This is a genomic window from Halostagnicola alkaliphila (assembly GCF_055379965.1).
In genome coordinates this window covers 344,300-390,032 of the sequence record NZ_AP043827.1, presented here as the reverse complement: position 1 = coordinate 390,032, position 45,733 = coordinate 344,300, and the positions used below count along the sequence as shown (strand labels likewise).

Sequence of the window (45,733 nt, the reverse complement as noted above, 5' to 3'; positions counted from 1 at the left end):
GTCCCCCTGCGGACGGGATCGACAACGGGAACGCAGTGAGACCGATGACTGATGGCGAATTCACTCAAGCCGAGCTGTTCGACGTGTTCAGCAACGCTCGCCGACGACGGACTGTACAGTATCTCAAACAATGCAACGGCTCCTGTGATCTCTCATCACTGGTCGAACAGGTTGCAGCCTGGGAGAACGATACCGACCCGGAGACGGTCACTCGAACACAGCGACGGCGCGTGTACATCTCGTTGTACCAGACGCACCTCCCCATGCTCGAGGATCACGGTATCGTCGACTGGAACTCCGAGGATCACGCGATCGAACTCATTCCGGGAGAGGAGACGTTCGAACCGTATATCGGCAGACGACTCGAGAATCAACGCCAGTGGGAACGCGTCTACGCGCTCGTTACGGCGGTGGGTGTCGGTGCGCTGGCGCTGACGTGGCTGTCGGCCGGTCCGATAACCGCGGCGATGGCACCACTGGTCGCACTCGTCCTGTGTGTGCTCGTCCTGTTCGTCGCGCTCGCCCACCACGTTTCTCGACGTCCCAATCTGTCGATTCCGTTTTCGGCGAGTAGCCGGTGACTTCACGCTCGCCCCACTCCGCCGACACCGAGTAGCCTGTGCTCTCGACACCGGCGGATCCGTCTTCGAACGTGTTCACGTCGGCCGGCCCGTCCGTATCGTCTCGCTATCCCATCCTCCTCTCGAGGCAATTTAGAAGTTAGTCGCGTGGATGTGGTTCGATGGAGTTTCTCTTTGTCGGAGGGGCGCCCGCGCGTCGGTGATTGGTCCAGTCGTCTTCCAGTGTTCGCATCGAATGCAGTTTCAGAACGTCTTCTGAATAACGAAGTCGTTATCGACTACTGCTACCCATTGTTCAGCTTCCTTGAGTTATCTCGAGGTCGAAAACACGTCTATTTCCTCGTCTGAACGCGCGAGGTGTGTCAGCGCCGCTCGCTACAGGAGCGTTCCTACTGAAGCGCTCCCGAAGATTTCGTCGAAGCCGATTCCGCCGTCATCGTCATCATCGCCATCTTCACCGTCTTCGCCATCTTCACCGTCCTCGCCATCTTCACCGTCCTCGCCGTCTTCGCCGTCCTCACCATCCGCTCCGTCGGCTCCATCACCATCATCCTCCTCGTCCTCATCGTCCGCTTCGTCGGCATCTTCGTCAGCGTCTTCATCGTCCGCTTCGTCGTCCTCGATCGCTTCTTCCGTCTCCTCCTCGAGGATGCTCACCCAGAAGTGCGTGTCCTCGTCAGCGTTATCGTTCGTCGGTTCAGCAGGGACGCCATCCTCGTAGAGAAGAACGCTGATCCGAACCGATTCTCCGTCTTCGGCAGTCGGCGTCACGTTTCGCTCATCCGTGACGGTATTCCCGTCGGAAACGTTCGCACTGAGTTCTCCTAACTCCGTCCGCTCGGTAATTTCACCGTCCTCGAAATATTGCTCCTGAACGACGAGCGTGTACTCCATATCTGCGCCCTCTCCGTTTTCGACCGAAAACGTGATCGGGATCGATTCACCGGGTTCGATCTCGTCCGGAATCTCGCCAGCCACGATGTCCCCGTCGTCCGTTTCCGTGAACAGTCCGAGCTCGGTAAACCCGCCGGCTGCGGTCGGGGAGACGAACGCGAATACCAGTCCACTCGCCGCAACGATAATAGCAACCCAGAGGATTACCGACGAAGCAGTCTTCGTAAGCCCGCTCTCGGCGGATCGTCGTCTAACGGAGCCAAAGGGTGTGATGGTAAAGCGATCTGGGTCGGGAACGCGGAAACGGCGTACGACGCCGATCTGTGACCCGCCGATAGTCAGTCCCGCGAGCGCGGCCGCAACCGTCTCCGTCGAAAGTCCCCAGCTGGTCACGGCGAGTATCATGACGACAGCCGGGACGAGTGCCAGTGAGAGAGCGAACGAGAGCCCGAGCCGCTCGACCGTATCAATTCCCCGCAACTGTTGTTCGACCGCGCTCGCATCGGCACCGGTTGTACGCCGGGCCTTCGCCGGGAACACGATCGCGACGAGCGCGTATCCCGGCAAGAACAGTACGAGTACGAGCGCGACGAACGTCCGAAGCTCACTGCCAGCCGGCATGGTCGAAACGATGTAGTACGCAAGCAGCGCGGCCAGTGAGGTGAGTGCGAGGTCCAGGGGGTAATCGCGAAGGAGCTGGAATCGAACCCACGTTTTCGTTCGTAGGCTCATCGGTAGCACACCTCTGTGATCGTCAAAAACACGGGTGATAACGCTTCCATTTGCAAACTGTTGGATTCATAGTCTCTCTCGGGTTTTGTTATGCTCGAACTACCGACTCGGGGCCTAGTTGCGGAGAGAGAACGTTTCGCTTCAGAAACATACGTTACAATGTCGTTGCTCGGGTTTTGCACGCCACAGTTACCGATCCTCCGGAAGTTTCACGGCACAAACTGGGCTCGAGCGAATTTCGATCCTACTATCGTGAGAAACCGGTCCGAAAAACACACTCGGCCGTGACCGGGGGGATATCGCCGCTGACTCGATACTCGGTGGCGAGTGGATTACAAGTCGACGTACTGTTCTTCCCATTCGCGCCGTTCGTCGATACGTTGGGTTCCGGCCTCGGTAATCGCATAGTAGTTGGTTCGTCGGTCGAGTTGTCCCTTTTCGACGAGTTCTTTGTTGACTAATGTGTCGAGATTCGGGTATAACCGACCGTGATTGATCTCCGAGCTATAATACTTCTCGACCTCGTCTTTGACGGTTTGCCCGGACGGTCGATCTGCGCCGGAAATTACGTACAACAGGTCTCGCTGGAAGCCGGTCAGGTCGTGCATTGCTCAATCGGGTTGACCGTTCTGTTGAACGGATATTTGTTATCCGTATCATACAGGTTTTCCCGACTCCTTTCACTATTGTTGCTAGGAATTAAATTGTTTGTTCCGGTGAGTGACACGATTTCTAGTAGCTCGACGATTCGACTCGAATAGGTCTCCTACTCGCTAATTTGAGTTCAAGCGATGGGTAATGGAACCGATTCGATCGCCTTCGATCTCGACCGCGTCGCGTTTGCCTTGTTACTCGATACTATGTCGGTATATTCGACTTTGGATCCTCACTCGTGTTGGCTGGCGATCGAAACCTCGATTCCGTCCGTTCCAATCTGCACGTGGAGACTCTCGATCGTGGCTTCGTACGCGGTCGTGTGTGACCCATCCTCTTCGAACCGAATACACTCGGCGAGGAGTCCGCTCTCGAGTAAGTTGTTGATTCGTCGGTAGACTGTCGCCGAGGAGCTATCCGTTCGGGCCGTTAGTTCCTTGGCCGTTCGTGGGTTCTCGCTCGTGGCGACGAGAATGGTCCGAGCGCATTCGTCACCGAGAATGTCTAGTTGTGCTTTCGATTCGAGTCCTGTCTCCGTGCTCGTGTTAGTCGCTTGCGTTGACATAGTTTGAATCACCTATTGGACGGGGGCTGTGTCGTCGGGCTTCGTTGCACCCTCGATCGTTCGAGAGGAGTCAGTACAGATCGTCTCTGTCTGTTCCCGACCCAGCTTCCTCCATCACATTCTAGCTATCCTTTCGGTAAGCGATAGTGGTATTTTATAACGATGTACCTTACAGAAAGAAGCGAGAACATTATTTCACGAAATTTTATATTTCGAAAGAGAAATACCGGCTTTTCGTTGTCCCAAATTGAAAACAACGGACTGTTGCCGAGTCAAATCCCAACCAATACGGGTGAATTCACGTTGATCCCCTGCTCTGGTTGAACGTCCCAAACCCCACGGAAAGCACACTGAAACGCCAGATATAGCTGTAGAAACACCGTATTTACCAGCAGACCGAACCCACTCACTCAGTGAACAGTCAACGTCCTTTATTCGCATCTGAGGGCCTTCATTGTAGTACGTCCGACTGAAACCGGCGTGAATAACGACGCTATCCGACCCGTTCCACACGCGCTGTGTATTCGAGTCATACACACTCCAGTCGGGCACTGAACAATTGGTCGACGATAGGCGGTCCACGGATTCTGGACTGCTCGTGGTTGGCCGTCCCTCATACCCATGACACCGAAGCAACACAACTGGCGACCGATGGAATCGTCGACGGCTGGCGCACGCTGTCGAAACTGCGGCACCCACGTCACACAACAGTTTGCACGCGTTTTTGGCGACAACGGTGACATCGTTCATGGGTGTCCAGGTTGTACGACCTATCGCGAGATGCAATCCGGCGGTCACCTTCCCGGCGACTAATTCGGACGACTAATTTTGGACTGATCTCGAACCACTCGTTGTCCCCATACCGAACTGCAACGTAGATATGCTGTTTGAGACGATCTCTTCTCGATCGGACGGTTTCACCGATCTGGGTGTCTGTCGTTCGTGGCCGCCGATAGTATTCCCTGCCACCTCTCAAACTGCGTTCGGCTAATTTGAGACTCGCAATCAGCAACGACGACGCTATTCGACAATTTAGCAATATATCTGGCACGGTTCGCGATCAAGACTGTCAAGCATAGCGTAAGATGGCGCTGGCGAACATCTTTGATAGTGATTCCCGTACACAGCCGCGAAACTACGGTTCGAACGCCTATCGAAAGAGCCCACTATCGATAGGACCTTGTGGCCGTTCGAACGCAGTATCGGCGGACGGTAGAAAGCGGCTGATGAGGGCGTTAACGAGATCATTACGAACCTGTTTCGATGCCGTCTAACGCGTTTTTCTCGATGTGGCAAGTAGACACTCTCGAAACACTGATTTCGATGATTTGTTACACCTACTGAAACAGTACGCTCGCGTAGATAAGTATCCATTAGCTATCATGCGGCAGCTTAAAGTTGATAGTGCCCAAACAACAGATTATCTATGATGGTTGGTGGTGAACGTGGTGCTCAGTGATCCTACTTTGGTCCGGGTCTAATCAATGTCCGTACAAACGAGTCGGCCCGACGTACTCGAGGAAAGCGAGGTCTTCCATATCCTCGGAAACGATAGACGACGTGCTATCGTACAGTTACTGGCGACGAACACGGAACGAATCGATGTGTCGGATGTCGCGACCGAAATCGCAGAGCGCGAATCCGATACGACTCCAGTCCCGAACAACCTCTACAAGAGCGTCTACGTCTCGCTCCAGCAGACGCATTTACCCCAGCTCGAAGAAGAAGCGGTCATCGAGTACGATTCGGATGCCAAGACGATCGAACCGGGCGAGAACTTCGACGACGTGCTCCGGTATATCGACGGCAACGAATCGGATCGAACGATGATTCTCACTGCGCACCTCGTTCTCTGTGTGCTCGCCCTCGCAGTCATCGCACTCGCGGACTTTAATCTCCCGCTTCTCTCGAGTATCGATCCGGTCGTCTGGAGTATCCTCGTTTTCCTCGCGGTCGCGGCGAGCAGCCTCTACGCCCTGTTGAGTTGAGCATCGTTCATCCGCTTCTCGGAACCGCTTGAGCGCTCGAGACTGTCTCTCTCGATTATTCGATTGCGAACCGTCTGCGCACTCGGGCAGTATTCGTTTGGACACGGATCACTCGGGTCACACAAGTCGTCACTCGTTCCGATCTGAACGCTCGGAAACTGCGGACTTCGCACGAAAAGCCGTCATCGATTGATGGCCGAAAAAAACGCCTGAACGGTGGCGTTGCCAGTACGTCAGTTCGCGAGCGGCACTAGCTGCTCCTCGGTGGCTGCTTCGTCGTCGTCAGGCTGATCGTCGGTTGGTTCGTCATCGGTAACTGGTTCGTCCTCAGCGTCGTCCGTCACCGGATCCTCTTCTGGTCCGTCATCAACCGCATCATCGTCAACAGGATCGTCCATTCCTGGCAGTTCGAAGTCGTCACCAATGATGACGATGGTGGCTTGTTCGATCGTGACGGTCAGCGATTCATCTGCTCGTTCATCGTCCTCGACTGGGTCATCTTCGGGGGCGTCGTCAACAGGGTCATCATCGGGGGCGTCGTCAACAGGGTCATCATCGGGGGCGTCGTCAACAGGGTCATCATCGGGGGCGTCGTCAACAGGGTCATCATCGGGGGCGTCGTCAGCGGTGTCCTGTACAGGCTCATCTTCGACGGCGTCGTTCATGTCGTCCATCTGCGCGTCATCGACGAAGACGAAGATGGTGGCCTGTTCGATCGTGACGGTTAGTTCTTCTTCGGTTAGTGGGGCATCATCGTCTTCTTCATCGACGGGTGCGTCATCGTCATCTATTGGCGCATCGTCGTTGTCGTAGTCGTCTTCCTCATCGACGGGAGCGTCGTCATCATCTATTGGCGCGTCATCGTTGTCGTAGTCGTCTTCCTCATCGACGGGTGCGTCATCGTCATCTATTGGCGCATCGTCGTTATCGTAGTCGTCTTCCTCATCGACGGGAGCGTCGTCGTTATCGTCGACTGGCGCATCGTCGGTGAGATCATCGTGGTCGCCGATCAGCACGAAGGCGGTTGCCTGCTCGATCGTTACTGACTCGTCATCGTCTACCGGGGCGTCATCGTCATCTATTGGTGCATCGTCGTTATCGTAGTCGTCTTCCTCATCGACGGGAGCGTCGTCGTTGTCGTAGTCATCTTCTTCATCGACGGGGGCGTCGTCGTTGTCGTAGTCATCTTCTTCATCGAATGGCGCATCGTCGTTGTCGTAGTCATCTTCTTCATCGACTGGTGCGTCGTCGTCATCTATTGGCGCATCGTCGTTATCGTAATCGTCTTCCTCATCGACGGGGGCGTCGTCGTCAGCATCGTCGATGCCGTTATCGTCGACAGGGTCCGCATCGGTCATTTCCTCGAGCCCCTCAACGGTGACAAATACCGTCGCTTGCTCGACGGTTACTTCGTCATCTTCGACATCGTTGTCGTCGACGCCGTTGTCGTCAACGCCGTTGTCGTCGACGGGTGCGTCATCGTCATCTATTGGCGCATCATCGTTATCGTAGTCGTCTGCTTCATCGACGGGGGCGTCGTCGTTATCGTGGACGTCGTTATCGTCCATCTCGTCAGCGTGATCGCCGACTGAATGGATCGAACTCTCCTCGATCGTTACGGTGAGGTCCTCGACGGTGTGTGTTACGTCGGCGTCGTCGTACATGGCATCGTCGTCAGCCATTCCGACACCGTTGTCGTCAGTGGCGTCCATCATATCGTCGTCATCGAAGACGACGTAGACGGTGGCCTGTTCGATCGTGACAGTCATCGCCTCATCCGTTACCGGATCGTCCTCGATTGGATCGTCTTCAGGCCCGTCATCGACAGGATCATCCTCCATATCGTCATCCGCGACGCCGTTGTCCGTTGGCTCATCAGCTGTGTCGTCTTCCGGTTGGTCCGCCTCGATTTCATCGTCGGGTGCGTCCTCTTGCGTGACGGTCTCGGCTGGTGACGCGCCTGCCACCATCGCTCCGCTCGAGACCACGAGCATCAGCGCTGTTACCACGACGAGTAGTTGATTGCGTGCGTTCATGTCTGTGCCTGGAAGGCATTGGGAAATCGGTACTTCGGGGCATAAACCGAAGCAACCTTTCCGATAAGAAATTCGTCAATACGGTCAAACAGTCCGCTTAGCGGTCGTCTCAGAGCGAGAAAACGGGTATTTATCCCTGAAACGTCACGAATTGTTCGACCCGTCGGTCGATTTCGACGCTGTCGGTTCGTGTCCGGGCAGACAAACCAAGTTTTCCCGGCCGAGGCGTAGTTTGGTAATCTCCTCGTCGTCCTCGAGTTCGGCCAGGAGCCGACTCACTTTTGCTTTCGACCAGTCGACCGAGTTCACGATTTCCGACTGCTTCATTCGACCGCCGTTTTCGTCGACGAGTTCACAGACTTTTTCTCGGTCAGTTTTGAATTCCTGTTGACTAGCGCGGGGCTCTCCGGACCCAGTCCCGTCGTTATGCAACCGGTTTTTAACGAGGAGCGTGCTCCCGAGGACGACGAGAACGACCATTGCGGCGGCCGCGACGAGTTGCGTACTCCACTCGAGTTGGAGGATGTGTGTGGTTCCACTAGTCCCCTCGAACTCGGAACGTTGCCATCCGAGAGCGATGAGAGAGGTCGCTGTGGAAACTGGGGCATCAGTGGTCATTGCTGTGGCCAGAGTCGATGAGCGTTCACCGTCGATACCTTCCACGTCATGGTGCTACAAAGTAATTTTTATAAATCATTTTCTGTTATTGGGTTCGTTATATGTGATTGTGTAACTCTCTCCACCCGCGGCAACTGACTTCTCGAAATCCGATACTGTACTAGTGTCATCACGCACGAAATTTCATCCCGTTCTTTCCTGGCCAGGGGTCACGACGCTTACTTTGGGCCGTTCGTTCGAGGTGAGTTCCGCAGGTAGCCATGTGCGCTCGAGTAGTCGCGTCATTCGGGATGTCGATTTGGGCTCGAATAAACCGGGTTGGACGTTTGTGACCGTTAGCGCAGGTTCACCTCGAGTTTGACCCGGTAATATCTCGCTCTTTTGACTGTCCACATTTCTTCAATCGTCGCGCAATACCGAGCTACTTCTTCTGATTTTGGAACCGAAATCAGTTGTTGAATCGGTGTCGATGACCGAACACCCCCGGGATGTCGGTCCGGCTAGACTCCGGGAACACCGACGGCATCGAATCCGGTCACGCCGAGGACGGCAAGCGCGTACAGAACGATCAGGACCGACGCCCACGCTACTATCGTGATCGCCGCTGCTTGGACCCACCCGCCGGGATACCGTGCGTTGACCACAGCAAGGTATGCAACGAGGGCCAGTAGTGGACCGAGCAGTGGAATCCATCCGAAGAAAAATCCGACGACTCCCCAGATAATCGCGCCGAGCAACGCGGTGACGATTGCGTAGGTGTAGTCTTCCGTATCGACGATGACCCGCGCACCGACGTATATTCCGACCGCTCCGATCAGGAGACTCACGATGAACACGATTAAGCTGTCGATCATAACCGATTGGGAGGCTTCCGACACCGTTAGTTATCAGTCACTTACAACGACGGGTATCGAGTTTAACGCCGGAGTGGAGTAATTTCCGTTCACTGTGTAATTCCACCTCGGTTCGAAATATCACTGTTCTTGCGGAACGAACGTCGTTCTTTATTGGGTGTGAATTCGGTAGTATCCACTAGCTAGCGATCCGTATTCGGGCACTATGTGTCCACTCACACGGACGCTGTTGTGTCCACGCTTTTTCTCGAGCAGTAACGATATACGTGTCCACAGAGATGCGAACGATATGGAACCGGATTTCGCGACGACCGAAGTAACGTTCGAGCGGGATACTGGAATCGGGTACGTTCTACTGGATCGGCCGGATTCGCTGAACGCGCTGAGCGAGCAATTGCGCGAGGATCTCATCGGTGGGCTGGAATACCTCGAGTCGTTCAACGACGACGCCGACGAAATCGCCCTCCGAACGGTCGTCCTCGAGGGTGCGGGCGAAAACTTCTGTGCGGGTGCCGATATTAACGAGTTCAGCGAATCAACTCCCGGCCGGAGTTCGGAGCGAACTCATTACGATGTCATCACGGATTTCCCGGTCCCGGTAATCGCGAAGATTCGGGGGTACTGTCTCGGCGGCGGCCTCGAAACTGCGCTGGCCTGCGACGTTCGCATCGCTCACGAGGAGAGCCGGTTTGCGTTTCCGGAAGTCGATCTCGGAATCATCCCGGGTGCGGGTGGCGTTCAGTACGTCAGCCGGTTAGCCAACCCGTCGAAAGCGATGGAGCTGGCGATGACCGGCGAGCACGTTTCGGCCTCGAAAGCCGCCGATCTCGGCATCGTCAACCAAACGTACGGCGACGATTTCGAGGACGAAACGCGAGCGTTTGCCGAAACCATCGCGTCGAAACCACCGCTGGCGGTCCAGGCGATCAAGGAGTCGGCAACCCTAGCCTCCCAGACCGGCCTTCAAGAGGGCCGGCAGTACGATCGACGGGAGTTCGAATCGCTTCTCGAGACCGAGGATCACGAAAAGGGAGCCCGCGCCTTTGCCGAGGACGAGTACGAACCGGAATTTACCGGCCGCTGAGGCGGGAATCAACCGCACCAATCGAGAGGGAATCCGAGTCGGCAGGACTCATCCTCTCGAGTCGATCGATGGCAGCTCGACTTCTTCGTCCACCGCGGATTCGATCGTTTCGGCGGTACTGAGCGATTGAATCCCCGCCTCGAGGGAGACCCGCGGTTCGAACCCCAGCTGTTGGGACGCCTTCGAGATATCGGCCTGACTGTGACGGACGTCTCCAGCACGCGGCGGTTCGTGGACGATCGTCGAGTTGCTGTCGGTGGCGTCCAAGATGATCTCTGCGAGTTCGAGGATCGTCGCTGATTCACCGGTCCCGATATTGTACGCCTCCCCAGTGCGATCCGTCGTCGCGGCGAGGAGGTTAGCGTGGACAACATCGTTGATGTGGACGAAGTCTCGAGTCTGTTCGCCATCGCCGTCGACGGTCAGCGGGTCGTCGTTTTGCGCTTGTTCGAGAAACGTCGAGATGACGCCGCTGTAGGGTCCCTGTTGACGCGGTCCGTAGACGTTGAAATACCGCAACGCGACCGTGGGAAGATCGTAAAGTTCGTCGTACAGTCGTGCGTACTGATCGATAGCGAGTTTCTGGATTCCGTACGGTGATGTCGGGTCCGGAGCCGTTCGTTCCGAAACGGGGAGTTCGTTCGGATGGCCGTAGATCGCCGCACTCGAGGCGAGCACAACCCGCGCGTCTTCCTGGCGGGCTTGCTCGAGGATGAGGACGGTCGAATCGAGGTTCGTCCGATTGCTCGTTCTGGGTTGGTCGACGCTCTGGGTAACGCTGACGAGGGCGGCTTGGTGAAAGATGATGTCGACGCCGCGAGCAGCCTCTTGCAGCGCGATTGGATCGCCGATATCCCCTTCGACCGTTCGCACCTCGTCCGGGAGATTCCGTCGGTGCCCGCTCGAGAAATCGTCGAGCACGCGAACGTCGTTGTCAGGAACCAGTGCGTCGACGATGTGACTGCCGATAAAGCCTGCACCGCCGGTGACGAGAATCGTCTGATCGCGAATCCGTGGCGAGTTCATCGAACTAACCGTGTCTGTACTGTCCGTTTAGTATGCCAAACATACCGGTTGGTAATTCCCTCCTACTGAGGATCGCTGGGGATAACACCTGACTTCCGTTCGATCTACGCGGAGGTTGAGACGCGATTCATCGGGCTCCTCGCCGTTCAACAGAAGCTATATCCGCACCTGACCGAAACGTGTCGTCAATGACCGTCGATCTCGTGGTGAAAAACAGCACCGTCGTGTCATCGACAGGCCGGGTGACGGACGCCGGCGTCGCCGTGGAAAACGGCACGATCGTCGCCGTTGGTCGCAGTGGCTCGCTCCCCGATGGAAATCGAGTCCTCGACGCCGGAGGCAACGTGCTGGTTCCGGGAATCGTCGATTGTCATATCCACAACCGTGAACCGGGACTCGAGTACAAAGAAGACTGGGAGTCTGCAACCCGTTCTGCAGCCGCAGGTGGCGTAACGACGGTTGTCGGAATGCCCAATACGGATCCGATCATCGATCGACCGGATCGACTCGAGTTGAAGTACGACCGCGGCGAGACTTCGGCGCACGTCGACTTTCAGAGCTACGCCGTGATCACGTCCGAGAACCTCGACCTCATCCCCGCACTCGACGACGCGGGCGTTCTCGGCTACAAGATTTTCCTCGGCTCGACCGTGGGCGACGTTCCGCCGCCGTCCGACGGAGAAGTGCTCGAGGCGATGAAGCGGATCGCGAAGACGGGAAAGCGGCTCGGCTTTCACGAGGAGAACGACGAGATCATCGAATACTACGAGCGGGAGTTCAAAGCGGCCGGAAAGAACGACCCGATCCATCACTCCCACTCCCGGCCGGTCGTCGCCGAACGCGAGGCGATCGAACGAACGATCACCTTCGCCGAGGAGACTGGTGCGAAAATCCACATGTACCACGTCTCCTCAGGAACCGGTGCCGAAGCCGTCGCGCGCGGAAAAGCACGCGGCGTGGACGTGACCGCGGAGACGACACCCCACTACCTCTGGTTCACCGAGGACGTCATGCACGAGAAAGGGAACGTCGCCAGAGTCCAGCCGCCGATTCGAGACGAGGATGAACGACGAAAACTTTGGGACGTCGGCATGGACGACGGAGCGATCGATTTCGTCGCGACTGACCACGCACCTCACACCGACGAGGAGAAGATGGTCGACGATCCGTTCGGAAACACGTGGGAATCCATCTCCGGATTCGTCGGCCTCGAGACCGAAGTGCCGGCGATGCTCACTTTCGTCGACGAGGGTCGATTAACCCTCGAGGAGTGGGTTCGCCGCCATTCGACGCGCCCGGCCCAGGTCTGGGGAATGTATCCCCAGAAGGGATCGCTTCAGGTCGGTACCGACGCCGACTTTACGATCGTCGATCCCGACCGAGAATGGACGCTCGAGGATCGGAACGCGCTTCACTCGAAATCACGCGTCACACCGTTCGAGGGCGAAAGCTTCACCGGAAAGTCGGTGTCGACGGTCGTTCGCGGAGAGGTGGTCTTCGACGACGGTGAACTCGTCGGAGAACCCGGATACGGGACTCGTGTTATCGTCGACGACGGGCTATAATTCGGCCTCATACGGCCGGTTGTAATTGTTCACCGGTAAGGCTCGTGTTGCCCAATTAGCGAATACGCATTGTTGTCCTTCTATTGACTCTCTTGCAGAATAGATATTATGAGAAATAGGGAAAACAGAGAAAATGCCAGACTAAATAGCTTCCATTCAGGAACCAATCCTTGCTCAGTCGTAGACCTTGTAGCCGTAGTCCCCAGTAACTGCTTATATAGCCAAAAGCTGATTAACCAGTTCATAGACGCTATTTCACCGTAGTCCTCCCTTCTTCATTTCTCCTTTTCCTTTTAAGTGTTTCATATGGTTCCACTGGCTGGGTTTCGAAACAGTCACATTAAATCATATATAAGAAATATTATTGCTGGCGTTGATAGCTATCGTTAGCAGTTCATAACTCGAGCGGTATCACGATTTCTTCTCTCCGTGTTTGGTCTTCGTACTGGGAACCGTGTTTATCTGAGCTGGACGATTTTTTAGTGGTTGTATTCCACCTTGAACTCAGTCGGTGCGGAAGGCGGATAGGATAACATCCGTACCTGTGTATGGCGTTTGATATTGGGAAACGATAATCGATTCTATTACTGCTGAAGGGCGAACAGCAGGAGATTGCGTGAATTCTAGCGGACTTTGTCGTCCACAAGGGGCGGGCCAGAAATCCTCACGTCCCTATTACAAACATAAGGTTGTAATTTCCCACCACTCACACTCCAACGAATTCCCGTATGGTGGAACAGCGATTCGAATATGGATCTGTGTTTCCATATAGTAAACCCTGTTTCCCAATTCAAACTACTCGTCTTCGACGGCAGTCAGAAGAATTATCACTCGAGTTAACGACCTGAACATATGGGTCAGATAGCAATTCAGTTGTATTCGCTCCGCGACCTCGAAAAACCGCTTCCAGACGTCCTAAACGAGATCGGTGAGACGTCGTTCGACGGCGTCGAGTTCGCACACCGAGTACGTAACGCAGACGTCGCGGAAGTCGCTCGAGCCCTCGAGCGAACCGGCCTGGCTCCGGCTGGGGCACACGTCGGACTCGAACCGCTGGAGGACGATTGCTCGTCGACGGTCGAGTTCTACGACCGCCTCGGTTGTGAGACGTTCGTTGTCCCGTATCTCGACGAATCCCACTTCGAATCGGTCGAGGCCGTCGAATCGACGGCGAACCGACTATCCGACGTCGCGGACGACCTCTCGGGGTACGGAGTCGACCTCCACTACCACAACCACGACCACGAGTTCGTCTCTTGTGGGGAACGGACCGCGATGGTCGAACTACTCGAGCGAACGTCCGACGCTGTCGGGTTCGAACTCGACCTGGGCTGGGCGAACGTCGGCGGCGTCGATCCGGCGGCGTTTCTCGAGCGATACGAGGATCGGATATCGCTCGTTCACTTCGCGGACGCCGATATTGACTCCGGTTCGCCGACTGAGCTCGGCGACGGGGACCTTCCCCTCGAGGAGTGTCTCGACGCCGTTCGGCGTGCAGATTTCACGTGGTCCGTTTATGAACACGATCAGCCGACCGATCCGCGCCGTTCGCTCTTCCGCGGCGCTGAAGCCCTCGAACGGCTCCGTTGACTGCCATGGTACACTGCGGTGGGAAAACACTAAGCGGCTGTACTCCAATTGTTCGAGCCGTGATCGCGCTATGAGAGAGTATACTGCCGCAATTGTCGGTACAGGACCCGATCCGTCGACGCCGACGGTCGACGGATTCGCGATGGGGTATCGACACGCCGAGGCGTATCGAAACAACGACCGATGCGATATCACTGCGTGTGCGGACATCGTTCCGGAAAACGCGGATGCGTTCGCGACGGAGTTCGATGTTCCGTCCGCTCGTGTTTACGAAGACTATCGGGAGCTCCTGCAGGAAGTCGAACCCGATATCGTGAGCGTAACCGTTCCCCCGCAGGTTCACGAAGAAATAGTCGTGGAGTGTGCGCGCAGCGGCGTCGTCGACGCGATTCACTGCGAGAAACCGATGGCCCACACGTGGGCGAGCGCTTGCCGAATGGTACGGGAGTGTTCGCGCTGTGACGTACAGCTAACCTTCAATCGACAGCGTCGATTCGGTCGCGTCTTCACCGAATCAAACCGACTGGTCGACGAGGGTGCGATCGGAGCGCTCCAACGAATCGAAATCGGGTGGGGCGACTTTTACGATACGGGGGCACACACGATCGATCTCGCCGGGATGTTTAACGACGACTGCTCCCCGGAGTGGGTCATCGCACAGCTCGATTATCGCGACGAAGACGTCCGGTTCGGAGCGCACCAGGAAAATCAGATGTGGGCTCAGTGGCGGTATTCGAACGGCGTTCACGGCATCCTCTCGACCGGAATCGACAACGGAATGCTCGAGTCGGCGTTCGTCCTCCGTGGGACGGACGGGGTCGTCCGTATCGACGTCGAGGACGGGCCAATGGTCGAACTCGAGCGAAACGGAACGCGGGAATCAATCGGCGTCGGCGGGGAAACCATGCACGCGTCCGGCTTGGAGCAGGATCGGTTCGGATCGCGCTTTCACGACCGGGTCGTCGATCACTTGCTCGAGTGTCTCGACACCGGAACCGAACCCGCAATTAGTGGGCGGATCGGCCTCGACACGGCGGAGATCCTGTTCGCCGGATACGAGTCGGTTCGCAAGCGCGGGCGCGTCGACCTCCCGCTGTTGATCGACGACAATCCGCTCGAGTCGATGGTGTCCGCAGGAGAACTGACGCCCGAGCCGCAGGCTGGTGACGAGTGAGACGGACTGCCGTCCGTCATTTGCGGAGCGGCCGCGACCGTTCTGCGGTCGCTCCGAAATCGCGACGGTAGACCGTCTGAGCGGAGCGAAGCTTCACGTAGAAATCCGGCTTCAGCCAGCCGACAGCCGAGACGCAACTTTATTTCCCTCGATACGAACAGGGTAGTTATGACCGCAAATCGGGACCAATTGATGATCGGGGTCGTGGGGCTGGGAACTCACGGGATGAATCACGCGCGGGTCCTTCGTGATCTCGGTCACGAAGTGGTCGCAGCGGACGCGGATCCGACGACTCGAGCGACGTTCGAATCCGAGTTCGAGACGGATCCGTACGAGCACCCCTCGGAGCTATTCGAGAGCGACATCGAGGCGGCGATTATTTCGACGCCGACGAAGTTTCACGAACCGGTCGCAACGTCGGCGTTCGAGGCGGGGGTCGACGTACTCGTCGAAAAACCGCTGGCGCACACGCTCACCAGTGCAGAACGAATCGCGGCCGCAGCGAAACGAACGGAGCGGATTTGCATGGTCGGATTTCACCACCGGTTTCGCAACGCCTGCACCGTTCTCGAGGAGTATATCGAGCAGGGATACCTCGGGGACATCACTCACATCGACGCGAAGTTCATTCGAAGACGAGGCGTTCCGGGCCGCGGGACGTGGTACACCTCGGACGAAATCGCCGGCGGCGGCGCGCTCATGGATGTCGGGAGCCACGCGCTAGATTTGCTCTTCAGTTTCTACGACTGGCCGACGATCGAGAACGTTCTCGCCACGGCGAACGCGGAGTTCGGCGGACAGGAATCGTACGCCTACCTGCACATGTGGGGCGAAGACAGCGAAGCCAGAATGTACGATGTCGAAGACTCGGTGAACGCCTTTCTCGAGTTCGAAGACGGACGAACGGCCGATATCGAAGTCGCCTGGGCGGCGAACACGCAATCGGTTCACAGCTACGACGTCCGCGGAACGGAGGCGGGCGCTTCGCTCGAGATTACGAATACGCTCGAGGAGATCGATCCGACCGGCAATCGGAAAAATACGCTCGATCTCTACGAGGTTCGGAACGGCGCCGTCGATCACTTCGTCAACTCCGAGGTCGTCTGTCCGCGAAACGATCCCTACCGCGACAAGCTCTCGACGTTCCTCGACGCCGTCGTTTCCGGTTCGCGCCCGGAACAGAACAACGTTCACCAGGCTATGCGCGTTCAGCGGGCGATCGACCGGCTCTACAGCGAGGTCGACTACTGAGCGATCCGCTGGTACGGTGATCCGGTACGGAGCCCGCCACGTTTATTCGGTTTCCCTCCGTCGGGCACGGACATGAACGAACGCCAGGCGGACACCGGGAAGACGATCAAATCGGTCGAAACCATGATTCGCCTGCTCGAGGGTATCCGGCGTCGCGAAGCGGTTGGCGTTACCGAACTCGCGAACGATGTCGGCATGTCCAAGAGCACGGTTCACCACTACCTCAGAACGCTCGAGCTGTACGATTGCCTCGAGAAGTCGAACGGCACGTACCAGCTCGGTCTTCGGTTTTTGACCTACGGCGGCCAGGCACGCTCGCGACAGCGGATCTACCAGCTCGCAAAGAGCGACGTCGACCAACTCGCCGCCGAAACGAGCGAGCAGGTTCGGTTGGTCGTCGAACGCGACGGGTACGGGATCACGATCTATCAAGCCGAAGGGGATCATCTCGACCACCCGCGTTCGTACGTCGGCTCCGTCGACGAACTCCACTGTACGGCCGCTGGAAAGGCGTTCCTCGCCGCACTCTCCCCCGACCGCGTTGTGGAACTCCTAGACGAAACCGAGCTGGTTCGGTATACGGAGAACACGATCACCGACCGGGACGTGCTCCTCGAGGAACTGGAACAGATCCGATCGCGAAAAGTCGCGTACGACGACGAGGAACGGACCGACGGAATTCGGTGCGTGGCGGTGGCAATCACGAACCGGTCAGATGAACTACTCGGGGCAATCAGCGTCTCTGGGCCGACAGAACGGATGGCGGACGAACGGTTTCGGTCTGAGATTCCGAGCCAACTGCAAAACATCGTCGGCGTCGTCGAGATCAACACGACGTACTCCGATTGGGGGGATAGCGCGTGACCTGCGGTCGAAAGTAGCAACCGACGCCTACGGGGCGAGTTCCGTCGGTAACGGTATCGTTCGACGAATTGGTTGGTGATGCCGGAAGCGGATCCTCGAAGCATACAAACAGTTGTCACTACCGCATTCTGAGTTGACACGATTGATCGATGGCGAGCGATATCGATCACAGCGAAGGAATTGGCATCGCTTGTAACCCTCAGGGCACCGAATCTTGCCGCTCGGTTCTCGGATACCGTCTTCCAGTTGGCACCTGGCGAATGGGTCAGCACGGAACTCGAGACGGTCGCAAAAGCCCCTAGCTTTGGGGTCGAGATCCGGCAACAGCTCTCAATTTCGAGACTCTGGCATATCCGTTCGCAGGAGAGCAACTACTGACTGTCGTTCTCGACTCGCTCGAGCAGGCCGTTCATGTACCCGATCGCGAACAATCGCCCCATCGTTTCGTAGCCGGGATTGTCGTTCGTCTCGCCGGTCATCGTGGGCACGTGATCCGGGCGTGCGGGCCCGTCGAATCCGACGTCCCGATAGGCTTCCATCGCGGCGAGCATATCCGTCGGACCGTCGTCGTGCCACGTTTCGACGAACCCGTCGGCGTCGCCCTTGACGTCCCTGAAGTGGACGAAGTTGATGCGATCGCCCAGCCGTCGAATCGCCGAGGGAACGTCGACACCCATCGCGGCGAAGTTTCCTTGACAGAACGTGACGCCGTTGTGCTCGCTGTCGACGATGTCGAGGACGCGTTCGTACGCCTCGACGCTATTGATGATCCGTGGAACGCCGCGGACTTCCTTGCGAGGCGGGTCGTCGGGGTGGAGTCCGAGTTTCACGCCCGCCTCTTCGGCGACGGGAACGACCCGCTCGAGGAAGTGCTCGAGGTTCTCCCAAAGTTCGCCCTCGGTAATCGGCGGGATATCGGGCGTCGGTCCGCGGCTCATCTGCTCGTTATCGTAGGCCGTCGTGACCGAACCGCCTCGGGACGGAACCGACGTCGCGGTTCGAGCCCATCGGATTCCGGCCATCCAGTCGTAGCAGACGACGGGAACGTCGAGTCGACCCAGATTCCGAACGAACGTGCAGAACTCGTCGATCTCTTCGTCCCGGCCGGGTTTGCCGAGCCGAGTGGTGTCGGTCAGCGGAACGCTCCCTTCGATCACGCTGAGGTCGATTCCAGCGTGTTCGAAGCGATTCTTCCATCGCAAGAGTGTGTCGTAATCGGTCGGTCGACGCCCGTCTCCGATCTCGAGGGTGTGGACGACGGCGTTCGTGACGCCCATCTGCGTCGCAATTTCCCAGCGGTCGTCTTTCGTCGGCGGAAGCACGAGAGCTATATCCATGCAATATTCACGCGATGTAGCTGTCATTTCTCGTGATTCGCCTTATGTCTTCCTTTGCTGGAGATCGAGTCTCGAACGACCACGACGCTGGCTGTCCAAGATCCCGTTGTCCACACACCGCGTTTCCCGTGGACTCGAGAAAACAAGGTGCTCTTCGTGCCGGCTTGAAGAGACGATACCTATAATTGACTGTCTCGAAAAAGAACGGTATGGCCATCGATCGAGTCGCAGTTACTGGTGCCAACGGAAAGATCGGGAAAGCGATCGTCGCCGAGTTAGCCGGTCACGGATACGAAACGATCAATATTTCCCGAGGTAAACGCCGTGAAGAGATTTCGGAAACGTTCCAGTCGGTAGAGCTGTTGGATGCGGGTGCGGTGTACAGTTCGCTCGCGCGAACGGACGCCGACGCTGTCGTCCACATGGGAACGATCCCGGGCCCGACCGACCATCCCGGATTCGAGACGTACGAAAGTAACGTCCAATCTGCCTATCACGTCCTCGAGGCCGCGACGAATCTCGACCTCGAATCCGTCGTACTTCCCTCGAGTATCAACGCGATGGGGGCCGCCTATCAGGAAGCGCCGACCGACGTTCGATACCTTCCGGTCGACGAGGACCACCCGTTGACGCCCAGGGATCCGTACGCGGTCAGCAAACACGCGATGGAGGTCACCGCGGGCGGGTTCGCCCGAAAACCCGACGCGCCAACGATTTCGTCGCTCCGGTATCCGTGGGTCGGAACCGACGAAGAGCTTCGAGAGACGTTCGTCGACGCGGATCGGTCGCTCGAGGGACTCGAGGACGCATGGCATCACACGACGCGAGACGTGCTCTTTTCGTACCTACACATCGAGGACGCTGCGTCGATCGCACGGCTCGCCGTCGAGGCGTCGTTCGACGGACACGAGCGGTTCTGGGCCGTCGCGGAGGACACCTCCGCGGCGGTAGATTCGACGGAATTGGCGGAACGATACTATCCGAATGCAACAGTCCAAGCGGCGTTCGAAGCGCAGGAGTCGCTCATTTCGACGGAGAAGGCTCGCCGAATCCTCGGCTGGGAGCCGAAACGAAGTTGGCGAAACGTGTAGTCCGATCGTCCCTCGTTGATCGGCTACCGCGCAGAATCATACAGTTTCTGTCAGTTGTGGAGACCAAAGCGCGAAAACGGCTCCGTTTCGACGTGGTGTTCGTTCCGAATACCACAAAATCCATCGAGAAGCCTTCAATACGAGGAATTCGTTATTGGCACACAAACAATATGATTTATTAGTGTTATTTATAGATTACACGAACACGAGTACAAACAATCGATTCTAACGGAAAACCGGAAGCACTCGAGGAGGACGAGCTGATATAGTTGATTCATCACACGTATCAGATTTTCCATAATAACGATAGCATTCAGTTTACCGTTATTTTTCCGTCGAAGTGCCGCGGTCGGCGTACCACTAGCCGGGCACTGTCAAATGGGTCGTCTTTCGGCGCCCGCTAATCAACATCCGCTCGAGCACCGTCGGGCGCGCAAGATTTATGGAACGAAGTGGTAACATGGTGGTATGAATCGAACGACCGCACACTCGAAACGGGCTTCGTTTCGATGAGTTCCCAACGGCCGACTCGTGAGGTGTTCTGGGACATCGTCAACGACTACAACCGGCTGTTCATGGCGCTTTTGTACATCAATATCGTCCTCCTCGTTCTCATGGCCGTCGCCATCGCTCTCGGTGCGTTGCAGACCGAAGCGCACGTTATCTCCGTGATCAACGTCGTACTCCTCGGCGGCACGTCGCTATTGATCGGATTCGTCGTGTGGCATTCGAGATCAAGAGGCGAATGAGGTCGGCGAGACTCCCTCGACCGATCACCGGTCAAAAACGACGGCAAACCTCACGATTATTCGGGAGTTATTTACAGTTGTGGCTGTTGGCTATTCACATGGAAGAAGAGCGCCTGAAAGAGACACACGTAGGGGAACCCGTTTCCCCTGACACGGATCGCATCGATATTCAGACTCTCGAGTCGATGCTCGGGGACGAGCGTGGGCAGACGCGAAAAGATGCGCTCGACGCCGCCGTTCGGATCGGTAAATCGCAACCGGACCGGATAACGCCGCTTGCGGGCCGCATCGTCGACCGACTCGACGATTCGTTTCTCGTCGCTCGAATGACCGCGGCAAAGGCGGTTTCGACGCTCGCTCGACGACGACCGGGTGCCGTTTCTCACGGGCACGCACAACTTTGCAGTTTGCTCGAGGAGGACCCGCCACTCATGCGGTCTCGAGCCGCCGATGCAGTCTCACACCTCCTCGATTCGGATCCGGAACCGTTCGTCGAGCACGGCGGGCAGTTCCTCGAAGTCCTCCTCGACGGACCGACGGTCGAGACGGGAACGGACTCGTTGCTACCCGACGACGATCCGTCTCTCGAGGAACAAAAAGCGGTTCGACAGATACGGAAAAATCGCGGACAAGCGCTATCGAACGACAAGCGACGGTCGGTGTACGTTCGCCGCGTCGCCGCGGACAGTCTCAGCTCGATCGCTCGAGTTGATCCTGAAACGTGCTCACAACACGTTCCTGACTGTCTGGAACTCTTCGAAGACGAGCAGGCGCACGTTCGCGGTGAAGCGGTCGATTTCGTGAGACACGTCGCCGAATGGGATTCGGGCGCTGTCGAGGGAGCTATCGACCCGCTCGCGAATCGACTCGAGGACGACGCCGAGTTCGTTCGGGCTCGGGCGATTCGCGCACTCGGGTTCGCCGAAGCGACGCAAACGATTCCGCAACTCAGGGCCGCCACGGCGACAGAATCGGCAGACACCGTTGCAGAACTCGCTGCGACGACCGCCGAATGGCTCGAGAACCGCTCGTGAACTGGCTCGGGTACCTGCCGAAAAGTGGCTCGCGAGCCGCTCGTGACTGGTGGTAATTTGCGTACGCGATGTCAAAATTTACTATAATCATATAGATCATTAGAAACGTTTATGTGTGTTGCCATACCATGGCAGTCAGTATGGGTGAAGACCATATCGACAGGGACTACTGTGAGCTAGTATCACGCCGTAGCTTCATAGCAGCGACAGGTGTTGCCGGTTCCGCCGCGCTCGCGGGCTGTTATGGAAGCGGAGATGACGGTAACTGGTTCAACACCGCACAGGTCGAACACGAGGTCGGCCAGTACCAGTACAATCCACACGAGTGGGGCGGCTTTACGCACGCTTCGTTCGGACTCTTCGACGAATACGCACAATATCTCGTCGGGGAGGACGAGTTCTACCCGCACTTCGTCGAGGAGTGGGAGACCGACGAGAGCGAGATGACGTTACACTTGCGTGATGACTACACGTGGGGTAACGGCGACGACATCACGTCCGAGGACGTGGTAATGCAACTCGAGATCGGGGAAGAACTGGACTCGAACCTCTGGGAGTTCGCCGACGACGTCGAGGCGACGGACGACCACACCATCGTTATCTCCTACTCCGAGGGGACGAATACGGATATCATCGAACACACCGTGCTCAACGAAAGCCTCGACCACCCGCCGGCCGACTGGGAGGGGATCCACGAGCAAATTCAGGACGGAGAAGACGTCGACATCTTCGGCCACGAGATCGAAGAACCCACGCCGTCTGGTCCGCTCGAGTTGTCGAGTACGACCGATTCCTATCACGAGTACACGCTCCGAGACGACCATCCGCTCGCGGACAACTACGACTGGGAAGGGTACCGAATGGAGTACCGATCCGAAAACCAGGCGGCACACCAGTCCTTCCAACAACAGGATCTCGACGGGATCCACAGTCTCTTCGCGGATCCCGACATCATGGAGACGTTTCCCGATAGCTTAGAGGAGATTCAGATCCCGGGCGGGTTCGGATTCGGTGTCGCCTTCAACTACGACGACGAGCATTACGGCGATCGGGAGGTCCGGCAAGCGTTCATGCACGCGCTCGACCGCGATCTCGTCATCGAAAACATCGGGGAGTCGACGAGCATTAAACACGATGCCCCGACCGGGTTGACCGCGGTCGCGAACGACGAGTGGTTCGGCGATCCCACCGATCAGTACGAACCGTACGAACACGATCTCGACAGGGTCGAAGAACTCCTCGAAAGTGCGGGATACGAACGAAACGGCGACGATATTTGGGAACGCGACGGCGAAGTTCTCGAGGCGAACATCATCGTCGCCTCGAGTTGGAGCGACTGGGTAACGATGGCGAGTACCTGCGCGGATCAGCTCTCTCAGGCCGGATTCGACTCCTCGGCGGACACTCGCGGGGAGGGTGCCTGGTACGAACTGATGGCCGACGGGGATTTCCAGATAACGGCCTACGGCCACACGCAGGGCGGTGATCCGGCGATGAACCATCCGTTCTTCGCCCTGCGCTGGAAGCTTCTCAACCGAGAACACGACAGCGACTCTTCGTTTTACAATTATCCCGAGGAGGTAACCGTACCCGAAATGGACGGCGACGGGGAGATGACCGTCGACTTCAACGAGGAGTTCGAAGCGCTTGCGGCGACCAACGACGAAGCGGAGATGCAGGAGATCGTCGAACGCCTCGCGTGGGTTGTCAATCAGGACGTCCCGTTGGCGATCATTCAGGAAAAGTACGAGCAGACGTTCATCGATCGAGAGATGTGGGATATTCCGGACGAATCGGAGCACTTCCAAAGCTACTGGCCGCTCTGGTGGCTCCCGAAAGTGGACGAGATGAGTTCTGCACAATGAAAACGGATCTTACGACCGCGTTCACGCTATGAATTGGTTGCTCAAACGGATCGGGCAGTCGGTGTTTACCGTCTGGGCCGTCGCGACGATTTCGTTCGGCCTGATTCGACTGATGCCCGGCGGCGCGGAAGACATCATCGTCGCGCGAATCCACGAAAGCCAGGGCTCGGACATTCCGGCGGAAGTGATCAGAGAACAGGTACAACATCGAATCAACATCGATCCGAATGCGCCGGTTCACGAGGCCTACCTGCAGTATATGGGCGGGCTCGTTCGCGGTGATTTCGGTCATTCGGTGTATCTGAACAGGGATGTCGCCACGATTCTGGCCGAGGCGCTCCCCTGGACGATTTTCCTCATGGCGATCAGTACGCTGATCACCTTCGGACTGGCGCTCTCGCTCGGGGCGATGATGGCCTACAAGGAGGGAACCAGGTTCGACATCTCTCAGACCGGAATCGCGATATTCACGACCTCGGTCCCGTACTACGTCGCTGCCGTATTGTTCATTGCGTATCTCGGAAACCGGACGGCAATCTTTCCCGCTCGGGGACGATACCCTGCGGTCGTCGAACCCGGGTTCAACATTCAGTTCATCGTCGGTTCCTTTCACCACGCGATCCTGCCCGCGGCATCCTTCGTGCTGACGGTGTACGGGTTGACCGCCCTCGCGATGCGCGGGAACAGCATTCAGGTTCTCGGTGAGGACTACGTGCGCGTCGCCCGCTTGCGTGGGCTCTCCGATAGACGAATCGCGCTTCGTTACGTCGGGCGAAACGCCGTGTTGCCGATGTACACGAGCCTTCTCATTTCGATCGGATTCATGTTCGGCGGCTCGATCATCTTGGAGGAGCTCTTCCAGTACCCCGGCATCGGCTACTACATGTACCAGGCCATCGAGTATCAGGATATGCCCCTGATGATGGGGACGTTCCTGGTCATCACGGTGGCCGTCGTCATCGCCCTGTTCGTCGGCGACGCGACCTACAGCAAACTGGATCCGCGGATCAAATCGGGTGATGACAGTGAGTCCTACTGACGAGGAACGAGAACCCCGGACCGACGGCGGCGAGATGTTCGCCACCGCCGAACTCACCCAGATTAGTCGACGCCAACGGTACGGTGAGTGGTTTCAGGAGGCGGTTCGCGAACCGTTCGCTATCGCCTGGGAAGACTGGCGGATGAAAGTCGGACTGACGATCATCCTCGGGTTCATCGCCATGGCCGCCCTCGCGTGGGTTTCGTCCTCGACGTTCTGGGTTCTCGAGAACGTCACAATTCTCGAGGAGCCGATTTCGAATCAGGGGCCACAGTCACTGCAGCCGTTCGAGAGTTCTGATCACCTGCTCGGCACGGACAATCAGGGCCGTGACATCCTCGCGGGAGTCGTCCACGCGACGCCGATGATGTTACAGATGATCCTCGCGGGTGCCGTGTTCGCGACCGTGATGGCGACTGCGGTCGGAACGGTCGCCGGCTACAAAGGCGGAGTGACCGAGCGGGTCCTCATGACGATCAGCGACGTCGCGATGACGATTCCCGGACTGCCGCTGGTGATCGTCCTGGTCGTACTGATCAACCCGCAGAACCCCTGGTTCATCGGGATCATCATCACGATCAACGTTTGGGCGGGAATCGCTCGAACGATTCACTCGCAGGTGTTGACGCTCCGCGAGCACTCCTACGTCGAAGCCTCGCGGACGATGGGGATCAGTACGCCCAGAGTGATTCAGAAGGACATCCTGCCGAACCTGATGCCGTACATCACCGTCAACTTCGTCTACTCGGCTCGACGGGTTATCTACGACAGCGTCGCGCTGTACTTCCTCGGCATCCTCTCGTTCCAGACGGTCGAAAACTGGGGCGTGATGATGAACCTCGCCTACCAGACGGCGGGGGCGCTGTACAACCCGGCGACGACCTACATGCTGATCATCCCGATGATTCCGATCATCGTGTTGTCGTTCGGCCTGATCCTGTTCGCACAGGGGACCGATCGACTGTTCAACCCGCGCGTTCGCACTCGACACAGCGGACGAACCGAACCGGCCGACGAATCGGATGATGACGATATCACACGAGTCCCACAATGAGTACGTACGACCAATCACACACCGATCGAGCACTGTACGAGACGGCCGACCCTGTCATCGAGCTCCGGGACGCCGAGGTCGTCTTCGAGATGGACCGCGGGGTTTCTCGCGTTCTCGACAACGTCAACCTCGACATCCAGCGAAACGAGGTCCTCGGAATCGTCGGCGAGAGCGGGAGCGGCAAATCCATGCTCGCGTCCGCGATGCTAGACGCCGTCGTTGACCCCGGCGTGCTGTCGGGACAGGTAACGTACCGTCCGGCGGACGGCCAACCCGTCGACGTGCTCGAGCTTAGCGAACGCGAACTCCTCAAACACCGCTGGGAAGACATCTCGATGGTGTTTCAGGGGGCGATGAGTTCGTTCAACCCGACGATGGAGGTCGGCGCGCACTTCGAGGAAACGATCGAGGCACACGACTACGATATCGGGGCTGGAATGGATCGCGCTCGAGAACTCCTCGAGGATCTGTACCTCGACCCCGACCGCGTGCTCCCGTCGTATCCCCACGAGTTAAGCGGCGGAATGAAACAGCGAGCGCTCATCGCGCTCTCGCTGGTGCTGGAACCGGACGTGCTCGTGATGGACGAGCCGACAGCCGCGCTGGACCTGCTGATGCAACGCTCGATCCTCTCGTTGCTCGAGTCGCTCAAGGAGAAGTACGACCTGACGCTGATCTTCATCACGCACGACCTGCCGTTGGTCGCGGAACTGGCGGATCGTCTCGCCGTGATGTACGCGTTCGAACTCGTCGAAATCGGAGCGACGGAGGAGATCCTTCGCCACGGTTCCCATCCCTACACGCGGTCGTTGTTGAACGCGACGCCGAACCTCGACGCGCCGCTCGAGGAGATGCGCCCGATCGAGGGATCGGCACCCGACCCGGTCGACGTGCCGCCGGGCTGTTCGTACCACCCCCGATGCCCCCTCGCGGACGACGAGTGCGTCGCCGAAGATCCGTCGCTGCAGGCAGTTTCCGACGATCACAGCGTTGCCTGTTATCACTGGCAGGACGCCCCGGACGCGATTCCGTTCAACGTGGAGGTGGAGGCGGCGGAGAATAGTCCATGCGCCGCGGAATCCTCGGTCTCGAGCGATCCCCAGAATCCGGAGGGGAGAGCGGAAACGGACGGTGGTGACCAATGAGCGACCGAGAGGAGGCGCTCGTTTCGCTCGAGGGCGTCGAAGTCCACTTCGAGGAGAGTACGGGGCTACTAGAGTTCGGCGATCCGGACGTCGTCCGGGCCGTCGACGGCGTCTCGCTCGACATCGAGAAAAACGACGTCGTCGCGCTCGTCGGCGAATCGGGCTGTGGCAAAACGACGCTCGGGAAGACGGCGATCGGCCTCCAGCGGCCGACCGGCGGCAGCGTCCGCTACCGGGGGCAGGATATCTGGGACGCGAAGGACAAGAACGGCGACGTCGAAATCCCGTACGCTGATATCCGCCGTTCGCTCCAGATCATCCACCAAGATCCGGGGAGTTCGCTCAACCCCAATCGACGCGTGCTAAAAATCCTCGAAGCCCCGTTGAAACGATGGCAATCGGGGATGAGCGCCGGTGATCGGCGGCGGGAGGTTCTGTCGATGCTCGAGCGCGTCGGTATGACGCCGCCGAAGGACTACGCCGGCCGCTATCCACACCAGCTTTCCGGTGGAGAGAAACAGCGCGTCGCCCTCGTCAGGGCGCTGTTGATGGACCCCGATCTCATCCTCGCGGACGAGGCGATCAGCGCGCTCGACGTGTCGTTGCGCGTCGAGATGATGGACCTCATGCTCGAGTTGCAAGACCAGTTCGACACCTCCTTCGTCGCCGTCTCCCACGACCTCTCGAACGCGCGCTACTTCGCCGCTCACGGCGGCGGTCGAATCGGCGTCATGTACCTCGGGCAACTCGTCGAGATCGGGCCAGCCGAAGAGATCATCAATAACCCGAAACACCCCTACACGAAGGTTCTCAGGTGGGCCACGCCCGACCTTCGTGCGGGAGCCGACTCGAGCGAACCGCCGGTTCGACGGATCGATATTCCGGATCCGAAGAACCCACCGTCGGGCTGTCGGTTCCACACGCGCTGTCCAGGGGCTCGCGAGTGTTGTACGCGCGAACAACCGGAGCCGATGGATGTCGACGCGGATCACGAGGTCGCCTGCTTCCGCGAAGACGAGGACCACGAGTACTGGTCGAGTCCGCCGCTCAAGGACGAATTATCAGCCGAATCAGCCCGGTCGGACTGAGCTCTCGTCCGTTTCGGTGATCGAATCGTCCCGAACGTCCATCGGATTTATGTGCCGTGCAATCAATTACCACTCGTATGACAGCCCGAGCTAGCCCCGCGTCGAGAGACGTCACTATCCAGGAGCTAATCGACGAGTTACCACTTTCACAAAAAGTCGGCCAACTCGTCGGAACGTACGTCGGATCGATGGATCGAGACATAACTCTCGAGGACGCACGGCAGATGGTCGTCGACTCTCACGTCGGAACGGTCGCGGCGTTCGGAATCGGCGTCTCGAACCACCACGATCCGATCCGTGTGGCCGAAATGGCGAACGAACTTCAGCGAACCGCACTCGAGGAGACGGAACACGGCATTCCACTCCTGCTTCCCGTCGACGCCGTCCACGGGCACGCGTACGTGAACAAGGCGACGATTTTTCCCCACGGGCTCGGCGTCGCCGCGACGCGAAACACCGACCACGCGTACGCGGCCGGGACGGTCACTGCGACCGAAATGCGAGCCACCGGCGCGAACGTCAACTACGCGCCGACCTGTGACGTTACCAGAGACCCGCGTTGGGGCCGAACGTTCGAAACGTACGGCGAAAGCCCGCTCCTGTGCGGTGCGTTCGCCGGCGCGGCCGTTCGCGGACTCGAGTCCGCCGACGACGGTCCTCGAGTCGCCGCGACGGTCAAACACTTCCCGGCCTACGGCGATCCGGAAGCCGGTGAGGACGCCGCCGTCGTCGATCGGTCGCCGAGCACCGTCCACCAGCAGTTGCTTCCGCCGTTCCGCGACGCGATCGACGCCGGGGCCTCGCTCGTGATGCCGTGTTACAACTCGATCGACGGCGAGCCGGCCCACGGCTCGAGGCGGTACCTGACCGAACTCCTCCGCGAGCGTCTCGGCTTCGACGGCGCAGTCGTCTCCGATTGGGGCGGCGTGGACATGCTCCACGAGGACCACCGCGTAACCGCCTCGCAGCGCGATTCGGCGAAGGCGGCAATCGGGGCCGGGCTGGATCAGATCTCGATCGGGCGAACGGAGTACGCCGACCACCTCGAGTCGCTCGTCAGCGACGGCGAGCTCTCCGAGGAACGAATCGACGACGCGGTTCGACGAGTTCTCGAGATCAAACGCGATCTCGGGCTTTTCGAAGACCCGTTCGTCGACATCGATCGGGAGACGACGGTGATCGGTACTCGGGATCACCGAGAGCGAGCGTATCAGGCTGCACTCGAGTCCCAAACGCTATTAAAAAACGAAGGAGGGCTCCTCCCACTGTCGTCGGACCTCGATTCGGTTCTGGTCGCGGGGCCGAACGCGGATTCGCTTCGGAATCAGTACGGCGGCTGGAGCGTAAAGCACCCCGAACCCGACTCCGGCGTGACCGTTCGGAGGGGGATCGAACGAGCCGTCGGACCCGATACGACGGTTCGATACGAACAGGGTGCCACGACGACCGAGTCGGTCGACCTCGAGGCTGCAACCGCGTCCGCGGCCGATTCGGACGTCGCCGTGCTCGCCCTCGGGGAGAACTGGTACTTCCACGAGTTCGGTCCGCAGGAACTCGCCGGCACGACCGGCGGGGATCCCACCCGAACGCGACTGGAGTTGCCGCCCGCACAACGGAAATTGCTCGAAGCGGTTCGGGAAACCGGGACCCCGACCGTCCTTGTGTTGATTACCGGCCGTCCGCTTTCGATTCCCTGGGCGGACGAACACGTTCCCGCGATCTTACAATCATATTATCCGGGAAGCGAGGGCGGACGCGCCGTTTCTGCCGTCTTATTCGGCAGGCACAACCCGTCCGGTCGGTTACCAATCAGCGTGCCTCGTTCGACGGGTCACCTTCCAACGCGGTTCAACCACGTCGCGCATCCGACGCCGATCGGACGCGACGAGCACCCCGAGACCTACGATCCGCTCTACGAGTTCGGTCACGGGGAGAGTTACACAGAGTTCGCGTGTAAGGGCCTCGAGGTCGGGAGCGATGAAATCGGCTCTGCGGAGTCGATTAGCGCCCGAATCACCGTCGAGAACGTCGGCGATCGGTCGGGGGTGCGGTCGCTCGACTTCTTCCTCAGGGATCGCGTGAGTTCGCGGGTGAGACCCGTCAGAGAACACGTCGGCTTTACGAGCGTTGATCTCGAGGTCGGCGAGTCGACAACAGCCGAGATCACAGTCTCGAACGATTCCCTCGCCGTAACGGACTCGGAGGGTCGAAAGACCGTCGAGTCGGGAACGTTCGAAATTTCCTGTGCCGGAGAACGGGTGTCGTTCGACGTTCGATAAGTGTAGGCCGAGTGTCGATTACAGAACGGTCGTTCGCCATCCGTGATCTATTGGGCGGTCAAAATGGGCGATCGCCGTTCAAAGCGTATCGCGACGATCGTATCACGCACGCAATATTTTTGGTCGGGCGCGAACGGATACTGAGCATGGAAACGGACACTCTCAAAACGGCGCTCGAGGAAGCCGGACTCACCGGCCAGCAAGCCGACGCCTATCTGACCTTACTCGAGTTGGGACCCTCACCCGTCGTCAGGATCGCCGAGCACTCCTCGGTCTCGTCGTCGCGGATATACGACGTCGTCCGGGCGCTCGAGGAGCAAGGGTTCGTCGAAACTATCGAACGCGACCGGCTTCACGCCCGGCCCAGAGAGCCGATGGACGTTCTCAACCGATTGCGGAACAAAAGCGAAATCCTCGCCGACGCCGCCGACGAAATCGAAGACCGGTGGGAACAACCGGATCCGATGGAATCGCGCGTGAGCGTCCTGAAACGAAAGGAGACGATCCTCCGGCGAACAGCAGAGGCAATCGCCCGAGCGCAGAGAGCCATCGAACTCGCCGTCACGCCATCGCAACTCCGTGAACTCCGTTCGACGATCGAAACGGCGATCGAAGAACGCGACGTGCTGGTCCAGATCAGCGTGTACGATGCCGGGGATGCGGATGTCTCAGTTCCCGACGGCGTCCTTGAAGTGCGTCGCTGTCCAATTCCGGGCCCGTTTCTCGCGATAGTCGACCGGTTGTACGTCTTTTTCTCCCCGAACGTCCACGCCGACGAGCCCTACGGCGTGACGATCGGCGACGAAATCCTCTCATTTATCCTTCACTGGTACTTTCTCACCTGTCTCTGGGCGCAGAACGAATCGATACACGTCTCGAGCGATCATCCGCCGACGTACGTCAGCGTCGAGGGATTCGTCCACGACGTCTCTCCCCTGTTCTCTGACAACGCCGAGATCACGGTCCGAATTATCGGCCACGATACGACCACCGGCGAGTTACTCGACGTAACGGGCACGCTCGCCCACATCACCAGCAACGGCCAGTTCGAGTCGAATCGAAGTCCGACGTACACGGAGTTGGCTGGACAGGTAACGCTGTTTCTCGAGACCGAGAACGGACTCTACACGATCGGCGGCTGGGGGGCGCTTGTCGAAGACATCGAGGCGGAGGTCCTCCGGATCGAAGGGCTCGAGTTTCCGCCGCTGTGAGACGGTGCCGTTCGGACCGCTTCTAAGAGATCGACACAGAAACCGTTCGTTCGTTGTTGGCACAACACCGTTCGCTTACTCGAGCCCGATTTTCGACCGGAACTCGGGAACGCCGGTGGCATCGATTTCGTCGGCGGGAACGCGAAACAGGGCACCGGCCCCGTCACCCTCGGTGTCGCGACTTCCGCCGTCGAGTGCGGTCGTCAGGTAGCAATCTCCGTACTCCGGGCCGCCAAACGTGACCGCGGAAACCTTCCGTGCTGGAACGTCGATTTCCGTTACTGCGGTTCCGTCGGCGTCATACTGAACGACTCGGTTTCCGTTCCAGCGGGCCGACCAGACGTTGTCCGCCGCGTCGACCGTCATTCCATCGGGAACGCCGTCATCTGTGGGGGTTTCGACGAACGTTCGTCGGTTCGAGAGGTCGCCGGTGTCCCGGTCGTAGGCGAACGCGTAGATCCGATTCGCTTCGGATTCCGTAAAATAGAACGTCTCGAGATCGCTCGAGAATCCCATTCCGTTTGGGATATCAACATCCTCGATAACGATCCGAGAGGAGCCGTCGGGATCGATCCGGTACAGGTCGCCGAGCTCGTTCTCGCTGGGCATCGTCCCACAGAACACCCGGCCTTCGGGGTCGGCGATCACGTCGTTGAATCGCGTCTCGGCGTCGACCTCGAGGACGAGTGGTGCGCTGGCTGCTCCTGAACCGCCGTGGTTCGATGCAGAGCTCGATTCGGGATCCCACCGACGGACGGACCCGTGCTCGAACAACAGAAGTGCGCCGTCGGCTTCGATCGTAAACCCGCCCAGCGGTGCCCCGTCGGTTTCGTACTCGACGGTATTTTCGCCGGATTGGGGATCAAAACGATATAAGCGCCCGGCAGGAATATCGACCCAGAACAGGCAGTTTTGGGTTGGGTGCCACAGCGGCCCTTCACCGGTTCCCGCACGCGTGTCTGCAATTTGCTCGAGGGAAGTCACAAACGACTAACTCGTACCGGCTCCCTTGAATCTATCTCTGTGTGCATCGTCGCGAATCGACGGTCGTGGTCCGAGCTACGACGGTCGATCCTCGAGAATTTCGACTAATCGGCTTTTACCGAGTTCCTCGATCAGGACGGCGAGCTCGAGGATCCGTTCCTCGCCGAGTTCGTCGACGAGCGAAGCGATTTCGTCAGGGGTAAACGTCCGTGCAAGACTCGACATGGTTTCGACGACTTCGACCGTTCGCTCGGCGGTCTGCGCCGTCGGATCGATGGTGAGTGGGCGGTTGACGAACTCACCTTCCTTGTAATAACAAAATCGAAGCTCGGTGTCGTCGCTCGATTCGGGGGTGACTATTTGGACGACGCCGTGACCGTCCTCCCAGGTATCGATTCGTTGCTCGAGTAGCGTTCGGTAGCGCATACACAAGCAAAACCGCTTGTGTACATAAGCGTTAGTCTTTGTGAGTCGCTTAGGCCGATAGCAGTATGAGTTTGCAGAAAATAGTAGCGAAGCCGATTCGCCTAGCTGTGTGAATTGTCTCCTCAAACCGAGCGTCGCTGGGCTGTCCTCAGATGACAATCTTGTCCAACAACGGTTCGCGGAAGAGCAACAATACGATGTTGTTACTGGCAAAGAACGCGTACGCAGAGACGATGACAGCAACGAATCCCACGTCGAACGGACTCGAAAGGACGTAACCGATCGCCAGGATGACCACCGCATAGGAAACAGCTGCAAGGACGACGCCTGGCAATCCGACGAATTCGTAGAACATGACAGTAATCGGGTTGAGTTCGTGAGCGTACGGGACGAGAAAAAGGTGAACGGATGCGACCAAGTCCGCGAACCACGTAATGAAAAACGCGAGCCGTAACCGAGGTCCACCGGGTCGATTCGATCGCAACGAAGAGACTGTCTCTACTGACATGATAACGGACGAATTAGGAAAGGAGCAGATATAGGGCTTGACCCTGACTCTGCCACCTGACCGGGAGGTAATGGGAGGTACTATAGATCGTGGTAATGACTTACTACCAACACGGTCTCGAGACCGTTTGGGACCGCTTTTCACTTTCACCCTGATGCGGGAACGCTTTTGAGGCCCCCACTCGAAATACCCGATGATGGAACTCGAGAACCATGCCGAGGATCTTGCCTCCGATCTCGGTATTGACAAAGAGGAGGTCAAAGCGGACTTACAGAATCTCGTGGAGTACAGCGTGCCGATCGACGAAGCGAAACAGAGCCTTCGACGGAAATACGGCGACGATACGGGTGGCGGCGGCACGCCGTCGTCCAAAGACGTCGGCGAGATCACGACTGACGACGGCAACGTAACGATCACCGCCGTCGTCCTGACCGCGGGCGAGCGGTCGATCCGCTACCAGGGCGACGATCACGTCATCGTGGAGGGACGACTCGCGGACGAGACGGGCGTTATCGACTACACCGCCTGGGAGGATTTCGGACTCTCCGCCGGCGATACGGTCACCGCGGGCAACGCTGGCGTGCGAGAGTGGGACGGCGAACCCGAACTCAACCTCGGCGAGAGCACGTCGCTTTCGTTCCTCGAGGAATCGCTCGAGATCCCCTACGAGATCGGCGGCGACGCACAAATTGCCGACCTGCAAACGGGAGATCGAGCCGTTTCCGTGGACGTCCAGATCGTCGAATCCGAACGTCGAACGATCGACGGGCGCGACGGCGAGACGGAGATTTTGAGCGGCGTCCTCGGCGACGAATCCGGCCGACTTCCGTTTACCTGCTGGGATCCCGATCCCGCAATCGAACCGGGAGCCTCGATTCGCATCGAAAACGCCTACGTCCGAGAGTTCCGGGGCGTTCCAGAAGTAAACCTCTCCGAGTTCTCGGCCGTCTCGAGTCTCGAGACGGAAATCGAAGTCGGGAGCGACGCGACGACGATGGGAATCGGCGAGGCGGTCGCAACCGGCGGCGTCTACGATGTCGAACTCGTCGGAAACGTTATCGCCGTTCGCGACGGCTCCGGACTGATTCAGCGCTGTCCCGAGTGCAATCGCGTCGTCCAGAAAGGGCAGTGTCGAACGCACGGCTCCGTCGACGGCGAGGACGACCTTCGCGTGAAAGCGATCCTCGACGACGGGACGGGGACGGTCACCGTCGTCCTCGACGACGAACTGACCGAGCAGGTCTACGGCGGCGACCTCGAAGACGCCCTCGAGCAGGCCCGCGAGGCCATGGATCAGGAAGTCGTCGCGGATACGATTCGCGAGAAAATCGTCGGTCGCGAGTATTCGATTCGGGGCCACCTCTCGGTCGACGAGTACGGAGCCAACCTCGACGCGGAAACGTTCGAGGAGAGCGCGACGGATCCGACAGTGCGTGCGAGTAGCTTCCTCGAGGAGGTGCGAGCATGAGCGCCGAATCGCCGACGCCAAACAGGGAGATTGCCTACCGGCTGTTCGCCGCCGAATACGACGATTCGACGCTTTCGCACGCCGAAAGCGACGAGGAGCGAGCGCCCAATTACGTGATCACGCCGACCGGTGCTCGACTCAACCGACTGTTTATCGTCGGGACGCTGACGGAAATCTCGGCGGTCAACGACGAAATGCTTCGGGCCCGCATCGTCGACCCAACGGGCGCGTTCGTCGTCTACGCCGGACAGTACCAACCCGACGAACTCGCCGCCTTAGAACAACTCGAGCCGCCCGAGTTCGTCGCGATAACGGGAAAAGCTCGCACGTTCCAGCCCGACGATTCGGACCAGGTCTACACGTCAATTCGACCCGAGAGCATCGCAGCCGTCGACGCGGAGACGCGCGATCGCTGGGTCGTCAGTGCAGCCGAGCAGACGATAGATCGCATCGGTACGTATGCGCGTGCCGCTGAGGTAGACGCCTACGACACCGAACTTCGCGACGCGCTCGTCGAAGCGGGCGTCCACGAGCCACTCGCAAAAGGAATCACGCTCGCGCAGGATCACTACGGAACGACGCCAACCTATCTCGAGGCCCTGTACGAACGCGCTTTGGAAACGGCGGAAGTTATCGCCGGTGACCGAGAGACGGTCGACGAGTTCACCGTTCGTCCGAACGAGACGAATCCGGAAAGTCAATCCTTCGAGGACATCGCAACCGATTGCCCCGTGGAGGTCGACGCTGCAGAAATTCAGGCGGCGGTTCCGGATACCGCTACGGAAGAAGCTGATGAGCAACTCGAGAGCGAAACGGCGGTGGCGTCGACCGCCCCGTCCGGTGGATCGGAATCCGACGAACTACTCGGCTCCGCTGAAGAATCCGAGACGCCGGAAACTGACGTATCCGCGGAGCTATCATCGTCCGCAGACTCCGACTCAGTCGAACCGACCGACTCGGTTCAGACGGACGCCGACATCGAATCCGATGCCGACACACAACCGACTGCAGAGGCGGCTTCGAATTCGACCGACGAATCTGGCGTGGAGTCGACCGACGAGCGAAGCTCGGATTCGGACGAGGACTCGAGCCCCGAAAGCGACGAGATGGCATCCGACGACACTGCCGCTGTCGATTCGGGCACCGAAATGTCCGAAACGATCGAGTCGGACGACGACTCAGAAGACGAGGATCTCGGCGACTTCGATAGTGAAGGGTTCGACGACGGGATGTACGAGATGGACGACGAAGAACGCGAAGAACTCGAGGACGAGTTCGGCGCGGAGTTCTCGACCGGGGCCGATGTTGACGACCCCGGATCGGCAGATATCGATGTCCCGGACGGCGATGAAGAAGACCCAAACGCCTCGACGGAAGACGCCGTTGGGTCATCCTCGAATGAAGCGGCCACCGAGGAACCGGAGGGAGCCGCGACGGACCTCGAAGAGATCGACGACACGGAAGCTGACGACGCCGAAACGGATCCCGACGCAACTGACGGTGCTGAAACCGAACAGGGGTCCGATTTCGAATCCGATGGCGACGTTGACGAGGAAGTCGATGTTCAAGCCCAGGTCATCGAAACGATGAACCGGCTCGACGACGGCGACGGCGCGGACCGAGCAACGGTAGTCTCGAACGTCGTCGACGAAACGGGCGCGGATCCGGACGATGTCGAGGACGCCATTCAGGAGGCGTTGATGGGCGGACAGTGTTACGAACCTGACGACGAGACCCTCAAGGCGATCTAAGCCGACGAGAGAAACTCTCAGACCGAATGGCCACACCTTCTCAACCCGATACTGACAGCGGGGCAGTTCTCGAGCCCGTTCCGGGAGCACCCGCGGCGGTCGCGACGCTCGAGGACGAGCGAGCGCTGGTAGTATCCGATTACCACGCCGGATACGAAGCTGGCTTGCGCTACGAACAGGGTATTGACGTGCCGAGTCAGGCCTCCGACCGCCGAGAGCGGTTGGTCGAACTCCTCGAGCGAACCGGGGCGGACCGTCTCGTCGTCTGTGGCGATCTGATGCACGCCATTGGCGATCCGGGCGGAGCCGAACGCGGCGAACTCGAGGTGTTGCTAGAAACGATTCCCGGAGGCGTATCGGTAACTCTGGTGAAAGGAAACCACGACGGGGCGATCGAAACGTGGCTCGATGTCGATCGCGACGAGACGAACGAACCCGCCGAAAGTAACGCCGATACGAACGAGGGCGACAGTTCGATCGGGAGGGGCGAACGGACGCTCGAAATCGTTCCGGGAACTGGCATCCGGCTTGGTCCGCTCGGCGTCTGTCACGGACACACGTGGCCAACGCCCGACGTTCTCGAGGCCGACATCGTCTGTTTCGGTCACGAACATCCCTGTATTCGTCTCGAGGACGAGGTCGGCGGGAGTCGCGTGGAACCGATCTGGCTCCGTGGGCGACTCGACCCGGAGCCGTTTGCGGAGCGTGACGAGTACGACGGGGTGTCGTGGATCGACGGCGGTCAGCCACCGCGAGCGGTCGCGTTTCCGGCTTTCAACGACCTCGTCGGCGGGACGTGGGTGAACGTTCCCGGCCAGTCGTTTCTCGCGCCGTTTTTACCCGAAGGAATCACCGACGCCGAGGCATATCTGCTCGACGGAACGCGACTGGGGCCGTTCCGCGAGGTTTGACGAGCAAATTGGGTGCCTCCGGCGACGGACTCGGATCCGAATCGGATCGCGTTCGCACCATCGTGTCGGCGTACGAAAGCCGAATTTCCTTTCGACCGTCCGTGTACGTTTCGGGTATGCCTCTCCAAACGTATCGACTCGAGGTACGGGATACCGAAACGGGTGGAATCGATGCTGACGTCTACGGCGAGGACGATTTGGTCGAAGCGTCGACTCGCGTCGTCTACGACGAGTACGGACTCGAATCGGACGGCTCGGCGGAGAGCGACGCAATCGTCGAGGAGGTGACCGCCGACGTCACGACGCTCGATATCCAGACGGAACGCGATGGTGCGGGATTCTCGTTCAGATTGCTGGGCGACCGCGACGAGCTCGCGACTGTGAGAGTGAACGACGAGGAGTGGGGCCTCGAGTAGAATCGATTGCGGAAAGTCGGCCACGACAGCGTATCAACGGCGTACCCGACCGTGTAGAGTTATCAACTTGGTAATGAGCGATGGGTTTAATACTAGGTGTAAAGTATGCTTTACTGTAAAGCATGTCCGACACCGTACTTCCAACCGTTGGCACGCCCGAACGAACCCGAAAAGTGTACGAACGAATCGTGTATGCGATCTTTGCGATAGCGATCGTGGGACTAATTGCGGGTCTTCTGTTTAACCAGGAGTACGCAGGGACCGTGATCTATCTCTTCGGTGTTTGGCTCGGTGCGGGTCTGGCGTACTTACTTCCCAATTGGAGCGAGGTCCGGTTCTACGACGAACGCGACGAGGAGATCTCTCAGCGCGCGAGCGGACTTGCGATGTCCATCGCGTTCGTCGTCGGTATCGGCGTCATTCCCGCGGTGTACGCGTTGGGCGCGGCGGGACACATAACGATCACGTCGACGATGTGGGGAGCGATCTACGCCGCCTCCGCGATGTACCTGGTCTGGGGTGCCTGTTACACGATCGTCTCCCGTCGACTTTGATCTCCGATGGATAACGATCTACCCGAGCGACGAGAAACGCAAAACCTCAGTCAGGGGGAGCTCGCCGACGCAGTCGACGTCACTCGACAGACCATCAACGCCATCGAACGCGATCGATACGACCCGTCGTTGGAGTTGGCGTTCAAACTCGCTTCGCACTTCGAGTGCGAGATCGAAGCGATATTCGAGCCGAGTCAGAACGGCGACGAACCGTCGTAACGACCCGATTTTGAACTCGTCAACAGCGACTGAGCGGAGCGGTCGATTCCCAAAGCGTGGCGCTTATCCGCCGTTCTCCCCTACCTGTGTTCGATGATCGACGGGGACGTCGCGGCGTTTACCAACCTCGGCGAGACGGTTCGTGACGCGCTCTCCGAACGCGGTTTTTCGACGCCGACGGCACCGCAGCGACTCGCGATTCCGCCGCTTTCGGCCGGTGAGGATACGCTCGTCATCGCTCCGACCGGGAGTGGCAAAACCGAGACGGCCATGCTCCCCGTCTTCGACGACCTCGTTTCGGGCGATTCACCGGACGGATTCGGCGCGCTGTACGTCACTCCGCTTCGTGCGCTAAACCGGGATATGCGCGAACGCCTCGAGTGGTGGGGTGAGTACCTCGGACTCGAGGTCGACGTTCGCCACGGCGATACGACACAATACCAGCGAGGAAAGCAGGCCGAAGATCCGCCGGACATCCTCGTCACGACGCCCGAAACGCTCCAGGCGATGCTAACGGGTGAGCGGCTTCGCGACGGGCTTACGGACGTTTCTCACGTGGTAATCGACGAGGTTCACGAGCTCGCCGCCTCCAAGCGAGGGGCACAGCTCGCGATCGGGATGGAACGTCTCAGGCACCTTTCGGGTGAATTTCAACGGATCGGACTCTCCGCGACGGTCGGCGACCCGGAAGCGGTCGGCCAGTTCCTGACCGGGGGTCGTCCCTGTACGATACGAGAAATCGACGTCGGGAGCAACGTCGACGTCACGGTCTGCGAGCCCGAAGTCACCGACGAGGACGATCGACTGTCCGGAAAACTGATGACCAGTGCGGAGACGGCGAGTCACGTCCGATTGATTCGGGACATCGTCGACGCCCACGAGTCGACGCTCATCTTCGTTAATACCCGCCAAACGGCCGAAGCGCTCGGCTCGAGGTTTACCGAACTCGACCTTCCCATCGGCGTCCATCACGGTTCGCTCTCGAAGGAGGCCAGGATCGACGTCGAGGATCGATTCAAACGAGGCGAACTCGACGCACTGTTGTGTACCTCCTCGATGGAGCTCGGCATCGACGTGGGACGCGTCGATCACGTCGTCCAATACCAGAGCCCGCGACAGGTGGCGCGGCTCCTCCAGCGGGTGGGACGGGCGGGCCACCGGCGAGACGAGGTCTCGAGCGGGACCGTCGTCACGACCAGACCCGACGATACGTTCGAAGCGCTCGCCATCGCACGGCGGGCTCGAGACGGCGAGGTCGAACCGGCGTCGATCCACGAGGGAAGCCTCGACGTCGTCGCGAACCAAATTCCCGGTTTCGTCCAGAGTCGCGGCTCGACGTTCGTCGACGACGTGTATTCGACTGTCTCCGCGGCATACCCGTTCCGAAATCTCACCGAGGAGACGTTCCGAGAAATCCTCTCGGAGCTCCATCGCAATCGAATCGTCTGGTTCGACGAGAGCGAAGACCGGATCGAGACGACCGGCGGGACCTGGCAGTACGTCTACGCCAATCTCTCGATGATACCCGACGAGGCAACGTACGAGGTCCACGACATCGCCTCCGGAAAACAGATCGGAACGCTCGACGAGCGGTTCGTCGTCAACTTCGCCGCGCCGGGAGAGATCTTCGTCCAGCGCGGCGAGATGTGGCGGATCGCAGAAATCGACGACGACGAAGACGAAGTGAAGGTCAGCCCGATCGAGGATCCGGCCGGCGAGATTCCCTCCTGGATCGGCCAGGAAATTCCCGTTCCCTACGACGTCGCACAGGAGGTCGGCGAGCTTCGAGGCGTCACGGCACCCCAACTCGAGTCCGGTGCTGACGCCGGGGCCGTGGCTCGAGAACTCGAGGATCGGTATCCTGCGGACCACTACACGCTCACGGAGGCGGTTTCTCAACTCGAGGACCACATCCAGACTGGGACGGCCATGCCGACGCGGGATCGAATCCTGCTCGAGCGCCAGGGTCGAACGGTCGTCCTGAACGCGCCCTTCGGGCACACGACGAACGAAACGCTCGGACGGATGCTTTCATCGTTGCTCGGCCAGCAGAGCGGCTCGAGCGTGGGTCTCGAGACGGACCCGTATCGGATCGAACTCGACCTTCCGAGTTCGGTTGCGACGAGCGATGTGCTGGACGTGCTCGAGGAAACGGACCCCGAACACGTCGAGTCGATACTCGAGTTGGGGCTCAAGCGTTCGGACGCGCTCGCGTTTCGACTCGCGCAGGTCTCGGCGAAGTTCGGCGCGCTCAAACGGTGGCAGGGATCCGGACGGATGTCGAACGACCGACTGCTGTCCGCACTCGAGGAGACGCCGATGTACGAGGAAGCGATCCGAGAGGTGTTTCACGAGGATCTCGACGTGAACCGGGCGAGTCGAGTACTCGAGGCGATACAGTCGGGGTCGCTAGAGGTGGTGACGGCCCGCGGTCGAACGCCCGTGGGCCTCGGCGGTCGATCGTCGGGCAAGGAACTGCTCGCCCCCGAAAACGCCGACGCGAGCGTCATCAAGACGGTTCGAGAGCGCATTCAGAACGACCGCATCATCCTGTTGTGTACCCACTGTACGGACTGGAAGGTCAAAACAAAGGTCGGACGGGTGCGAGAGCAACCCGAATGTCCCGAGTGTGGCTCGACGCGCATCGCGGCGCTGAACCCGTGGGCCGAAGAGGTCGTCGACGCCGTCCGAGCACGGGAAAAAGACGAGGAACAGCGCTCGATGACCGAACGAGCGTATCGGAGCGCGAGCCTCGTCCAGAGTCACGGCAGTAAGGCGGTGATCGCGATGGCGGCTCGAGGCGTCGGCCCGCACAACGCCGCCCAGATTATCAACAAGCTTCGAGAAAACGAGGACGAGTTCTATCGGGACATTCTCTCGAAGGAGCGCCAATACGCACGGACGCAAGCGTTCTGGGATTAACTCGTTCCCTCGAGCACAACCACCGCTCGAGATCGCCGTCGTCGGGGTCGAGTGCGACGATCCGTTCCCCGATTCCACAGATCAGTTCCTCATCACCGTACTGGTCGCCCGTATCGACTTCGAGCGCAGAAACCGTATTCCAGACCGAAACGTACGCGACACCGTCACGGACTAACGGCACCGCGTTGGCGTCCACAGCTCCGAGCCGTCCGTCGCATCGAGGGCTCGGAGCGTCCGCTGTGACTCGAGGTGGAACACGCGTCCGTTCGCGACGACGGGAGCCTGATGCGACGTCTGGATGGTCTCGACTCGCCACCGTTCGGAGACGCCGTCGACGGGTGTCTTCCCGTCGCTAACTTCGCGAGTATTGGCCCCATTGCAACCGAAACTCGACCAGCTTCCGTTTGCGCCGTAGACGTGACCGTCCGAATCCGGGAGTTCCTCGACTCCAGGCGCGGGCGGTTCATCGGGTGGAGAGCCGAGCAATCTCGAGCAGCCACCGAGCGTAGCGCTCTCAGCGACAGCTAAAAACGTTCGTCGATCGGGGGAATAGGTTCGTACAGTCATCCAGACAACAAGCAAATTTCGTTCACAGTAGTCGGCAGGGTGCGTGTTGATGAACAAGAATATATGATCGTCCTTACAATACTGTAGTCACGGCGATGAAACTTTCAACAGCAGTATCGGCGGTCGGCAGATCACTACGCAAGCCGGGGGATCTGCTGCCGTTTTACATTCTCGGCGGCGCGGTTCCGGCAATCGCTCGCGTGTTCCCCTTCCTCGGAATCCTAGCTGTCTGGATTCTTCTCTGGGCGACAGGAACTATCGCGGCCATTCGAACCGAAATCGAGAGCATCGAGGGAACCGCACCGAATCCGGAACAGAATCCGGAGGCGTTCGCGGAGTGGATGAACGAGGTGTGGATAGCGATCGAGTCGGGATTCACCCCACTCGTCGGGGTAGTGTCGGGGTTGACACTCCTCGCGACGGTTCTTCTCATGATCGTGTTCTCGATTGGCCTCTACGCAGTCGCGTCCGCAGGCCAACTTGCGACGTGTTATGCCCGACTCCGTACGGAACGGGGCATGGTCGCAGGAATCGCGGGCACTCGTCGGTTCTGGCTCTCGATGCTGGGACTGTACGTTCTCGAGGTCGTCCTGTGGATACTGGTGACTCTCTTTCTCGCGGTCGGAATCGGACTCGTTGCGATGATGTCGATCGTTGTTCTGGATTCTGCACTCCTCGCGATTCCCGTCGCGTTCATCGGTGCGCTCGTCTGGTTCGGCGCTATTATTGCGATTCGAGCCGTGTTCACGTTCGCTCCGGTCGCCGTCGTCGTCGACGATACCACCGTCTTCGGGTCACTTTCGAACGCCGCCGGGTTCATTCGATCGGCACCCGTCGAGGCGATCTTTTACTTTATCATCGCACTCATCGCATCGATCGGCTTCGTGTCGGTGATTTCGGTTCTATCGGTCGTCGGTTCCGGAAGCGTCGTCACGCTCGTTACGCTCTTGCTCGTCACTCCGGCACTCGACTTATTGAAAACGGCACTATACGGCGGTTATCGCGGTCAAATCGCACCTCCTGCTCCAATCGAATCGTCATTCCGATCGCAGTTCACGGGTGGGGTTCGTCGCGGTCTCGACAGCCTGGGTGGCTTCGTTCGCGCGACACCCGGAACGCACGCGTTCGTCCTGATAGTCGGCGTCGGAACCTTCGTCGCCGGCTGGATGGCCGCCGCCCCGTTCGAAGGAATACTCGATGCGGCAATCTCGGAACGAATCGAAGGGATCATGCCGCCGACGGCGGCTCTCGAGTTCTTCGGTAACAACTGGATGGTCGCATTGACGACCGCCTTCTCCGGGCTCGCGTTCGCAATTCCGGCCATCTTCGGAATCGCGTTCAACGGCGTCTTCCTCGGTGCCACCGCCCGACTCGAGGTCGAGCCCCTCGAGTTACTCGCGTTCGTCATCCCGCACGGAATCTTCGAGATCCCGGCGATCATCTTTGCCGGAGCCCTCGGGGTTCACCTCGGTGTAGTGTTCTGGAAAGCGACGACCGGCTCGATAACTCGAGCGGCGTTCGCCGACGAACTCGAGCGAGCGTTCTGGGTTCTCATCGGTATCGGGGTTCTTCTCGCAATCGCCGGGTTCGTCGAAGGATTCATCAGCCCGTTCTACTATCGGCCGTTCTTCTAGCCGTACTTGCTGTCAATTTTGCTTGTCGTTCCTTTCGAGGAGGTTTGCCAATGTTAGCTATCCTCATTCCTTCACCTCGAGCGTTCTACAGAGTTCGAGACACTGTTTAGCCATGGGTGGAAAGTCTCGACAACGGACCGCTCCGCTCCGGCGATCGAATTCGACTAGACCGATATCATCCAGTTTCGGGAGGTGCTGGTGGATTAGTTCCAGGTGAACCTGTTCTTGAAGCGTGGACGAAACGTCCGTTGTGGAGATCCCTTCGTATTCCGAGGCCATGTTTATCGTCAACGTCTCTATATCTGTAACCTCGACCGCAGTGAGATGATACAGCAAGTTACGTCTTCGACGATTGGCAAGAGTCTCTAAGGTGTGATCGAGCTGACGGCGTGTTTCCTGGTTTGAGAGATGTGGGGTCACGCTATCGTCCGGCCAATCATCATCGCTCATGGGAGGACGAACACCCTCAGCGGTAATAAAACGGCGGACAGCAGAACTTCATATTATTCGGATTACTGACCGAATGATATTCAACGATCGATCCCGTTCTATTGGTAATGAATTCCGGTGAAGAAGGCGATCGGTGGCCGTTCTATACCGCTCCGAAGCCGCTAACGAGCCGAACGCTCGATCCGGAGGCTGAACAGGCAAGCACCGCGTGCGTCGGGTCCGCTGCCAAGGCGTCAAATACCGATCCAATGGATCTCGCCACGCTAAACGATCGAATCGATCCCGACTGTACCGATCAGATTTTCGATGGAAGTTCGGCTGGCCCACCAAACGGCGTTCGAGTCGCCCTCGAAGTATCGTGGAAAGAAAACACCGTTTTACTTCTCGATGACGGATGTATCGAAGTTTATCCCACCGAACAAAATTCCGATCTAGACAACCTTTCAACGACGGTCAATCACGGCTGGTCAGAATCCGGTCCACTCCACTGGTCGATCGGGCAGGCGGTTGCGAACTCGTCCGATCGAATGGCTACACAAGTCATCGAATCACTGATCGAGAAGATCGACGCCGACCCGATCAACCGGCTTCTTCGACCGCGACCAAATAACGTGACTCGAAGCGATAGTCGTCTTTTCATGTCCATTGGCGGATACGAAGTTGTGATCCATCCCGACGGATCGATCATTGTCGAACCCTCGCTTACCAGCCTCAAACGATCCGGTGCAGCACTCCTCGTGGTCGGTTCCGTTCCGGAGCAAGAATTGGATCGCGCCGCTTCGACGTTGCTCGGTCAACCGGGAGCGATTCACTCGCCGACATTCGTCCTCCACGGCCAGGACATCGACACCGTACGACGTCGTCTGTCTCTCGCCGGGTTTTCCCCTTCCGAGGGGACAGTTATCGAACACCAGACGGCGGCACGGTCGGCATCGAAAGCCGACACCGGAGCCGCTCAATTCACCGGTACTGACCTGAACATCGTTCCTATCTCGGGCGAGTTGACTGGCCTTTGTGAAGCCGTCCGAGAGACAGTTGCGACGCACCAACCAGACTCATCGGAACAACTACGAGTTAGCGTCGACTCCGTTCGGTCGATTCTCCGCTCGAGTAGTCTCGGAACAGCGTACGATGCCTTAGAGCAAATGGTCCAGACAGTCCACGAGAAGCAAGGAATTGGTCACTTTCTGTTTCCCGTCGATATCGACCGCGACGAGGTCGAGACATTCGCACCGTTGTTCGATGCAGTCGTCGAACTTCGGATGAATAACGTCAATTTAGAACAACGGTGGACACTGACCGGAACCGGACACCGAACGACGTGGTTCCCCATCGCATAATGATCGAATTTCAGGAGAAGGGCGAGTCGAGTATACTCGTAACCGACCATATCGAGGGGCGGCAGTTCCCGTTGGTAACCCGTCCGTCAGGGACGTTCGAGACCGTCTCTTGCGATCGATTTCGAGACCCCGTTGATCGAGCAGTCTCGTGTCGGATAGCACAGTTGGAGTTACCGTACGTCGTCCCGATTTTCGTCCGCGATTCGAACGGAGAG

The 45,733-nt window shown here is 58.7% G+C and carries 43 protein-coding genes (1 of these 43 only partly in view); 30 read left to right on the top strand and 13 right to left on the bottom strand.

Features of this window, described 5'->3' with window-relative positions:
* Nucleotides 1-44 precede the first annotated feature (44 nt).
* Nucleotides 45-581: a DUF7344 domain-containing protein gene (locus tag ACZ5C7_RS23835; protein WP_464378661.1), complete on the top strand. Its 537-nt coding sequence runs from the start codon at nt 45-47 to the stop codon at nt 579-581.
* 375 nt (nt 582-956) lie between these two features.
* Here ACZ5C7_RS23835 and ACZ5C7_RS23830 read toward each other — a convergent pair whose 3' ends face one another.
* From ACZ5C7_RS23830 to ACZ5C7_RS23820, 3 genes are all read right to left on the bottom strand, one after another.
* Entirely contained in the window at nt 957-2,207 is a 1,251-nt protein-coding gene (locus tag ACZ5C7_RS23830) for a DUF1616 domain-containing protein (RefSeq protein WP_464378660.1), read from the bottom strand.
* Nucleotides 2,208-2,539: 332 nt separating this feature from the next.
* Entirely contained in the window at nt 2,540-2,815 is a 276-nt protein-coding gene (locus ACZ5C7_RS23825; RefSeq protein ID WP_464378659.1) for a PadR family transcriptional regulator, read from the bottom strand.
* 278 nt (nt 2,816-3,093) lie between these two features.
* On the bottom strand, nt 3,094-3,426 hold the full coding sequence (locus ACZ5C7_RS23820; RefSeq protein ID WP_464378658.1) for a helix-turn-helix domain-containing protein: 333 nt from the start codon (nt 3,424-3,426) through the stop codon (nt 3,094-3,096).
* Between the two features lie 651 nt (nt 3,427-4,077).
* Here ACZ5C7_RS23820 and ACZ5C7_RS23815 point away from each other — a divergent pair.
* Together ACZ5C7_RS23815 and ACZ5C7_RS23810 are read left to right on the top strand one after the other, a co-directional pair.
* The gene (locus ACZ5C7_RS23815; protein WP_464378843.1) at nt 4,078-4,239 is read left to right on the top strand and encodes a DUF7563 family protein; all 162 of its coding nucleotides are present in this window, start codon (nt 4,078-4,080) and stop codon (nt 4,237-4,239) included.
* A gap of 671 nt (nt 4,240-4,910) precedes the next feature.
* Complete coding sequence (locus ACZ5C7_RS23810; protein ID WP_464378657.1) at nt 4,911-5,414, top strand: DUF7344 domain-containing protein; 504 nt, start codon at nt 4,911-4,913, stop codon at nt 5,412-5,414.
* Nucleotides 5,415-5,647: 233 nt separating this feature from the next.
* On the opposite strand, the gene ACZ5C7_RS23805 is transcribed toward ACZ5C7_RS23810, so the two are convergent.
* The 3 genes from ACZ5C7_RS23805 to ACZ5C7_RS23795 all read right to left on the bottom strand — a co-directional run bounded on the left by ACZ5C7_RS23805 (nt 5,648) and on the right by ACZ5C7_RS23795 (nt 8,922).
* Nucleotides 5,648-7,450, bottom strand: a complete 1,803-nt coding sequence (locus ACZ5C7_RS23805; protein WP_464378656.1) for a hypothetical protein — start codon at nt 7,448-7,450, stop codon at nt 5,648-5,650.
* A gap of 144 nt (nt 7,451-7,594) precedes the next feature.
* Nucleotides 7,595-8,068, bottom strand: coding sequence for a helix-turn-helix transcriptional regulator (locus ACZ5C7_RS23800; RefSeq protein WP_464378655.1), 474 nt, complete (start codon nt 8,066-8,068; stop codon nt 7,595-7,597).
* Nucleotides 8,069-8,568: 500 nt separating this feature from the next.
* Nucleotides 8,569-8,922, bottom strand: a complete 354-nt coding sequence (locus tag ACZ5C7_RS23795; protein WP_464378654.1) for a hypothetical protein — start codon at nt 8,920-8,922, stop codon at nt 8,569-8,571.
* A gap of 289 nt (nt 8,923-9,211) precedes the next feature.
* On the opposite strand from ACZ5C7_RS23795, the gene ACZ5C7_RS23790 reads away from it, so the two are divergent.
* Nucleotides 9,212-10,006, top strand: coding sequence for an enoyl-CoA hydratase/isomerase family protein (locus tag ACZ5C7_RS23790; protein WP_464378653.1), 795 nt, complete (start codon nt 9,212-9,214; stop codon nt 10,004-10,006).
* A 48-nt stretch (nt 10,007-10,054) separates the two neighbouring features.
* On the opposite strand, the gene ACZ5C7_RS23785 is transcribed toward ACZ5C7_RS23790, so the two are convergent.
* Nucleotides 10,055-11,032: an NAD-dependent epimerase/dehydratase family protein gene (locus ACZ5C7_RS23785; RefSeq protein ID WP_464378652.1), complete on the bottom strand. Its 978-nt coding sequence runs from the start codon at nt 11,030-11,032 to the stop codon at nt 10,055-10,057.
* Nucleotides 11,033-11,220: 188 nt separating this feature from the next.
* Between ACZ5C7_RS23785 and allB the strand changes: the two genes are divergently transcribed.
* From allB to ACZ5C7_RS23755, 6 genes are all read left to right on the top strand, one after another.
* Complete coding sequence (gene allB, locus ACZ5C7_RS23780) at nt 11,221-12,597, top strand: allantoinase AllB (RefSeq protein WP_464378651.1); 1,377 nt, start codon at nt 11,221-11,223, stop codon at nt 12,595-12,597.
* 852 nt (nt 12,598-13,449) lie between these two features.
* Nucleotides 13,450-14,187: a sugar phosphate isomerase/epimerase family protein gene (locus ACZ5C7_RS23775; RefSeq protein WP_464378650.1), complete on the top strand. Its 738-nt coding sequence runs from the start codon at nt 13,450-13,452 to the stop codon at nt 14,185-14,187.
* A gap of 70 nt (nt 14,188-14,257) precedes the next feature.
* Entirely contained in the window at nt 14,258-15,361 is a 1,104-nt protein-coding gene (locus tag ACZ5C7_RS23770) for a Gfo/Idh/MocA family protein (protein ID WP_464378649.1), read from the top strand.
* A 168-nt stretch (nt 15,362-15,529) separates the two neighbouring features.
* Nucleotides 15,530-16,612 (top strand): Gfo/Idh/MocA family protein, encoded by a 1,083-nt coding sequence (locus ACZ5C7_RS23765; RefSeq protein WP_464378648.1) that lies wholly within the window; start codon nt 15,530-15,532, stop codon nt 16,610-16,612.
* Nucleotides 16,613-16,684: 72 nt separating this feature from the next.
* The gene (locus ACZ5C7_RS23760) at nt 16,685-17,476 is read left to right on the top strand and encodes an IclR family transcriptional regulator (protein ID WP_464378647.1); all 792 of its coding nucleotides are present in this window, start codon (nt 16,685-16,687) and stop codon (nt 17,474-17,476) included.
* 141 nt (nt 17,477-17,617) lie between these two features.
* A complete protein-coding gene (locus ACZ5C7_RS23755) occupies nt 17,618-17,854 on the top strand; it encodes a glycoside hydrolase family 2 protein (protein WP_464378842.1) in 237 nt (78 codons plus the stop codon).
* Here ACZ5C7_RS23755 and ACZ5C7_RS23750 read toward each other — a convergent pair.
* A complete protein-coding gene (locus tag ACZ5C7_RS23750) occupies nt 17,848-18,813 on the bottom strand; it encodes a mannonate dehydratase (RefSeq protein ID WP_464378646.1) in 966 nt (321 codons plus the stop codon). The two genes, ACZ5C7_RS23755 and ACZ5C7_RS23750, sit on opposite strands and share 7 nt — an antisense overlap.
* A gap of 209 nt (nt 18,814-19,022) precedes the next feature.
* Between ACZ5C7_RS23750 and ACZ5C7_RS23745 the strand changes: the two genes are divergently transcribed.
* The 10 genes from ACZ5C7_RS23745 to ACZ5C7_RS23700 all read left to right on the top strand — a co-directional run bounded on the left by ACZ5C7_RS23745 (nt 19,023) and on the right by ACZ5C7_RS23700 (nt 31,368).
* Entirely contained in the window at nt 19,023-19,904 is an 882-nt protein-coding gene (locus ACZ5C7_RS23745) for an NAD-dependent epimerase/dehydratase family protein (RefSeq protein ID WP_464378645.1), read from the top strand.
* Nucleotides 19,905-20,413: 509 nt separating this feature from the next.
* Nucleotides 20,414-20,653, top strand: a complete 240-nt coding sequence (locus ACZ5C7_RS23740; protein WP_464378644.1) for a hypothetical protein — start codon at nt 20,414-20,416, stop codon at nt 20,651-20,653.
* A 98-nt stretch (nt 20,654-20,751) separates the two neighbouring features.
* A complete protein-coding gene (locus ACZ5C7_RS23735; protein WP_464378643.1) occupies nt 20,752-21,687 on the top strand; it encodes a HEAT repeat domain-containing protein in 936 nt (311 codons plus the stop codon).
* A 140-nt stretch (nt 21,688-21,827) separates the two neighbouring features.
* Complete coding sequence (locus tag ACZ5C7_RS23730; protein WP_464378642.1) at nt 21,828-23,552, top strand: ABC transporter substrate-binding protein; 1,725 nt, start codon at nt 21,828-21,830, stop codon at nt 23,550-23,552.
* Nucleotides 23,553-23,580: 28 nt separating this feature from the next.
* On the top strand, nt 23,581-24,591 hold the full coding sequence (locus tag ACZ5C7_RS23725; RefSeq protein ID WP_464378641.1) for an ABC transporter permease: 1,011 nt from the start codon (nt 23,581-23,583) through the stop codon (nt 24,589-24,591).
* Nucleotides 24,572-25,645, top strand: a complete 1,074-nt coding sequence (locus tag ACZ5C7_RS23720; protein WP_464378640.1) for an ABC transporter permease — start codon at nt 24,572-24,574, stop codon at nt 25,643-25,645. The genes ACZ5C7_RS23725 and ACZ5C7_RS23720 overlap by 20 nt, the downstream gene beginning before the upstream one ends.
* Nucleotides 25,642-26,790 carry an ABC transporter ATP-binding protein gene (locus ACZ5C7_RS23715; RefSeq protein ID WP_464378639.1) on the top strand — a complete coding sequence of 383 codons (1,149 nt, stop codon included), beginning with the start codon at nt 25,642-25,644 and terminating at the stop codon, nt 26,788-26,790. Before ACZ5C7_RS23720 ends, ACZ5C7_RS23715 begins: the two co-directional genes overlap by 4 nt.
* Nucleotides 26,787-27,878 carry an ABC transporter ATP-binding protein gene (locus tag ACZ5C7_RS23710; RefSeq protein WP_464378638.1) on the top strand — a complete coding sequence of 364 codons (1,092 nt, stop codon included), beginning with the start codon at nt 26,787-26,789 and terminating at the stop codon, nt 27,876-27,878. Before ACZ5C7_RS23715 ends, ACZ5C7_RS23710 begins: the two co-directional genes overlap by 4 nt.
* Nucleotides 27,879-27,955: 77 nt before the next feature.
* On the top strand, nt 27,956-30,157 hold the full coding sequence (locus ACZ5C7_RS23705; RefSeq protein ID WP_464378637.1) for a glycoside hydrolase family 3 N-terminal domain-containing protein: 2,202 nt from the start codon (nt 27,956-27,958) through the stop codon (nt 30,155-30,157).
* 146 nt (nt 30,158-30,303) lie between these two features.
* A complete protein-coding gene (locus tag ACZ5C7_RS23700; protein ID WP_464378636.1) occupies nt 30,304-31,368 on the top strand; it encodes a TrmB family transcriptional regulator in 1,065 nt (354 codons plus the stop codon).
* Between the two features lie 75 nt (nt 31,369-31,443).
* Here ACZ5C7_RS23700 and ACZ5C7_RS23695 read toward each other — a convergent pair whose 3' ends face one another.
* The 3 genes from ACZ5C7_RS23695 to ACZ5C7_RS23685 all read right to left on the bottom strand — a co-directional run bounded on the left by ACZ5C7_RS23695 (nt 31,444) and on the right by ACZ5C7_RS23685 (nt 33,286).
* A complete protein-coding gene (locus tag ACZ5C7_RS23695; protein WP_464378635.1) occupies nt 31,444-32,352 on the bottom strand; it encodes an SMP-30/gluconolactonase/LRE family protein in 909 nt (302 codons plus the stop codon).
* Nucleotides 32,353-32,427: 75 nt separating this feature from the next.
* Nucleotides 32,428-32,778, bottom strand: coding sequence for a DUF8109 family protein (locus ACZ5C7_RS23690; RefSeq protein ID WP_464378634.1), 351 nt, complete (start codon nt 32,776-32,778; stop codon nt 32,428-32,430).
* A gap of 148 nt (nt 32,779-32,926) precedes the next feature.
* A complete protein-coding gene (locus ACZ5C7_RS23685) occupies nt 32,927-33,286 on the bottom strand; it encodes a hypothetical protein (RefSeq protein ID WP_464378633.1) in 360 nt (119 codons plus the stop codon).
* A 196-nt stretch (nt 33,287-33,482) separates the two neighbouring features.
* Here ACZ5C7_RS23685 and ACZ5C7_RS23680 point away from each other — a divergent pair, with 196 nt between their 5' ends.
* The 7 genes from ACZ5C7_RS23680 to ACZ5C7_RS23650 all read left to right on the top strand — a co-directional run bounded on the left by ACZ5C7_RS23680 (nt 33,483) and on the right by ACZ5C7_RS23650 (nt 41,527).
* Nucleotides 33,483-34,754 (top strand): Single-stranded DNA binding protein, encoded by a 1,272-nt coding sequence (locus ACZ5C7_RS23680; protein WP_464378632.1) that lies wholly within the window; start codon nt 33,483-33,485, stop codon nt 34,752-34,754.
* On the top strand, nt 34,751-36,505 hold the full coding sequence (locus ACZ5C7_RS23675; RefSeq protein ID WP_464378631.1) for an RPA family protein: 1,755 nt from the start codon (nt 34,751-34,753) through the stop codon (nt 36,503-36,505). Before ACZ5C7_RS23680 ends, ACZ5C7_RS23675 begins: the two co-directional genes overlap by 4 nt.
* Nucleotides 36,506-36,531: 26 nt before the next feature.
* Nucleotides 36,532-37,416: a metallophosphoesterase gene (locus ACZ5C7_RS23670; RefSeq protein WP_464378630.1), complete on the top strand. Its 885-nt coding sequence runs from the start codon at nt 36,532-36,534 to the stop codon at nt 37,414-37,416.
* Between the two features lie 116 nt (nt 37,417-37,532).
* Complete coding sequence (locus ACZ5C7_RS23665; protein ID WP_464378629.1) at nt 37,533-37,832, top strand: hypothetical protein; 300 nt, start codon at nt 37,533-37,535, stop codon at nt 37,830-37,832.
* 122 nt (nt 37,833-37,954) lie between these two features.
* Entirely contained in the window at nt 37,955-38,386 is a 432-nt protein-coding gene (locus tag ACZ5C7_RS23660) for a DUF2178 domain-containing protein (RefSeq protein WP_464378628.1), read from the top strand.
* Between the two features lie 6 nt (nt 38,387-38,392).
* A complete protein-coding gene (locus tag ACZ5C7_RS23655; protein WP_464378627.1) occupies nt 38,393-38,605 on the top strand; it encodes a helix-turn-helix transcriptional regulator in 213 nt (70 codons plus the stop codon).
* A 93-nt stretch (nt 38,606-38,698) separates the two neighbouring features.
* On the top strand, nt 38,699-41,527 hold the full coding sequence (locus tag ACZ5C7_RS23650) for a DEAD/DEAH box helicase (RefSeq protein WP_464378626.1): 2,829 nt from the start codon (nt 38,699-38,701) through the stop codon (nt 41,525-41,527).
* 171 nt (nt 41,528-41,698) lie between these two features.
* Here ACZ5C7_RS23650 and ACZ5C7_RS23645 read toward each other — a convergent pair whose 3' ends face one another.
* Nucleotides 41,699-42,094 carry an outer membrane protein assembly factor BamB family protein gene (locus ACZ5C7_RS23645; protein ID WP_464378625.1) on the bottom strand — a complete coding sequence of 132 codons (396 nt, stop codon included), beginning with the start codon at nt 42,092-42,094 and terminating at the stop codon, nt 41,699-41,701.
* A 95-nt stretch (nt 42,095-42,189) separates the two neighbouring features.
* Here ACZ5C7_RS23645 and ACZ5C7_RS23640 point away from each other — a divergent pair, with 95 nt between their 5' ends.
* The gene (locus ACZ5C7_RS23640; protein WP_464378624.1) at nt 42,190-43,728 is read left to right on the top strand and encodes a stage II sporulation protein M; all 1,539 of its coding nucleotides are present in this window, start codon (nt 42,190-42,192) and stop codon (nt 43,726-43,728) included.
* A gap of 63 nt (nt 43,729-43,791) precedes the next feature.
* Here the strand turns inward: ACZ5C7_RS23640 and ACZ5C7_RS23635 are convergent, their stop codons facing one another.
* The gene (locus tag ACZ5C7_RS23635; RefSeq protein ID WP_464378623.1) at nt 43,792-44,178 is read right to left on the bottom strand and encodes a DUF7344 domain-containing protein; all 387 of its coding nucleotides are present in this window, start codon (nt 44,176-44,178) and stop codon (nt 43,792-43,794) included.
* A 107-nt stretch (nt 44,179-44,285) separates the two neighbouring features.
* Here ACZ5C7_RS23635 and ACZ5C7_RS23630 point away from each other — a divergent pair, with 107 nt between their 5' ends.
* Both ACZ5C7_RS23630 and ACZ5C7_RS23625 read left to right on the top strand, forming a co-directional pair.
* The gene (locus ACZ5C7_RS23630) at nt 44,286-45,518 is read left to right on the top strand and encodes a DUF7504 family protein (RefSeq protein WP_464378622.1); all 1,233 of its coding nucleotides are present in this window, start codon (nt 44,286-44,288) and stop codon (nt 45,516-45,518) included.
* Nucleotides 45,518-45,733, top strand: partial view of a hypothetical protein gene (locus tag ACZ5C7_RS23625; RefSeq protein WP_464378621.1) — the beginning only. 1,851 nt of this gene lie beyond the right edge of the window; the window shows 216 of its 2,067 coding nt (coding positions 1-216); its start codon is at nt 45,518-45,520; the stop codon falls past the right edge of the window. The genes ACZ5C7_RS23630 and ACZ5C7_RS23625 overlap by 1 nt, the downstream gene beginning before the upstream one ends.

What these genes read in the sequence shown, in the direction of transcription:
- ACZ5C7_RS23835 (WP_464378661.1), top strand. Translation starts at nt 45, where the DNA reads ATGACTGATGGCGAATTCACTCAAGCCGAGCTGTTCGACGTGTTCAGC.
- ACZ5C7_RS23830 (WP_464378660.1), bottom strand. Translation starts at nt 2,207, where the DNA reads ATGAGCCTACGAACGAAAACGTGGGTTCGATTCCAGCTCCTTCGCGAT.
- ACZ5C7_RS23825 (WP_464378659.1), bottom strand. Translation starts at nt 2,815, where the DNA reads ATGCACGACCTGACCGGCTTCCAGCGAGACCTGTTGTACGTAATTTCC.
- ACZ5C7_RS23820 (WP_464378658.1), bottom strand. Translation starts at nt 3,426, where the DNA reads ATGTCAACGCAAGCGACTAACACGAGCACGGAGACAGGACTCGAATCG.
- ACZ5C7_RS23815 (WP_464378843.1), top strand. Translation starts at nt 4,078, where the DNA reads ATGGAATCGTCGACGGCTGGCGCACGCTGTCGAAACTGCGGCACCCAC.
- ACZ5C7_RS23810 (WP_464378657.1), top strand. Translation starts at nt 4,911, where the DNA reads ATGTCCGTACAAACGAGTCGGCCCGACGTACTCGAGGAAAGCGAGGTC.
- ACZ5C7_RS23805 (WP_464378656.1), bottom strand. Translation starts at nt 7,450, where the DNA reads ATGAACGCACGCAATCAACTACTCGTCGTGGTAACAGCGCTGATGCTC.
- ACZ5C7_RS23800 (WP_464378655.1), bottom strand. Translation starts at nt 8,068, where the DNA reads ATGACCACTGATGCCCCAGTTTCCACAGCGACCTCTCTCATCGCTCTC.
- ACZ5C7_RS23795 (WP_464378654.1), bottom strand. Translation starts at nt 8,922, where the DNA reads ATGATCGACAGCTTAATCGTGTTCATCGTGAGTCTCCTGATCGGAGCG.
- ACZ5C7_RS23790 (WP_464378653.1), top strand. Translation starts at nt 9,212, where the DNA reads ATGGAACCGGATTTCGCGACGACCGAAGTAACGTTCGAGCGGGATACT.
- ACZ5C7_RS23785 (WP_464378652.1), bottom strand. Translation starts at nt 11,032, where the DNA reads ATGAACTCGCCACGGATTCGCGATCAGACGATTCTCGTCACCGGCGGT.
- allB (WP_464378651.1), top strand. Translation starts at nt 11,221, where the DNA reads ATGACCGTCGATCTCGTGGTGAAAAACAGCACCGTCGTGTCATCGACA.
- ACZ5C7_RS23775 (WP_464378650.1), top strand. Translation starts at nt 13,450, where the DNA reads ATGGGTCAGATAGCAATTCAGTTGTATTCGCTCCGCGACCTCGAAAAA.
- ACZ5C7_RS23770 (WP_464378649.1), top strand. Translation starts at nt 14,258, where the DNA reads ATGAGAGAGTATACTGCCGCAATTGTCGGTACAGGACCCGATCCGTCG.
- ACZ5C7_RS23765 (WP_464378648.1), top strand. Translation starts at nt 15,530, where the DNA reads ATGACCGCAAATCGGGACCAATTGATGATCGGGGTCGTGGGGCTGGGA.
- ACZ5C7_RS23760 (WP_464378647.1), top strand. Translation starts at nt 16,685, where the DNA reads ATGAACGAACGCCAGGCGGACACCGGGAAGACGATCAAATCGGTCGAA.
- ACZ5C7_RS23750 (WP_464378646.1), bottom strand. Translation starts at nt 18,813, where the DNA reads ATGGATATAGCTCTCGTGCTTCCGCCGACGAAAGACGACCGCTGGGAA.
- ACZ5C7_RS23745 (WP_464378645.1), top strand. Translation starts at nt 19,023, where the DNA reads ATGGCCATCGATCGAGTCGCAGTTACTGGTGCCAACGGAAAGATCGGG.
- ACZ5C7_RS23740 (WP_464378644.1), top strand. Translation starts at nt 20,414, where the DNA reads ATGAGTTCCCAACGGCCGACTCGTGAGGTGTTCTGGGACATCGTCAAC.
- ACZ5C7_RS23735 (WP_464378643.1), top strand. Translation starts at nt 20,752, where the DNA reads ATGGAAGAAGAGCGCCTGAAAGAGACACACGTAGGGGAACCCGTTTCC.
- ACZ5C7_RS23730 (WP_464378642.1), top strand. Translation starts at nt 21,828, where the DNA reads ATGGGTGAAGACCATATCGACAGGGACTACTGTGAGCTAGTATCACGC.
- ACZ5C7_RS23725 (WP_464378641.1), top strand. Translation starts at nt 23,581, where the DNA reads ATGAATTGGTTGCTCAAACGGATCGGGCAGTCGGTGTTTACCGTCTGG.
- ACZ5C7_RS23720 (WP_464378640.1), top strand. Translation starts at nt 24,572, where the DNA reads ATGACAGTGAGTCCTACTGACGAGGAACGAGAACCCCGGACCGACGGC.
- ACZ5C7_RS23715 (WP_464378639.1), top strand. Translation starts at nt 25,642, where the DNA reads ATGAGTACGTACGACCAATCACACACCGATCGAGCACTGTACGAGACG.
- ACZ5C7_RS23710 (WP_464378638.1), top strand. Translation starts at nt 26,787, where the DNA reads ATGAGCGACCGAGAGGAGGCGCTCGTTTCGCTCGAGGGCGTCGAAGTC.
- ACZ5C7_RS23705 (WP_464378637.1), top strand. Translation starts at nt 27,956, where the DNA reads ATGACAGCCCGAGCTAGCCCCGCGTCGAGAGACGTCACTATCCAGGAG.
- ACZ5C7_RS23700 (WP_464378636.1), top strand. Translation starts at nt 30,304, where the DNA reads ATGGAAACGGACACTCTCAAAACGGCGCTCGAGGAAGCCGGACTCACC.
- ACZ5C7_RS23690 (WP_464378634.1), bottom strand. Translation starts at nt 32,778, where the DNA reads ATGCGCTACCGAACGCTACTCGAGCAACGAATCGATACCTGGGAGGAC.
- ACZ5C7_RS23685 (WP_464378633.1), bottom strand. Translation starts at nt 33,286, where the DNA reads ATGTCAGTAGAGACAGTCTCTTCGTTGCGATCGAATCGACCCGGTGGA.
- ACZ5C7_RS23680 (WP_464378632.1), top strand. Translation starts at nt 33,483, where the DNA reads ATGGAACTCGAGAACCATGCCGAGGATCTTGCCTCCGATCTCGGTATT.
- ACZ5C7_RS23675 (WP_464378631.1), top strand. Translation starts at nt 34,751, where the DNA reads ATGAGCGCCGAATCGCCGACGCCAAACAGGGAGATTGCCTACCGGCTG.
- ACZ5C7_RS23670 (WP_464378630.1), top strand. Translation starts at nt 36,532, where the DNA reads ATGGCCACACCTTCTCAACCCGATACTGACAGCGGGGCAGTTCTCGAG.
- ACZ5C7_RS23665 (WP_464378629.1), top strand. Translation starts at nt 37,533, where the DNA reads ATGCCTCTCCAAACGTATCGACTCGAGGTACGGGATACCGAAACGGGT.
- ACZ5C7_RS23660 (WP_464378628.1), top strand. Translation starts at nt 37,955, where the DNA reads ATGTCCGACACCGTACTTCCAACCGTTGGCACGCCCGAACGAACCCGA.
- ACZ5C7_RS23655 (WP_464378627.1), top strand. Translation starts at nt 38,393, where the DNA reads ATGGATAACGATCTACCCGAGCGACGAGAAACGCAAAACCTCAGTCAG.
- ACZ5C7_RS23650 (WP_464378626.1), top strand. Translation starts at nt 38,699, where the DNA reads ATGATCGACGGGGACGTCGCGGCGTTTACCAACCTCGGCGAGACGGTT.
- ACZ5C7_RS23645 (WP_464378625.1), bottom strand. Translation starts at nt 42,094, where the DNA reads ATGACTGTACGAACCTATTCCCCCGATCGACGAACGTTTTTAGCTGTC.
- ACZ5C7_RS23640 (WP_464378624.1), top strand. Translation starts at nt 42,190, where the DNA reads ATGAAACTTTCAACAGCAGTATCGGCGGTCGGCAGATCACTACGCAAG.
- ACZ5C7_RS23635 (WP_464378623.1), bottom strand. Translation starts at nt 44,178, where the DNA reads ATGAGCGATGATGATTGGCCGGACGATAGCGTGACCCCACATCTCTCA.
- ACZ5C7_RS23630 (WP_464378622.1), top strand. Translation starts at nt 44,286, where the DNA reads ATGAATTCCGGTGAAGAAGGCGATCGGTGGCCGTTCTATACCGCTCCG.